51 protein-coding genes and 1 tRNA gene (1 of these 52 running past the window's edge) are annotated in these 57671 nt (G+C 45.9%); 26 read left to right on the top strand and 26 right to left on the bottom strand.

Annotation, left to right across the window (positions count from 1 at the left end):
* The 3 genes in view from OXI21_RS01715 to gspG are tightly spaced (at most 42 nt apart) and all read left to right on the top strand, a layout consistent with a single transcriptional unit that may run on beyond the window.
* Window positions 1–641, top strand: partial view of a hypothetical protein gene (locus OXI21_RS01715; RefSeq protein WP_279617825.1) — the 3' portion only. It extends 49 nt beyond the left edge of the window; only the last 641 of its 690 coding nucleotides appear in the window; its start codon lies beyond the left edge, outside the window; its stop codon occupies window positions 639–641.
* Between the two features lie 42 nt (window positions 642–683).
* The gene (gene aroA, locus OXI21_RS01710; protein ID WP_279617824.1) at window positions 684–1967 is read left to right on the top strand and encodes a 3-phosphoshikimate 1-carboxyvinyltransferase; all 1284 of its coding nucleotides are present in this window, start codon (window positions 684–686) and stop codon (window positions 1965–1967) included.
* A gap of 21 nt (window positions 1968–1988) precedes the next feature.
* Entirely contained in the window at window positions 1989–2459 is a 471-nt protein-coding gene (gspG, locus tag OXI21_RS01705; protein ID WP_279617823.1) for a type II secretion system major pseudopilin GspG, read from the top strand.
* A 982-nt stretch (window positions 2460–3441) separates the two neighbouring features.
* On the opposite strand, the gene OXI21_RS01700 is transcribed toward gspG, so the two are convergent.
* Genes OXI21_RS01700 through pyrF form a run of 3 tightly spaced genes read right to left on the bottom strand, consistent with a single transcriptional unit; the run spans window position 3442 to window position 6008 of the window.
* The gene (locus OXI21_RS01700; protein ID WP_279617822.1) at window positions 3442–4653 is read right to left on the bottom strand and encodes an MFS transporter; all 1212 of its coding nucleotides are present in this window, start codon (window positions 4651–4653) and stop codon (window positions 3442–3444) included.
* A gap of 3 nt (window positions 4654–4656) precedes the next feature.
* Window positions 4657–5289 (bottom strand): orotate phosphoribosyltransferase, encoded by a 633-nt coding sequence (gene pyrE / locus OXI21_RS01695; protein WP_279617821.1) that lies wholly within the window; start codon window positions 5287–5289, stop codon window positions 4657–4659.
* A 2-nt stretch (window positions 5290–5291) separates the two neighbouring features.
* On the bottom strand, window positions 5292–6008 hold the full coding sequence (pyrF, locus tag OXI21_RS01690; protein WP_279617820.1) for an orotidine-5'-phosphate decarboxylase: 717 nt from the start codon (window positions 6006–6008) through the stop codon (window positions 5292–5294).
* A gap of 556 nt (window positions 6009–6564) precedes the next feature.
* On the opposite strand from pyrF, the gene OXI21_RS01685 reads away from it, so the two are divergent.
* Window positions 6565–7464 carry a Kdo hydroxylase family protein gene (locus tag OXI21_RS01685; protein WP_279617819.1) on the top strand — a complete coding sequence of 300 codons (900 nt, stop codon included), beginning with the start codon at window positions 6565–6567 and terminating at the stop codon, window positions 7462–7464.
* Between the two features lie 69 nt (window positions 7465–7533).
* Here the strand turns inward: OXI21_RS01685 and OXI21_RS01680 are convergent, their stop codons facing one another.
* A complete protein-coding gene (locus OXI21_RS01680; protein ID WP_279617818.1) occupies window positions 7534–8562 on the bottom strand; it encodes a lipoate--protein ligase in 1029 nt (342 codons plus the stop codon).
* A gap of 175 nt (window positions 8563–8737) precedes the next feature.
* On the opposite strand from OXI21_RS01680, the gene OXI21_RS01675 reads away from it, so the two are divergent.
* The gene (locus OXI21_RS01675) at window positions 8738–9568 is read left to right on the top strand and encodes an ABC transporter substrate-binding protein (protein WP_279617817.1); all 831 of its coding nucleotides are present in this window, start codon (window positions 8738–8740) and stop codon (window positions 9566–9568) included.
* Between the two features lie 136 nt (window positions 9569–9704).
* Here the strand turns inward: OXI21_RS01675 and OXI21_RS01670 are convergent, their stop codons facing one another.
* The 5 genes from OXI21_RS01670 to OXI21_RS01650 form a co-directional block, all read right to left on the bottom strand.
* Window positions 9705–10097: a NirD/YgiW/YdeI family stress tolerance protein gene (locus OXI21_RS01670; RefSeq protein WP_279617816.1), complete on the bottom strand. Its 393-nt coding sequence runs from the start codon at window positions 10095–10097 to the stop codon at window positions 9705–9707.
* A 121-nt stretch (window positions 10098–10218) separates the two neighbouring features.
* Window positions 10219–12336: a bifunctional tRNA (5-methylaminomethyl-2-thiouridine)(34)-methyltransferase MnmD/FAD-dependent 5-carboxymethylaminomethyl-2-thiouridine(34) oxidoreductase MnmC gene (gene mnmC / locus OXI21_RS01665; protein ID WP_279617815.1), complete on the bottom strand. Its 2118-nt coding sequence runs from the start codon at window positions 12334–12336 to the stop codon at window positions 10219–10221.
* Window positions 12337–12516: 180 nt separating this feature from the next.
* A complete protein-coding gene (locus OXI21_RS01660; RefSeq protein ID WP_279617814.1) occupies window positions 12517–13308 on the bottom strand; it encodes a hypothetical protein in 792 nt (263 codons plus the stop codon).
* A 23-nt stretch (window positions 13309–13331) separates the two neighbouring features.
* A complete protein-coding gene (locus OXI21_RS01655) occupies window positions 13332–14081 on the bottom strand; it encodes a rhomboid family intramembrane serine protease (RefSeq protein ID WP_279617813.1) in 750 nt (249 codons plus the stop codon).
* A gap of 68 nt (window positions 14082–14149) precedes the next feature.
* On the bottom strand, window positions 14150–14953 hold the full coding sequence (locus OXI21_RS01650; RefSeq protein ID WP_279617812.1) for a pseudouridine synthase: 804 nt from the start codon (window positions 14951–14953) through the stop codon (window positions 14150–14152).
* A gap of 83 nt (window positions 14954–15036) precedes the next feature.
* On the opposite strand from OXI21_RS01650, the gene OXI21_RS01645 reads away from it, so the two are divergent.
* Complete coding sequence (locus tag OXI21_RS01645) at window positions 15037–16143, top strand: ankyrin repeat domain-containing protein (protein WP_279617811.1); 1107 nt, start codon at window positions 15037–15039, stop codon at window positions 16141–16143.
* A 153-nt stretch (window positions 16144–16296) separates the two neighbouring features.
* Here the strand turns inward: OXI21_RS01645 and OXI21_RS01640 are convergent, their stop codons facing one another.
* Window positions 16297–17310 carry a hypothetical protein gene (locus OXI21_RS01640; protein WP_279617810.1) on the bottom strand — a complete coding sequence of 338 codons (1014 nt, stop codon included), beginning with the start codon at window positions 17308–17310 and terminating at the stop codon, window positions 16297–16299.
* A gap of 479 nt (window positions 17311–17789) precedes the next feature.
* Between OXI21_RS01640 and OXI21_RS01635 the strand changes: the two genes are divergently transcribed.
* The 9 genes from OXI21_RS01635 to OXI21_RS01595 all read left to right on the top strand — a co-directional run bounded on the left by OXI21_RS01635 (window position 17790) and on the right by OXI21_RS01595 (window position 26840).
* Window positions 17790–18041: a FeoA family protein gene (locus OXI21_RS01635; RefSeq protein ID WP_279617809.1), complete on the top strand. Its 252-nt coding sequence runs from the start codon at window positions 17790–17792 to the stop codon at window positions 18039–18041.
* Window positions 18034–20577, top strand: a complete 2544-nt coding sequence (gene feoB / locus OXI21_RS01630) for a ferrous iron transport protein B (protein ID WP_279617808.1) — start codon at window positions 18034–18036, stop codon at window positions 20575–20577. Before OXI21_RS01635 ends, feoB (OXI21_RS01630) begins: the two co-directional genes overlap by 8 nt.
* Before the next feature lie 55 nt (window positions 20578–20632).
* Window positions 20633–20935, top strand: a complete 303-nt coding sequence (locus OXI21_RS01625; RefSeq protein ID WP_279617807.1) for a hypothetical protein — start codon at window positions 20633–20635, stop codon at window positions 20933–20935.
* 65 nt (window positions 20936–21000) lie between these two features.
* The gene (locus OXI21_RS01620) at window positions 21001–21795 is read left to right on the top strand and encodes a DUF4198 domain-containing protein (RefSeq protein ID WP_279617806.1); all 795 of its coding nucleotides are present in this window, start codon (window positions 21001–21003) and stop codon (window positions 21793–21795) included.
* A 2-nt stretch (window positions 21796–21797) separates the two neighbouring features.
* A complete protein-coding gene (locus tag OXI21_RS01615) occupies window positions 21798–22052 on the top strand; it encodes a FeoB-associated Cys-rich membrane protein (RefSeq protein WP_279617805.1) in 255 nt (84 codons plus the stop codon).
* A 360-nt stretch (window positions 22053–22412) separates the two neighbouring features.
* On the top strand, window positions 22413–22646 hold the full coding sequence (locus tag OXI21_RS01610; protein ID WP_279617804.1) for a FeoA family protein: 234 nt from the start codon (window positions 22413–22415) through the stop codon (window positions 22644–22646).
* 3 nt (window positions 22647–22649) lie between these two features.
* Window positions 22650–25007, top strand: a complete 2358-nt coding sequence (feoB, locus tag OXI21_RS01605; protein WP_279617803.1) for a Fe(2+) transporter permease subunit FeoB — start codon at window positions 22650–22652, stop codon at window positions 25005–25007.
* The gene (locus OXI21_RS01600; protein ID WP_279617802.1) at window positions 25007–25258 is read left to right on the top strand and encodes a FeoC-like transcriptional regulator; all 252 of its coding nucleotides are present in this window, start codon (window positions 25007–25009) and stop codon (window positions 25256–25258) included. The genes feoB (OXI21_RS01605) and OXI21_RS01600 overlap by 1 nt, the downstream gene beginning before the upstream one ends.
* A 238-nt stretch (window positions 25259–25496) precedes the next feature.
* Window positions 25497–26840, top strand: a complete 1344-nt coding sequence (locus tag OXI21_RS01595) for a nucleobase:cation symporter-2 family protein (RefSeq protein ID WP_279617801.1) — start codon at window positions 25497–25499, stop codon at window positions 26838–26840.
* A 187-nt stretch (window positions 26841–27027) separates the two neighbouring features.
* On the opposite strand, the gene OXI21_RS01590 is transcribed toward OXI21_RS01595, so the two are convergent.
* A complete protein-coding gene (locus OXI21_RS01590; RefSeq protein ID WP_279617800.1) occupies window positions 27028–27576 on the bottom strand; it encodes a prepilin-type N-terminal cleavage/methylation domain-containing protein in 549 nt (182 codons plus the stop codon).
* 322 nt (window positions 27577–27898) lie between these two features.
* On the opposite strand from OXI21_RS01590, the gene clpB reads away from it, so the two are divergent.
* Window positions 27899–30502 (top strand): ATP-dependent chaperone ClpB, encoded by a 2604-nt coding sequence (gene clpB / locus OXI21_RS01585; RefSeq protein WP_279617799.1) that lies wholly within the window; start codon window positions 27899–27901, stop codon window positions 30500–30502.
* Between the two features lie 86 nt (window positions 30503–30588).
* Here clpB and OXI21_RS01580 read toward each other — a convergent pair whose 3' ends face one another.
* On the bottom strand, window positions 30589–31053 hold the full coding sequence (locus tag OXI21_RS01580; RefSeq protein WP_279617798.1) for a hypothetical protein: 465 nt from the start codon (window positions 31051–31053) through the stop codon (window positions 30589–30591).
* 164 nt (window positions 31054–31217) lie between these two features.
* Here OXI21_RS01580 and OXI21_RS01575 point away from each other — a divergent pair, with 164 nt between their 5' ends.
* Window positions 31218–31643 (top strand): OsmC family protein, encoded by a 426-nt coding sequence (locus tag OXI21_RS01575; protein WP_279617797.1) that lies wholly within the window; start codon window positions 31218–31220, stop codon window positions 31641–31643.
* Window positions 31644–31728: 85 nt separating this feature from the next.
* On the opposite strand, the gene OXI21_RS01570 is transcribed toward OXI21_RS01575, so the two are convergent.
* Together OXI21_RS01570 and OXI21_RS01565 are read right to left on the bottom strand one after the other, a co-directional pair.
* Window positions 31729–31956 carry a twin-arginine translocation signal domain-containing protein gene (locus OXI21_RS01570; protein WP_279617796.1) on the bottom strand — a complete coding sequence of 76 codons (228 nt, stop codon included), beginning with the start codon at window positions 31954–31956 and terminating at the stop codon, window positions 31729–31731.
* Window positions 31957–32092: 136 nt separating this feature from the next.
* Window positions 32093–32962, bottom strand: a complete 870-nt coding sequence (locus OXI21_RS01565) for a S1-like domain-containing RNA-binding protein (protein ID WP_279617795.1) — start codon at window positions 32960–32962, stop codon at window positions 32093–32095.
* Between the two features lie 493 nt (window positions 32963–33455).
* Here OXI21_RS01565 and OXI21_RS01560 point away from each other — a divergent pair, with 493 nt between their 5' ends.
* Together OXI21_RS01560 and OXI21_RS01555 are read left to right on the top strand one after the other, a co-directional pair.
* Window positions 33456–33782 (top strand): DUF5713 family protein, encoded by a 327-nt coding sequence (locus OXI21_RS01560; RefSeq protein ID WP_279617794.1) that lies wholly within the window; start codon window positions 33456–33458, stop codon window positions 33780–33782.
* Between the two features lie 128 nt (window positions 33783–33910).
* Entirely contained in the window at window positions 33911–34360 is a 450-nt protein-coding gene (locus tag OXI21_RS01555; RefSeq protein ID WP_279617793.1) for an OsmC family protein, read from the top strand.
* A 109-nt stretch (window positions 34361–34469) separates the two neighbouring features.
* Here OXI21_RS01555 and OXI21_RS01550 read toward each other — a convergent pair whose 3' ends face one another.
* A complete protein-coding gene (locus OXI21_RS01550) occupies window positions 34470–34967 on the bottom strand; it encodes a YbaK/EbsC family protein (protein ID WP_279617792.1) in 498 nt (165 codons plus the stop codon).
* Window positions 34968–35049: 82 nt separating this feature from the next.
* Window positions 35050–36315 carry an aminoacetone oxidase family FAD-binding enzyme gene (locus OXI21_RS01545; protein WP_279617791.1) on the bottom strand — a complete coding sequence of 422 codons (1266 nt, stop codon included), beginning with the start codon at window positions 36313–36315 and terminating at the stop codon, window positions 35050–35052.
* A gap of 1209 nt (window positions 36316–37524) precedes the next feature.
* Between OXI21_RS01545 and OXI21_RS01540 the strand changes: the two genes are divergently transcribed.
* Entirely contained in the window at window positions 37525–38214 is a 690-nt protein-coding gene (locus tag OXI21_RS01540; protein WP_279617790.1) for a DUF922 domain-containing protein, read from the top strand.
* A gap of 94 nt (window positions 38215–38308) precedes the next feature.
* Here OXI21_RS01540 and OXI21_RS01535 read toward each other — a convergent pair whose 3' ends face one another.
* A complete protein-coding gene (locus OXI21_RS01535; RefSeq protein WP_279617789.1) occupies window positions 38309–39256 on the bottom strand; it encodes an AEC family transporter in 948 nt (315 codons plus the stop codon).
* A 208-nt stretch (window positions 39257–39464) separates the two neighbouring features.
* Here OXI21_RS01535 and OXI21_RS01530 point away from each other — a divergent pair, with 208 nt between their 5' ends.
* The gene (locus OXI21_RS01530; protein WP_279617788.1) at window positions 39465–39791 is read left to right on the top strand and encodes a hypothetical protein; all 327 of its coding nucleotides are present in this window, start codon (window positions 39465–39467) and stop codon (window positions 39789–39791) included.
* Window positions 39792–39824: 33 nt separating this feature from the next.
* Here the strand turns inward: OXI21_RS01530 and menA are convergent, their stop codons facing one another.
* Entirely contained in the window at window positions 39825–40742 is a 918-nt protein-coding gene (gene menA / locus OXI21_RS01525; RefSeq protein WP_279617787.1) for a 1,4-dihydroxy-2-naphthoate octaprenyltransferase, read from the bottom strand.
* 100 nt (window positions 40743–40842) lie between these two features.
* On the opposite strand from menA, the gene cobB reads away from it, so the two are divergent.
* Window positions 40843–41577: a Sir2 family NAD+-dependent deacetylase gene (cobB, locus tag OXI21_RS01520; protein ID WP_279617786.1), complete on the top strand. Its 735-nt coding sequence runs from the start codon at window positions 40843–40845 to the stop codon at window positions 41575–41577.
* 125 nt (window positions 41578–41702) lie between these two features.
* On the opposite strand, the gene nfo is transcribed toward cobB, so the two are convergent.
* The 4 genes from nfo to hemN form a co-directional block, all read right to left on the bottom strand.
* Complete coding sequence (gene nfo, locus OXI21_RS01515) at window positions 41703–42554, bottom strand: deoxyribonuclease IV (RefSeq protein ID WP_279617785.1); 852 nt, start codon at window positions 42552–42554, stop codon at window positions 41703–41705.
* Window positions 42555–42779: 225 nt separating this feature from the next.
* On the bottom strand, window positions 42780–44510 hold the full coding sequence (locus OXI21_RS01510) for a cation acetate symporter (protein ID WP_279617784.1): 1731 nt from the start codon (window positions 44508–44510) through the stop codon (window positions 42780–42782).
* Window positions 44494–44844: a DUF485 domain-containing protein gene (locus tag OXI21_RS01505; protein ID WP_279617783.1), complete on the bottom strand. Its 351-nt coding sequence runs from the start codon at window positions 44842–44844 to the stop codon at window positions 44494–44496. The genes OXI21_RS01510 and OXI21_RS01505 overlap by 17 nt, the downstream gene beginning before the upstream one ends.
* Window positions 44845–45442: 598 nt before the next feature.
* The gene (gene hemN, locus OXI21_RS01500) at window positions 45443–46816 is read right to left on the bottom strand and encodes an oxygen-independent coproporphyrinogen III oxidase (protein WP_279617782.1); all 1374 of its coding nucleotides are present in this window, start codon (window positions 46814–46816) and stop codon (window positions 45443–45445) included.
* A 269-nt stretch (window positions 46817–47085) separates the two neighbouring features.
* Between hemN and pyk the strand changes: the two genes are divergently transcribed.
* Together pyk and OXI21_RS01490 are read left to right on the top strand one after the other, a co-directional pair.
* On the top strand, window positions 47086–48519 hold the full coding sequence (pyk, locus tag OXI21_RS01495; protein WP_279617781.1) for a pyruvate kinase: 1434 nt from the start codon (window positions 47086–47088) through the stop codon (window positions 48517–48519).
* A gap of 100 nt (window positions 48520–48619) precedes the next feature.
* Window positions 48620–48709 (top strand) — tRNA-Ser (locus OXI21_RS01490).
* Between the two features lie 824 nt (window positions 48710–49533).
* Here OXI21_RS01490 and OXI21_RS01485 read toward each other — a convergent pair.
* The 3 genes from OXI21_RS01485 to OXI21_RS01475 all read right to left on the bottom strand — a co-directional run bounded on the left by OXI21_RS01485 (window position 49534) and on the right by OXI21_RS01475 (window position 52343).
* Window positions 49534–50052, bottom strand: a complete 519-nt coding sequence (locus OXI21_RS01485; RefSeq protein ID WP_279617780.1) for a hypothetical protein — start codon at window positions 50050–50052, stop codon at window positions 49534–49536.
* Between the two features lie 137 nt (window positions 50053–50189).
* Window positions 50190–50501 (bottom strand): hypothetical protein, encoded by a 312-nt coding sequence (locus tag OXI21_RS01480; protein ID WP_279617779.1) that lies wholly within the window; start codon window positions 50499–50501, stop codon window positions 50190–50192.
* Window positions 50502–51080: 579 nt separating this feature from the next.
* Entirely contained in the window at window positions 51081–52343 is a 1263-nt protein-coding gene (locus OXI21_RS01475) for a site-specific integrase (protein ID WP_279617778.1), read from the bottom strand.
* A gap of 342 nt (window positions 52344–52685) precedes the next feature.
* On the opposite strand from OXI21_RS01475, the gene OXI21_RS01470 reads away from it, so the two are divergent.
* Window positions 52686–53456, top strand: a complete 771-nt coding sequence (locus tag OXI21_RS01470) for a transporter substrate-binding domain-containing protein (protein WP_279617777.1) — start codon at window positions 52686–52688, stop codon at window positions 53454–53456.
* A gap of 99 nt (window positions 53457–53555) precedes the next feature.
* Here OXI21_RS01470 and OXI21_RS01465 read toward each other — a convergent pair whose 3' ends face one another.
* Window positions 53556–54197, bottom strand: coding sequence for a HEPN domain-containing protein (locus OXI21_RS01465; protein WP_279617776.1), 642 nt, complete (start codon window positions 54195–54197; stop codon window positions 53556–53558).
* 165 nt (window positions 54198–54362) lie between these two features.
* Between OXI21_RS01465 and OXI21_RS01460 the strand changes: the two genes are divergently transcribed.
* The gene (locus OXI21_RS01460; protein WP_279617775.1) at window positions 54363–57197 is read left to right on the top strand and encodes an FAD-binding and (Fe-S)-binding domain-containing protein; all 2835 of its coding nucleotides are present in this window, start codon (window positions 54363–54365) and stop codon (window positions 57195–57197) included.
* The last annotated feature ends 474 nt before the right edge of the window (window positions 57198–57671 follow it).

Below are 57671 nucleotides of genomic sequence, written 5' to 3'. Positions count from 1 at the left end.
AGAAAGGAAGTGAGTCTGACGATACACTTCGCGAGCCGGTGCAAAGTTCATTGCCCCTTGGGATCGATTCGATGAATGAAGCGATCGAGCGCCCGGATCGCCTTGTTGGGTCCACTTATAAAGTGAAAACGCCGCTCTCAGAACATGCGATGTATATCACGATTAATGATATGATCTTAAATGAAGGCACCGAGCATGAGCAGCGTCGCCCTTTTGAGATGTTTATCAATTCCAAAAACATGGAGCATTTCCAGTGGATTGTGGCGCTGACGCGAATTGTTTCTGCGGTGTTTCGAAAAGGGGGAGACATCACCTTTTTGGCCGAAGAACTCGGATCGGTATTTGATCCCCAAGGTGGCTATTTTAAGCAGGGCGGCAAATATATGCCCTCGCTCGTTGCTGAAATTGGCGATGTATTGCAACGTCATTTAGAGATTATTGGGCTGATTGATGCACCGAAACTCGATGGCACAAAACAGGCGATGATTGCGGAAAAACGGGCTGAATTGGCGGCCGCTGAGCAAGCCTCTGGCGATTTTCCCGAGAGCGCGATCGTCTGTAAAAAATGCATGGTGAAAGCGGCGATCGTGATGGATGGCTGTTTAACCTGTCTCAATTGTGGTGAATCCAATTGTGGTTAAACCAAAAAAATAACTATCGACAAGAGAGATTAAAAGGGAGCTATGGAGCAGTTAACCTTAACTAAACGCGATCGATTAAACGGCACGGTGACCGTACCGGGATCGAAAAGTATTTCCAATCGTTATCTGTTATTAAGTGCGCTCGCACATGGCACAACGGTGATCGAAAATCTGCTTGAAAGCGATGATACTGAGCGTATGCAAGAAGCGCTATTAGCTCTCGGAATCATGCTGTCCGGCGATTCTTTGAGTGGAGTTACGGTTGAAGGTGGAAAAGGCTCGCTCCCGGGGAAAAACGGGGATCTCTTTTTAGGCAATGCCGGCACCGCCTTTCGCTCCTTAACCGCGGCGCTTGCGTTAAATGGCGGGGATTATCAGCTTCGTGGGATTCCGCGCATGCACGAACGCCCGATTAAAGATCTTGTGACCGCACTTAATACGATTGGCGCGAAGATCGATTATCTTGAAAATGAGGGCTACCCACCGCTTGCGATTAAAGCGGGAAATATTACCGGCGATAGAGTAACGGTAAAGGGCGATGTTTCGAGCCAATATCTCACTGCACTTTTGATGGCGCTGCCGATGATTGGGCGAGAATTTACTATTCAGATCGATGGTGAGCTGATTTCCAAACCCTACATCACCATCACCCTCAAAGCTTTAGAACAATTTGGCATTCGAGTCATCAATCATAATTTTCAATCTTTTACCATTCCCGCGGGGTCTCGGTATCTATCTCCAAACCATCTCTTTGTGGAAGGCGATGCCTCAAGCGCGTCCTACTTTTTAGCCGCCGGCGCCATTGCCGGAGAGGTGACGGTAAAGGGCGTGGGAAAATCATCGATTCAAGGGGATGTGAAATTTGCCCACGTGCTTGAAATGATGGGGGCAGAGGTTACCTGGAATGATCATTCGATTACCGTGAAACCGCCGAGAAATGGCGAACTCAAAGGTCTTGATCTTGATTGCAATGATATTCCCGATGCCGCGATGACGCTCGCGACGCTTGCACTCTACGCTAACGGTAAGACTCGCCTACGGAATATTGCCAGCTGGCGCGTAAAAGAGACCGATCGCATTGATGCGATGGCGACCGAGCTCCGTAAACTTGGCGTAACCGTTGAGACCGGCCCTGATTTTATTGAGATTACCCCACAAGCGACGTTAACGCCAAATGTTGCGATCGAAACCTATGATGATCATCGCATTGCTATGTGTTTTTCGCTCTGCGCGTTTAAGACCGATCTTATTATTTTAGACCCTGCCTGCGTGAATAAAACCTTCCCTACCTATTTTGAGCTCTTTGAGTCGATCTCCGAGCGTTAAAAAGTGATGAGGAGCAGGGGAATGGATCATAAACGTCGATTGACTCACTATAAAACGGTGAACCAGATGACTCGCTCACGTGGGGTCACGCTTGTTGAGCTGATGGTGCTCTCGGCGATTTTTGCCATCTTAATTACTATGGTGGCGCAAAATATTTTCGGCATTAATAATGAATCCCGCGTCATTGAAGTGAACCAAAATCTGCGCTCCATTGAAGGGGCGCTCAGTGTATATCGTAAAGAACTTGGCGATTATCCGAGCAATGAGGAAGGACTTACGGTCTTAATTGAGGCGCAATCGACACCAGATTGGCAAGGCCCCTATCTTCGTGATGATCTGCTGTCTGATCCGTGGAATCGCCCCTACTATTATGAGCGTACGCCATCGCACTATCGTCTCTACACCTTAGGCGCGGACGGTAAAGAGGGCGGCACCCATCTCAATGAAGATATCAGTTTAACTCGGCAAATCCTTCCACTTGAAACGAATTAATAACTCTTTAATAAAAACAGTAGCTCGATCAATTGTTCCATGTGAAACCTCACATTTTTTACGGTTACACAGGTCTCTTCTTCATAATCTCTAATAAACAACGCATCTTTTGAATAAAAAGTATACAAAAGACGCTTTTTATATTGGCGTAATGTGGATAAGTTGTGGGGAACTTTTTCAGTCTTTAATCCTACACTTCCACTAACACATTAAAAATCCATTAATGTTACGGTTTCACATGAAACATTTTTAGTCAATTTCAAATATGTTTAGAAGAACTCCACTCAACAGCCACCGCACTAATTTGAAGACTTTTGTAGGCTTGTGGATAACATTGTGAATAACCCTTTTATAATTCTTTGGATAATTACGAGATAACCTCTGGATAAGTCCATACAGTCATCCGCATCTATTTGCGGACGCGAGTGAAACTCGATCATTCAATGGGTCTATTTAATCGCATTTTAAAAATTGAGTGACCCAAACGGGGAATAAAATCTTTTTTGTTGTGATGCACGATGTGGAAAAAGCGTATCAGTGAATAAGTTTTTGATCGTAATTGAAGCACACATGTAAATCTAAAATGACCTAAAAAGGTGTTTAAAAAAACATTGTGTTTTTAAAGGGAGACATAGTTATCCGTTAACGGACACTTTTTGGATAAAAGATGGGGATATCCACAATTTCATGGGAAAGGGTTGTGGATAACTTCGGGGATAACTTTTTTGTGTTTATGCTCGTTTGAATGGTAAATGTGGATAACCTTGTGGATAAGCCATTTGATAACTTGAGGATAAGAGTGGGATAATGGATCAATCATTTTGAAGTGCGCCATGGGAGATTTTAATGGCGTGCTGAAACTTAAGTGAATGGATTGATATCCTTGATTTTGAAGCATAAAAAAGCCTCTCCGAGGAGAGGCGATAATTATAAAGTTGTGGTTCTTAAGACAACTTTTGTAGGTTTGAAGCGATACTCATCGTTATTCGAGTGCTTTACCTTTGGTTTCTGGAATCATAAAGACAAAGGCAGCGGCTGAGAGAAGATAGACCCCTGAGATTGCGCCAAGCGCTACGCTTAACGAATGATCTTTCGAGAGTGACCCGATGATAAAGGGAGCAAATCCTGCTACACCACGGCCCACATTAAAGATAATGTTTTGTGCCGAGGAGCGAACCTCAGTGGGATAATGCTCCGATAAGAGCGCACCATAGCCGCCCATCATGCCGTTGACAAAGAATCCTAATAGCGCTGCAAGCCCGATAATTAACGCAAGGTTTGTTTGTTGGAAGTAGATCCAGACAAAGCCCGCGCTTACTAACAGGAAGAAGATATAGGTAGGGCGACGACCATATCGGTCTGCCGCTTGTCCGAAAATCAGCGTTCCGACGATCATGCCGGCAGCGGTAATAAAGGTCCAGAAGGTGATGTCCGAGAGTTTAAGGCCATGCTCTTCAAGAAGGACCGATGGCATCCACACCATAATGCCGTGGAAGCCAAAGTTTTGCACACTCGTTGCGATAATGAGGCCAAGTGTTGTAATCGTGGTACGGCGATCTTTAAAGAGCGGTTTGATGGAGATCTTGTTTTTGTTTTGACGTTTGACCGCTTTCCACATCTCCGGCTCATCAAGATTATGGCGAACCCACCACACAAGTAGAGCGGGAAGTGCGCCCACTAAGAACATTCCGCGCCAGCCAAAATGAGGGGAGACAAAGAGATTTGTCAGCGCCGCAAGGACAATACCGATCTGGAATCCAATCGCCACAACTGAAGTGGCTCGTGAGCGTTTTTTCGCCGGCCAAGTTTCCGCCACCAGTGTCATTCCGATCCCAAATTCGCCACCCAGTCCAAGCCCTGCAATAAAGCGCAACACTACAAAACTTTCAGCATTCGGGGCAAAGGCCGCAAGCCCTGTAAAGAGCGAGAAGAGCAAAATGGTCCAGTTAAAGACGCGAACGCGACCATATTTATCGGCGAGCATACCAAAGATAATGCCGCCAAGCACCGTCCCGATTAGGGTTAAGGTCTGAATCATACCGCCCTCAGCGTGGGATAGGCCAAATTCATTTCGAATCAGCACCATCGCAAAGCCGAGGATCATAATGTCGAGGCCATCCATTGCATAGCCCATCGTGGAGGCGAGAAGGGTTTTCTTATCGCCTTTTTCAATGATAATTTTTTCCGCACTCATGCTCTATTTGCCCCAGTTCTCAGGATCTTTATTCCATTCGGTAATGACGCCGAGCTGTGCTTCGGTAATCATTTTTTCGTCAAGCGCCACCTCTAAAAGTGCGGGGTAGTTGCTTAACGTCACATGTTTTAAATTGCCTTGTTCGGCAAAGTTTTTCGTTGCCGCGGGGAGCTCATAAGAGAAGATCGCCGCAACGCCAATAACCTCGCATCCTGCTTCTTCTAAAGCTTTTGCGCAGGTGATGGAGCTGCCGCCCGTTGAGATTAAATCTTCAACGATCACCACTTTTTTACCTTTTTCCACAATGCCTTCGATCATGTTGCCGCGGCCATGTTTTTTCGGTGAGCTGCGCACATAGACCATCGGTTTTTCAAGAACCGCTGAGACCCATGAAGCGTGCGGAATCCCGGCGGTTGCCGTTCCCGCGATCACCTCAACTTCAGGAAATTCGCGTTCGATCATCTCAATTAAACGTTTTGAGATAAATTTACGTACCGCAGGATAACTCACAATTAAGCGGTTATCGCAGTAGATGGGTGATTTGATGCCCGATGCCCAAGTAAAAGGCGCATCCGGTGAGAGTGAAACCGCATCGATTGAGATAAGGCGTTTTGCCACTTCTTTTGCAACGTTCATAATTATTTTTCCCATTCAGATTTAACAGTGTAATACGCTTGTAGAGGATCCGTCGCTTGCGTAATCGAGCGACCGACCACGATATAACTTGAGCCATTGAGGCGCGCTTGATGCGGGGTCATAATACGGCGCTGATCGTCGGCCGCATCGGAGGCAAGACGAATCCCCGGGGTGACGCAGAGAAATTCTCCATGAGTATTTTCTTTTACTTTTTGCGCTTCTTGAGCCGAACAGACCACCCCATCAAGTCCCGCTTCATGAGTGAGCTGACTGTAGTTAATGACCGATTCAAGGAGTGACATTTGCACGCCTTGCTCCCGCTGCATCTCCGCTTCCGTCATCGAGGTGAGCTGGGTGATTGAGATAAGATGCGGGCGCGTTTTCCCCGCACGAGTGCCGATATCAAGGCCTTCGAGCGCCGCTTCCATCATGCGTTTTCCGCCGGCTGCGTGAACATTCACCATATCAACGCCAAGTTTTGCAAGGCCAATCATCGCGCTTTTAACCGTATTGGGAATATCGTAGAGTTTTAAATCGAGGAATACTTCGTATCCGCGAGCCTTTAAGGTTTCAACTAACATCGGGCCTTCGTTATAGAAAAGTTCCATACCAATTTTGATATAGAGTTTTTCATCGGCCGGCATCAATTCTAAAAAGGCTTTGGTCTCGAGATAGTTCGGGAAGTCTAGGGCGATAATGGGTTTTGTTGGGCGCGTCATAAATGCTCTCTTTTTTTAAGTTAAAAAAATTTTGGCTCAAAAAAAAACCGACTTCATTGTCGGTTTTCAAAAAAATCTAATAAATAGAGAAAGAACTGCTTGAAAAGCAGTGCCTTGAGGGCAGGTGATGATCATTTTTTGCATCGTTTCCTCTATCCATAAAGTTGTTACACACAAAACGCGTAGCATTATACAGATTAAAAAGGCATTGGGCAAATTTAATCGGCAGATGGACGCTTTTTATGCAGATTGAAGATGATCAAATAGTAGCCGATTTTAGGGGGATCGGCAACTTTAGAATGTGGATAACCTTGTGAATAACGAATGGATAATCCAAGGATAATGGGTAGATAAGCCTTATGCCCGACGATTTTTACGCTCTATATCATAAAATCATGACAATTAGATGACATTTTGGATTATTTTTGTATAATTAATTACTTAATTGTAAACGATTACCATTTGAATCTGCTTGTTATTATCGTTAAATGAACAATATGCCAATCAGCGGGATTCAGATGGGATGGCGGCTGCCGATGCCGGTAGCAAGGAGTAAATGATGACGGACAGAGCGGCGTTAAGCGCCCCCATTTTAGAATTACCGCACACTTCATGGGATTTTGAAGCGCCGGAAACAAGTGAGATTATCGATACGCTTGAGGCGGGAAATGTCCTCTTTTTTCCCAATTTAAAGTTTGATTTGACCGAGACGGAAGCGGCGTTACTTGGCCCAGAACTTGTGGATCCTAAGCGTAAAAATATCAGTTTTAATGTGGAGAAAGATCAGCTTCGCGGTGTGGTCGATCCTGCCAATGAGCCGGTAATTAAGGCACTCCTTGAGCGTTACTATGCGTCCACAAAAGCATTGGTGGAAACGCTGTTACCGAACTATAAAGGCCATCTTATTGAGCCGGTAAATAGTCTTCGCGTGCATGAGATTGCTAAGTGGCAGGATAAAAACTCCTGGCGCAAAGATGATACGCGACTTCATGTGGATGCCTTTCCATCGCGTCCGATCCATGGCAATCGTATTTTACGGATTTTTAACAATATTAATCCCCATGGTGTGCCGAGATCGTGGCGTGTGGGGGAATCCTTTGAAACGCTTGCAAAGCGCGTACTTCCGGGGTTAAAACCTTACTCACCGATGGCGAGTTGGATTCAAGATAAATTGCACATCACGAAAAGCCGCCGCACGCATTACGATCATCTGATGCTCGCGATGCACGATGCGATGAAGGCGGATCTTGAGTATCAGAAAAATGGCGTGCAGTGGGATGTGGATTTCTTCCCCGGCGCGACGTGGGTCTGTTACGCCGATCAGGTGCCGCATGCGGCGATGAGCGGGCAATATATGCTTGAGCAGACCTACTTAATTGATGTGAATGGGCTTAAAAATCCAGAGCTGGCACCGCTTAAAGTGCTCGAACGGTTAACCGGCGAAGCGCTGCTTTAATTGATTAGGTCTTTAATGGTAAAACCGCAGAGAATTTAAATCCCTGCGGTTTTTTTGTGGTTTGAAATATTATTTAATCGCATTGACGAGCCAAGTTTTCAGCTCTTCGAGCGGCGCTTTAAATTCAGGCGCGGCAATTTGAAGAGGGGGAAACATCGCTTCAATTTCGCTTGGTTCATAGCGTTTTCCTGGGAGGGCATTTTCAAGCACCTCGAGCGGATCGAGCACTAAACTATCGGTAAAAAGTTTCGCCTCTGTAATTACTCCGCGATTGACGTTGAGATGGAGATCAATTCCGCCCCAAGTAAAACGCTCGGAGAGATGATGGCTAAACTCCATCACTGAGCCAAAATTCCAATCCCACGCTTGTTGTAGCGCATATTGCTTCTCAAATCCGGGGAGATTCGGGGTATTGTCGGGCGAGATATATTCAGGCGTCACCTCAACCCCGTAATGATTGCAAAACGCTTGCACGAGCGCTTCAAAGAGATCCTCGTGAGTGAGATTTGGGTAGAGATTTTTTAAGTTTTCCACTCGGGAACGCACCGAGGTAATGCCTTTTGCTTTGAGCTTTTTCGGGTCGGGATTTAAATATTTTGCGAGCGAATCGAGATTAACATCTAATAGCAATGTGCCGTGATGAAAGCCGCGATCGGGGCGCTCACGAAAGGCCGAGCCTGAAATTTTACGCACCTCATCGCCTTGTTCAATCACAATATCATTGCGTCCAAAATCGATGGCGGGAATCTCTAGAGAATTGAGCGCATCGAGTACAATTTTTGTTGAGATTTTTCGGTCATACCCCGGCTTACCGGCCATAAAAGTGAAACAGCTATTGCCAAGATCTTGAAACACCGCACCCCCGCCACTGTGACGGCGCGCGAGCATAATATCATCCTCTTCCATCAGGCGCGTATTGCACTCTTTCCATGGATTTTGCCCGCGACCAATCACGACCACATTGTCGTTACGCCAGAGAAATAGCACTGTTTGACGGGGATCCATGTTACGGAAAATCACCTCTTCCACCGCAAGATTAAAGTGGGCAGAGTGGGAGGTGGAGATCAAAATACGAACCGGTTGTGTGATATCTGACATGGGTGCCTCTCGGTTAAGTAGTGTAAAAATCAGCGTTTCCATCGATATCATAGCAAGCTTTTTTAGGAGTGCCATAAAAACATAGACTTTTTCCTAATTTATGCTAATAATAATCATTATCATTTGATAGTCGATATTATAAAAATAGCAGAAAACAGTAGATAAAGGATCGATCATGAAGAAATTATGGATGGCGGTAGCACTCACTCTCGGCGTTGCGGTGGCGGGTCCGAAAGGGGTGGTGATGGATTTTGGCGCACTTGATACCATTGAAGCGCTCGGCGCGGAAGCGAGAGTATTGGCGCTCCCGAAGGCCAATACCCCAGAATATTTAGCGAAATTTAATACCGATTCCTATGCCTCTAGCGGGACGATGAAAGAGCCGGATATGGCGCTTATTCGGGAAAAATCGCCCGACTTTATTGTGATTTCAGGACGGCAAGGCGCATTTTTAGAGGAATTATCGGAGATTGCGCCGGTAATTAATTTCTCGGTGGAGGGAGAGTATTTAACCTCAACGAAACAAAATATTTTAGCCGTTGGAAAAGCGGTGGAAAAAGAGCCGGAAGCGCTTGAAGCGTGGAATCGCTTAGAGGAAAAGATTACAAAAGCTCAAGAGAGAGCCCGAGCATCTGGGAAAAGCGCGGTGGTGATTCTCCATAATGATGGTAAGTTTTGGGCGTCAAACAGTAATGGTTACGCCAACTTTATCCACAATGTGGCCGGTGTCAAAAAAGCCGATACCGATGCCCAAGAGAAGGGATTATCAGCCACCTCGGCCTATTTAGAGCTTAAAAATCCTGATCTCATCTTTATTGTGGATCGAAGCGCTGCGATTGGGCAAACGCCGATGGATCCGCAACATTTTACTAAGGCTGAATTTGCCGCGGTGAACGCGGTTAAGGATGGCAAAGTGATCTATCTTACTCCGAAACTTTGGTATCTCTCAGGGCAGGGATTGCAAAGCATTGAGCGCCAGCTTGATGAAGTTTTAGATGCCCTATAATCTCATTACATACTGACTCACAAAAATAAAAAGCGCCACGGAGGCGCTTTTTTTACGGTCTTACTTATCACGTTTCATGATCGTATGAGGAGTGAAGACCGGTTTAATTGTCTTTTATAGGGCGGCGTTGATCGAGTTATTTCGCCAGTTGAATGCGATCCACATCAATCTCAACTTTTCCGCCACGGCCCGCATCAATCTCCCCTTCTAAGCGAACGGTATCGTTCGGGGTGATGATGACGCCGCGCCATTTATCTTTATCGATCTCAACGACAATTTCATCGGTGCCATCGGTAAAGAGGTATTTATCTTTGCGCAGGTGTTTAGTAATTTTCCCCTCAAGCGCAATGTAGCTATCGTCGCGCATTGTTTTCGCGTCCGAGATGGTGACATTATCCACCGCCGATGGGCCTTGGAATCCGCCTTGAGTGTTACTGATCATCACCGTGGATGGGTCTTTAAATTGTGCCACCGCAAAGGGGCTCGCTAAACCAACTGCAAGTGCTGAAACCATGAGTAGACGTTTCATAGATATCTCCTTTGATTAAATTAAGAATCATAGATTAAGGGTTATATTCCGTTCTTTCATGATTTTAGTATAGACCTATATTTGTAAATAAATGCCAGCTGTCACGGAAAATCCAGAAGTTTTACATTTCTTTATTTTGATGATTTTTTAAGGAATTGTCATGGCGTTTTGGAAAGCGGAGCATGCGAATATAAAAACGCGCGGGATGGCACGCTTCAATGAGATCTCGCTCAACGCTAAAGGTGTTTTTTTCAATATGATCAAGGAGGAGTTTGGCGGAAAGGGGCGCAGTAATCAGCCCGCGGGAACCGTGGCCAGCATTAATAAAGAGCCCTTTATGGAAGGTGCAGAGGGTATTGGGGATATTATTGGCATCTTTCTCAATCACTGCATAATCGATCATAAAGCGCTCAAAGTGTGGGACCGGGCCGACAATGGGGAGATAGTCAGGGCTTGTTGAGCGAAAGGCGGTGCGCCCTTGGAGCGTTTCAAGCGGGTAATGATCTGCATTGAGTGCATGATAGAGCGGCTCTGAGGCGGTTTTGAGCATGGTAAGATTTTGCGCGTGTTCCTCATTTGAGAGTGCGCGATCGCTTCGCTCAAAATTAAAGGTGGCACCAATGCAGTGCATTCCATCGGCTGCAGGGGAGATATAGCCATCGCTGCAGATCACGCTTTTAAGGGATTGGCTCTCAGGCGTTTCAGGCAAATAGGTCACCTGTCCGCGAATATTTTTAAGTGGTAATTCCGCGGTTTGATAGAGCATTGTGCTCTCGGTGGCATTGGCTAATATCACCGTTTCCGCTTCAAAAGTGTTCTCACTGTGCGCGCTTTGAGTAATCACCTTCCAGTGATGCTGACTTGATTTCGATGTCGCCCTAGAAGTGTCTTGGGAAGTCTCCTTGGAGGGTATTTTGGAAAGGGAGAGCACCTCACAATCGGTGATTAGGGTGATATTGGGATGATCGAGCAGCGCTTCACAAAAACGGCGCGGTTTAACCCAGCCCGATTCAGGGAAAAAGAGCCCTTCATGATTAACCTCAATGTTCGTAATTGCGCTCCCTTTGTCGCTAGAAACGCCATATAAAAGCGCATCATTAAAGGCTTCATCGAGATGATGATTGCGTTTCACCTCTTTTTCGGAGTAGGAGAGCTGAAGTACGCCACTTTGCGCCCAGTCGATGCCTTCCACGAGTTTCCCCTCTGTGGTCAGCGTTTTTAAGAGCCGAAGCGTATAGCCAAATCCTTCAATTAAAAAGCGCGTCTGATCGGTGCGATGAGCGGAGAGTTTCAGATATAAAATGCCTTGAGGATTGCCCGAGCCTTCCCGCGCAATCTCGCCGTTTTTTTCAAGTAATGTAACCTTAAAGCCCCGCTTTGCCAAGAGATAGGCACTGGCTGCACCTGTAATTCCGCCTCCGACGACAATGGCGCTGCGCATTTTAATGAGATGGTCGCTATGGCGAAACCACGGCGCGTTTTCCGTCCGTTCTTTACGGGTGAGGCGCCGATTAAGATAGTCCTCATCGGGCGCATAAAATCCAAACAGCATCTCGCGTTTAATGCCAAAGCCTTGATCTTTTTGCATCTCAAACCCAGCGCGAATGAGGCCGCGCCGTACAAATCCGGCGGAGGTGAAGGTCGCTAAGGTCGCGCCAATTCGGGATTTTTGCGCAAGTAAAGTAAAGAGCTCCTCGCTCCACATCTCAGGATTTTTTGACGGGGCAAAACCATCTAAAAACCACGCGTCGACTTCTCCTTTGATCTTGGGAATCACCTGTTTCACATCGCCAATCATTAAGGTGAGCGTGATGCGTCCTTCCATCAATGAGAGCGTTTGAAAGCCCTCATGAATGCCGTGATAAACACTGAGAAATTCCTCAATCAGCGGGGTAAGCTCTGGCCAGCGGGAGAGCGCTTGGCTCATATCGGTGTGGGAGAGCGGGTAGAGTTCGGCGCTTAAAAAATGAAGATGGGATGTTGCGGGCGCATTTTTACAAAAGAGTTCCCAGGTAGCTAAAAAATTGAGCCCGGTGCCAAAGCCGGTTTCAGCAATGGTGATGGTTTCATAGGGCGCAAGTTCTGAAAAACGTTTAGCTAAATTATTATGAGCGAGAAAGACATAACGCGCTTCCAAAAGCCCATCATCGGAGGAGAAATAACGATCCTCAAAATGCTCAGACATCGGCTCTCCCGCCTCATTCCAGGAAATGGAAGCGTGTGTCATTGAGGTCGTCATAATCTCTCCTTTTAATTAAATTTTTTATGCAATGATGGGCTAATTATACGCCATTGGTAGAGCGCTTGATTGATGGAGATCGATCGGTTATCCATAAAAAATCCCTGTGTTATACAGGGATTATTCACAGAGTTATCCACAAACCCTGATTCGTTAAAGCTTCTTATTCATTAATTGAACCTAACGATAGGTATCGCAACGGTTGTGCCAGCCTTGAAGCCAGCGATTTTCATTGCGGGCGGGATCGGCATTTTGCACCCGTTCAGAGAGGCGCGCTTTACTCGATTCGCGGAAATGAGAGAGAGCGGTGGAGGCGTTTTGTGGAAGATGGGGCATCCCTTCTAACACTTGCAAAAGCCCCCAACCTTTACCCTTATAGCGCTCATTGGGATTGATGCCTTCCCCTTTAAAATTAACATAATCGATCAGTGCGTAGAGCCCATTTTTGGCATTCGCAACGGCGTAGAAATTATCGCGCACTTTTTGCGGAGATCGGGAGGCGGCCTCCATTTTCGGGAGCGCCGTTTGTAGACGCTTAAAAATATAGAGAATTTGTAGATCGCGAGTTTGGTATAAAAACTCTTTGAGCGCCGTGGCGGAGGCATTATTTTGATTGGTAAGAAAATGCTCGCGATTGGGCCACGGAGCGGTTTTATGGCGCACTAAAATAAAGGGAAGTTTCGCTCCTTTTTGTTCTAAAAAAGTGACAAGCCCGGGAAAGGTCTCCTCAAAGCGTTCCACTTCGTCCGCTTTATACCAGATAAAATGCCCGATCCCGAGCGATGGGAAGTTTTCCCCTTGGTTCCATGTAATCAGTTTATCGGGATTGCCACTCGCTTCATTCATAAAGATTTTATCGGCCACCTGCATCAATTCGTGATCGGTAATTGAGAGCGTTTCGCCTGCAAAGGTAAAGGGGTTAATGATGATAAATAAAAACGTGAGCAGGGCATTTTTTAGCGTTTGAATCAAATCAATCTCCTTATATGTGATCGTTAATAACGGCGTTTTTTCGCTTGAGAGCGCCAGTAGAGCATGATGATGAGCCCAGCAATCGCGCCGCCAATGTGGGCAAAGTGCGCCACCGGATTCCATGAAAAATTCATTAAACCTAAAATGATCTCAAGGATCATAATGCCGGGAATAAAATATTTTGCCTTAATGGGAAAGGGGAGAAATACCAGCATGAGGCTTGAGTTTGGGAACATCAATCCATAGGCCACTAAAATGCCATAGATCGCACCGGATGCGCCCACCATCGGGGTGATGTAACTATAGGCAAGATCGCGGGCGATCTCTAAATTGGGGATCATCGGATTGAGCAGTGTCCCTTTAAGATCGATAAAATGCATGCGCTTGCGAATGAGCTCAGGATCGAGGTCAAGCTGTAAAAGTTCCGCTTTATAGTTTGCGACATGGAGAAAACTCTGCGCGTTAAAGAGTAAAAAAGCGCCGATGCCTGCTAAAAAGTAGAGGATGAGAAAGCGTTTTTGCCCGAGATGGGTTTCCACCGATGAGCCAAACATAAATAGCGCGAACATATTAAAAAAGATATGTCCCGTACCACCGTGCATAAACATGTGGGTGAGCGGTTGCCAGAACTTAAAATTGAGCGATTCAGGATAGTAACTGCCGAGCAAAATCGTGAGCGAAACATCGTTTGCGCTGAGTAACTGCGTCACTACATAGAGGCCGATATTAATGAAAAGCAGGGCCCGGGTTACGGGGGGAATCTGTTTTAGCATGGTGAGTCACCTCGATTAATTCGTAAGTCCTCATCATAGCAAAGTCGCCGGGAAATTGGCGTTGATTCTCACCGGCTATGGAGCGGAATAAGGGGCGGATTATCACTTGGAAGATTCATCGCGGTTAACAGCGTGCGAAATTCTTCGGGAAAGGGGGAATGGAGCGTGAGCAGCTGATTCGTTTCAGGGTGATTGAGGGTTAAATAGGAGGCGTGCAGCATTAACCGTTCGTTGTGGAAATGGGTCTGAATCGACTTATTGTGGCGCAGATCTCCATGTTTTGAATCGCCAACGATGGGGTGAGCGGCATAATTGAGATGCCGGCGCAATTGATGGGTACGTCCGGTGATCGGTTGCAGTTCCACAAGGGAGTAGCGCGAAGTCTCATATCGCCCGACAGGAAGCGGAAGTTCACATTGGGCAAGGCCGCGACAGTAGGTGAGCGATTCTTGATAGACAATCGGCTCCTCAGCATCAGGGTCTTCAAGCTCATGCTTGAGCGGGGCATCCATTTTCTTAATCTCTGAACCAACAAAGCCGCGCACCACCGCATGATAGATTTTGGTGGGCGTATTGTGAGTAAATTGATGGGCAATGTGGCGAACGGAATCCTCATTGAGTGCAAAAATAAGGACGCCCGAGGTAGGCCGATCGAGCCTATGAACCGGGTAGAGATATTGGCCGATCTGCTGACGCAACTTTTGCAAAATGATCTGTTTATTGCGGGGATCGAGCATGGAGCGGTGCACAAAATAACCGGCGGGTTTAGTGATCGCAACGAGCGCATCATCGTGGTAGAGAATCTCAAACATAGGCATTAAATCGGGGAAATTGGGGCGAAAAGAACGAAAAATGAGGGAGTATTTTATCACTCTTGTCCCTATGACGATAGAAGGTTTGGTAAGATAGAGGGCTTGTTATTGGATTGAAATATTCACCTTAAAAGGAGCGCGTTATGACGCAAAAAGCGGTTGAAGTTGACCATCTTCCCACCATCGTGGCTGAAAAAAATCCCTTTGGCGTACAGTTAATCGATCTTCGCCCCATCACGCTGCAGATGATCGGCTCGTCAAAAGATCCGCAAGCGTCGATTCATGCGCGTTCGTACGGCATTGAAGATGGCTCATCTTTTAGTGGTAATCAGCCAGACAATAAACGAAAAATTGAGAGCACACTGAGCTATAAAGTGGCCGATAAACTCTATCCCGGTTCGCTCTTTATCCCGACGCAGATGGAGCATAAATGGGCGATCTTTTATGATGGCGCGTTTATCTATATGGTGCGCAGTTGGACACGGGAAGTGGTGGTGCGTGCGCGGGTCTCTCAAGAGGGCGATACGCTCTATGTTAAATGGATTGAGGGCGCGTTTTTGGATGATGCAAGCCTTGAAACGGAGCGCTATACCGAAGCGATTTTCCATTATTTAATGCGAAGCCATGCGCTCAATGATATTACCCCCGTGCCTCTTCCAAAATCTTTGGAAACCACGCCCAATGAAGCCGCCGTGTGGGCGTTTGTGCTTTTTGGTTATAAGGCCATTGTGGGCGTTTTTGATGAAGAATATCGTAATGAAACGGACGCGGAACTTCGCTCAACCACGGCGCTCCATATCTCGATCGCCAATGGTGAATATGAAGAGGTGGAAACGCAGTTAGAGCAGGGCATGGATATTGAGCTTTTGGCGCAAGATGGTTTTCGCCCCCTTCATTGGTCGCTCTATGCGAAGGATCAAAAAATGGCGGAACTGCTGCTTGAAAAAGGCGCTGATGTGGAAGGATTGAGCCTCGCAGGAACAACACCGCTAATGGACGCTGTACAGCTTCGAGAGCTGGATCTTGTGAAGATGCTAATTGAGCATGATGCCCGCGTCAATGCGACCGATCATAATGGCTTTACTGCACTCCACCGCGCCGCTGAGATGGGCTTAACGGAGATTGTGGAATACCTTTTAAGTCAACAGGCCGATCCATCGATTGTGGCGAAAGGTTATACGGCTCTTGATTTAGCAAAATATCGAAATGAGCATGACATTGTGGCGCGTTTAACTGAGCATCTTAATTGATCGGCTTATGTGTCGATGCTATCTAATCGATTGAATTGATTATTAATGGTATGAATAATAGTCGATTTTCAGATTATTAAAATAATCAAAAGAGCGATTATTAAAGGCATTAAAATAACCTTAATGATAATCGCTCTACTTTTGAAATAAGCCCTATTCTACAAATTGCAAATAGTGACTCCAGCCCGGATCGTAGTGGTAATCGATGGCGAGATTTGGGCCAAATTCCACAAACTTTTGTTGCAAACTGTTAATGCACTCCACATCGCTGACGTAATACCCTAAAGTCTGCCGAGGAGTATTTATGTGATGACGCATACTATGGGTATGAATGGCGTAACGAAGGCGGTGAAGCGCCTCATCGACCTGCTCTTCGAGAACGCGAATTCGGTCAAAGGTTTCGCTTTTTTCGTGGGATTCTGGCAGGGTGATCTCCACATAATAGGGGTAGTTTGGATCGCCCACAAGGGCGTTCGCAGTCTCATTCCGGCGCATTAAAAAAGGCACTGAATCGTAAGGATCGATAAGCTCAAAGGAGGACCAATCCCACGCTTGATGATCGATCTCAGGATAGACTCCGCTGTGGCCTAAATGTTGATGCCAAAACTCTTTATAGCATTGGCTAAACTCCGAAATTGAGAGCGTTTTTGTTAAATGAACCGGGCTTTTTTCAAACGCGACACGGCCCACTTTCGTCTCAAATTCATACTCGCCGAGCGCGTAATCTAAGAGTAAAAACACCAGGTATTGTGCTTCTTCTAAAATCGCTTCGGGAATGGTTTTATGGGTGGCAATGGTGAGTGCAAAACGGCGTTTTTCAAAACTGTAATCGAGCAAAATATCATCGTGACCAAGGCGAAGCCCATTATCCCAATCGAGATAGAGATCGGTCACATCGCAGGCTTGGCGAAACGGGTAGATGGTAAAGTATTGCAAGCGCGGGGCAGAAGCTGCCATCTTAAGCACCTTTTCAAAGAGGGTAACATCCCCATCGGCGGTAAAAATAATCTCATTCGGCGCCTCTTTATAGATCTCTGCAATCAGCTCAATCCCACACTCTTTAAGCAGACGATTGACGCGCGCCATACGCGTTTTCACCGGAAGTGTCTGTAACGAGGATTCGAGCGCTTTAAAGCGTTGCCAGAAAAAGTGCACATTGTGAATCATGATTCTATCCTTACCTTTATGGCCCACAAAAATCGAGGCGGTGAGCCATGTTTTTATTATTATATTTAAATCGGTCCCCTAAACTTTGATCTATATTATGATCTGTAAATCACACTATAATAAATTGTGTCGACTTTTTGCAAGCCCCTGATTTAAAAAGATTGAACCTTCTTTACTTTTCCTTATCAAATCCAGAATAGTGATAGATAAAATATATTGAGAATAATTCTCAAACAAAAATAGAGTTCAATTACAACGTGGCTCAAGACGATAAAATCAATGGGTTTCGTCAAAGAAAGATTCCTTAAAATCAGCGATAAATGGCAAGAACCGATCCCGCCTAAAATAATTAAAACCGGATAAAACATCATAATATCAATTGGTTTAGCGTTTAATGAGAGTCGTTTGCATTTTTAAAAGCTCTCATTGATAATGCTTCTCATTGTCATTATATTTTTGAATTAAATAAAAGGTGCGAGATGTTCCAAGAGATTCCGCTAGCGCTCGATCGATTACAGAGTAACCAACGGGCGGTGATTAAAGCCGTTCACAGCGATGGGGTATTGCGCCAGAAGCTGTTTAACATGGGATTTATCCCGGGGGCTGAGGTGGCGATGGTGCGTTCAGCGCCGCTGCTCGATCCGCTTGAGGTGGAAATTTTGGGCTATTTTGTCACCCTTCGTCGTGATGAAGCGCGCATGATCGAGATCGATCGGGTGGCGCATGATTAAAGCAGCATTAGCGGGGCAACCAAACTGCGGGAAATCCACCATTTTCACCATGATGAGTGGCGTCAATCAGCGCGTTGCTAACTATCCCGGCGTAACGGTGGAGAAAAAGAGCACGCGACTTAGTTACAAAGGGGAGATGATCGAGCTCGTCGATCTTCCCGGAACCTACTCCTTTAGCGCCTTTTCCATGGAAGAGAAAGCGACGGTGGCCTATCTTTTAGATGATGATCCGGACGTGATTATCAACGTGATTGATGCCTCGTGCCTAAAGCGGAGTCTTTATCTCACCTTTCAGCTCCTTGAGATCGGTAAACCGGTGATCGTGGTGCTCAATATGATGGATATCGCAAAACGCCGCGGCTTAACCCTTGATCGGGCCGCCCTTGAGGGGGCGCTAGGCGTCCCAGTCATTGAAGCGGTGGGCTCAAAAGGGATCGGCAAAGAAGCGATTTTAACGGCGATGTTAGCGGCGAAAACCGATGGGGCAGTTGATACTTCGCCTCAAAAGCGCCCCCATACTTACTCAGAAATTGAGACAGAGCTCAATCAAGTGGAATCGCTCTTAACCGCCGAACCGTTACTTTCTGAACTGTGCAATCAAATTGATCCCCGCTGGCTTGCGTTAAAAGTCTTAGAAAATAATCAGACGGTAATCGAACGAATTGAAGACCGTGTGCCCGCGTTTATGGAGCAGTTGCATCCGGTGACTGACAATCAAGACGATCGGGACAATCAGGGTGTTCACGATAAAGATCTAAACAAAACGGCTCAAACGATCGATTCGATTGTGGCGGCGGAGCGTTATCGAGCAGCGAATTTGATCTATGAGGCGTGCGTGTCAGAACCTTTAGACAAAAAGCCGACGCTCACGAATCTTATTGATAAAGTCGTGCTCAATCGTTGGCTCTCCTTTCTTATTTTGGGGCTGGTGATCTATGGCACCTACGAGCTCTCCATCGTCAAAGGCTATGCGCTCACCAATTATACGTGGCCCTATCTTGCGACCTTAAAAAACTTTATTGTCTCGCTCCTTCCTGAGCCTAATTTTATCGAGGTACCGCTTGTCACCGAGCTTGGCATTTGGCTGGTGAACAGTGCGCTCGCACTCCTTAATTATGTGCCGATATTCCTTATCTTATTTATGATTATCGCGATTTTGGAAGATACCGGTTATATGCCGCGAATCGCCTTTGTGCTCGATCGCGTCTTTAATCGTTACGGGCTTCATGGCCAATCGACGCTTCCGTTAGTGCTTGGCGGTGCGTTTGTTGGGGGGTGCGCGGTGCCGGGGATTATGGCAACGAAAGGCATTGCCGATGAGCAGGCGCGCATTGCGACCATTATGACGGTGCCCTATATGAATTGCTTGGCGAAAGTGCCTTTTTATACGCTGATTTTGGGTGCATTTTTTGCGAGCACAATGTCGCTGATGATGTTTTTTATCTCGACAATTACTTTCTTTATTGCGCTGAGCATAGCGCGGATTTTAACGCTCACCATCTTAAAACATCGGGAGCGTACGCCCTTTATTATGGAGCTGCCGCCGTATCATTTGCCGACGCTAAAAGGGGTGATGCTCCGCGCGATTCAACGCATTTGGCTCTACATTCATAAAGTGGGAACGATTGTGATGGCGGTGGCGGTAGTGCTCTTTGTGCTCCTCCAATTTCCCGGGATTTCAAAAGAGAAACAGCTTGAGATCGATCATCGTGTTGATGTGATGCTGATGGAGTATGACGAGGCGATTCAAAACTCGCCTTATTATGCGGAAGTGAACGATAAAAAAGCGATCTACGCGCTGATTAATCTTAATAATCGCTATCGCGCCGATCGGATGGCCGCCTCCCAATCACCGGAAAAAGCCGCGGCAGTGGATACTAAATACGCTCAAAATTCACCGGAGTTTTATAAATTTATTAAGCCTGCCGATAAAGAAGCCCGCGCGATTAACAGGGAGATTCGTAAACTCTCGCAACAAGGGCAATTACTGCAAAATGAGATTAAAAACGAGCGCATTAGTAACTCCTTTTTAGGAATGTTTGGCCGATTTTTAGAGCCGGTCACCGAATGGGCGGGCTTTGATTGGCGCATTAACGTAGCATTTTTAAGCTCCTTTGCCGCGCGGGAAAGTGCGGTGGCCACCATCGGATCGATCTACGAGTCGGGTAACGCCGAGCGCGCTGAAGAGGCTTTTAGCAGTGATGCGGTGGGATATAGCGCCCTTCATGCGGCAGCAATGCTGATCTTCATGATCTTTACGCCTCCGTGCATTGCCTCGATGGTGGTGGTAAAGCTCAATGTGAACTCCTATAAATTAATGTTGCTAGCGATCTTTATGCCCTTTGGGCTAGGGCTTCTCTTTGCGTCGCTCTTTTTTACTCTCGGCAATTATTTTGCTTGGAGTGGGACGGAGATGATGGGTTATTTCTACAGCACCATTGTGGGAATTACCCTCTTGCTGGGCTTTATGCGCCGGCCTCTAAAACGCCGTTTCCCCGAGAGTGAGGACGCCCAATATACCTACAGACATTCGTAACGATTTTTATTCATTGTTGTATTGATTCATTTTATCCATTAACGAGGACTTTATTATGAAAAAAACACTCCTAACCGTCGCTCTTTTAGTCTTTTCACCTGCGGCATTTTCCCACACCGCGCTCCTTTCTTGCTTTGATGAGGGCGATGAAACCATCACCTGCGAAGGCGGATTTAGCGATGGCAGTAGCGCAAGCGGCGTCAATTTTTATGTGGAACAAGCAGGCAAAAAAGTGATCGAGATGAAATTTGATGCGCTCAATAGCGTCAATTTTGAGAAGCCAGAGGGCGATTACAGCGCGGTATTTGATGCCGGCGACGGGCACCAAGTGATCTTAAAAGGCAGTCAGATTAATTAATTTTGCCTCATTCCCTATTTAAATAGTTCGATTCAATTCAATTAAATTTAATTAAAAGGATCTCCATGAAAAAGTTATTTACGCTTTCCACGTTACTCTTTGCCATGCTTGGCGGCAGTGCTAACGCTCACTTTCAGATGCTCTATACGCCGGAATCGGCGCTCAATCAAGGGGCGACCATTCCATTAAAGCTCGTCTTTACCCACCCGTTTGCCGATGAACATACGATGGATATGGGCGAGCCGGAAGAGTTTTATGTGGTGCATAAAGAGAAAAAAACCGACCTGAAAGGGACGCTTAAATCGATCACATGGCAGGGCACTAACAATCGTGCAAATGCTTTTGAGACCGATTATAAAGCCCGCGGGATGGGGGATCATCTCTTTGTGTTAACGCCGGCGCCCTATTTTGAGAAAAATGAAGATACCTACATTCAGCAGATCACTAAAGTGGTGGTGAATGTGGCGGGCATGCCAACCGATTGGGAGAGCGAGCTTGGGCTAAAAACTGAGATTATCCCGCTCACAAAACCCTATGCGATCTGGACCAATTCCACCTTTTCAGGCGTTGTGATGAGTGAAGGAAAACCGGTGCCCTTTGCGGAAATTGAGATTGAATATTTAAATTCTGAGATCGATATTACCGGCAATAAAACAGGCCCCACCAACATTGAAGCGCCGCAAGATAGTTTTGTGACGCTGGTGATTAAAGCCGATGCCAATGGCACGTTTACCTTCGGGATTCCGAAAGCGGGCTGGTGGGGCTTTGCCGCGGTGGGCGTTGGTCCCGATGATCAGTATCAAGGCAAAGAATTGAGCCAAGATGCGGTGATCTGGGTGCAAGTGAAAGATATGAAATAGCCATGGATACGATCATTGTACTGGCCCTTTTCGGCGTTGCGCTCTTCTATCTCTATATTAAATTAGTGAAAAAGAAGGGCTGCAGCGGCTGCAGTCAATCTAAAGGAGGCTGCATGAGCGGCGCAAAAGGTGCTGCAAGTTGCAAATCGAAAACAGTCTATCAGGAGATCTACCAAGCGGAGCATGAAGCAAGCGATGAACCCAATGATGCTCCTGCGTCACAAAGTGATGCGAGCGTCATTAAACAGCTCAATTAGTGTGGATCCAATATCGGGATCAGCTAATGCTGATGTAGATCAATAAATAGGATAAGACCTCTCTTTTTGCCGCGTCGTCATGAGGAATTTTTAGCGGAATTCTTCTTCATAAAAATAGGCAAAAAGAGGGGCAATTGAATGCTTTTTAGCCCCGATTTAGGCTGAAATCGCGCGTTTTCGTTGGATTGGGATTGACGTCTCAAAAAACCGATAACGAGTTGATTGCGTCAATAAGGTTTGATCTTTGTCATTTTCTATCAAATTATCGAATGTGATAATTAAAATGTATTGAGAATGATTCTCAAACATACTATATTTACAATCACAAACTTATCTATTTCTCATAAGAAGGATGATGAAATGACGACGCTAAATCAACTGCCATTTGGGGTAAAAGCTACCATTCATTCATTTTTGGATGAAGCTAAACCGTTTCGCCGTAAATTATTGGCAATGGGTGTGACTCCCGGCTCTGAAGTGTCGGTGGTGCGTGTTGCGCCGATGGGCGACCCGATTCAGATTTCGATTCGTGGCTTTCAACTCTGTCTTCGTAAAAGTGAAGCGAAAGCGATCCACATTAAACAGGTGGATTAATCGATGTCGCGACAAATTGCTCTAATTGGAAATCCTAACTGTGGAAAGACCACGGTTTTTAATGCGTTAACCGGCAGTAAACAGCGCGTCGGCAACTGGGCGGGCGTCACGGTTGATAAAAAGAGCGGTGAATTTACCTACGAGGGCGATACCGTCAAGGTGATCGACCTTCCCGGAACCTATGCCTTTGAAGCGTCGGGCGATGATATTTCGCAAGATGAATTGGTGGTGCGCCACTTTTTAAATGAGGATTCAGACTCGATCCTCGTCAATATTATTGATGCCTCAAATCTGCAGCGTCATCTCTATTTAACCTATCAATTACTCGATCTTGAGCGCCCGATGGTGGTGGTGCTCAATATGATGGATATGGCCAAATTAAATGGGCTCGATATTCAGATCGAAACGCTCTCTAAAGCGCTTGGTTGTCCGGTAATTCCGGTGAGCGCGAGTAAAAATCGTGGGGTGAGCGAGTTAAAAGCTTTTTTAGCCCACAAAACCATTGAAACACCTACGCCGAGCGTTAAAACCTTAAATGAGCGTGCGAGCGCAATTGTTGAGGCGTTTTTTAGCGCGCTTCCAGATAGTTCAAATCTAAAATCGATCAGCCGCTGGGAATTGATCGAGGTGCTCTTTGGTTCAAATCACCTTCACACAACTTTAACGAAAGAGGATGGCGAGGCGCTTGTGACCTGCCGTCAGTCACTTGCGAATTTAGCCGATGGGGAGCTTGATATTGCCCTTGCTTCCGCGCGCTATGAAGCGATCGATGAGCTTGCTAAAGCGGTGGTAAAAACCGTTGGCGTTGCTAATTCTGCGGTCAATGAGTGGCTCGATAAAATTGCGCTTGGACGAATTACGGGAATTCCTGTTTTTCTCTTGGTGATGTTTTTAATGTTCCATGTGGCGATCAACGTCGGCTCAAGCTTTATCGATTTCTTTGAGATTTTAGCCGGCGCTATCTTTGTGGATGGATTTGAACAATTACTCGTGAGCGTGAACGCGCCGAACTGGATGGTGGCGATCTTAGCGAAAGGGATCGGGGCGGGGATTCAAACCGTCGCCTCCTTTATTCCGGTGATCGGGGCGATGTTCCTCTGTCTCTCCTTTTTGGAAGATTCCGGCTATCTTGCGCGGGCGGCCATTGTGGTGGACCGTGGAATGCGCGCGATCGGCCTTCCCGGGAAAGCGTTTGTGCCGATGCTCGTCGGCTTCGGCTGTAATATTCCCGCCATTATGGGAACGCGCACGCTCGAAAGTCACCGCGACCGATTGATGTCGATTATGATGATTCCCTTTATGTCCTGTGGGGCAAGACTTCCGGTTTATGCGCTCTTTGCGGCGATTTTTTTCCCGTCAAATGGCGGAGCGGTGGTCTATGGGCTCTATCTCTTGGGAATCATCGTGGCGATTTTTACCGGATTTATGCTCAAACATTCGATCTTAAAAGGCCCGATTACGCCCTTTATTATGGAGCTTCCGGCCTATCATTTGCCAACCTTTAAAGGCTTAATGCTCCATTCGTGGGATCGCTTAAAAAGCTTTATCACCAAAGCGGGTAAAGCGATTATCTTAGTGGTTGCACTTCTTGGCGTTTTAAATACATGGGGCACTGATGGCACTTTTGGCAATGAAGATTCGGAAAATTCGGTGCTTTCATCCGTGGGTAAAGCGATTACGCCGGTCTTTGAGCCGATGGGAATCACTGAAGAGAATTGGCCAGCAACGGTTGGGATTTTTACCGGGATTTTTGCTAAAGAATCGGTGATCGGAACGCTCAATTCGCTCTACGCGCAGATGGATGGCGTGAGTGATGATGAGGACGAGGGCTTTAACTTTATCGACTCAGCGAAAGAAGCGGTGGCATCGATCGGTGAGAATTTAAGTGAGCTTCCGGCGAAATTTTTAGATCCACTTGGAATTCGCGATGAGATGGCCGATGGCGATCTTGATACGGTCAAAGAAAATAACGAGATTGACGATACGGCGGTGAGCCACATTAGCGCGCTCTTTGGATCAAAAGCGGCGGTGATGGCATACTTAATTTTCGTGCTCCTGTATACGCCGTGCGTTGCGGCGCTCGGGGCGGTCTATCGTGAAGCCGGCGCGCGCTGGACGGTGATGGTAGCGGTCTGGACCTTTGTACTCGGTTGGGGATTGGCAACGGCTTATTTCCAAGCATCGCTCTTAGGATCGGCGGGGAATCAAAGTGCGCTCTATTGGCTTATCGGCATTGGCGTTGGTTTTGTGGTGATGATGGGAATTCTTCGTCTTTTAGGGCGCCTCGGAGTTCTATCTGCGGAATCGATGCCTGTTGAGCCGCGTCGCTGTGATTCCTCGAAAAAAGGGAACTGCTGCTAATGTTACTCATTCAAATTCGCGACTATATTCGCACCGAAGAGATCGTGAGCCTGCAGCGTCTTGCCAATCATTTCAATCTCCCGATGGATGTGGCAAAAGAGATGGTTGAGCGCTGGATCGGCAAAGGATTAGTAACGCGCGTGTCAGCCGGTGGATGTGGCTCGTGCACGGCAAGCGGCGGCTGTGGTGGCTGTTCGGTGAGCCGAGGGGCGGTTCAAGATGAGCTCTATGAGTGGAGCCAGATTTTTTAACGCCGTTAAAGTATCTTACAGTTAAGATAAAAAAGAGAGGCCTTTTCGCCTCTTTTTTTAATTTTGCTGTACAATACCGCGCAAGATAGGAATTTTGCTTATTTTCGCTATCAGTTACGACTGCATCTATAAAATAAGCTCTGTTGAGATTGGATGGCTCACCTCTTATTTTTGAGACGCGCTTTAGGCAAAATTGATATCGATTTTCCTCCTCCCTTTTGTCTCAAAAAGTTCAAATATGAATAATCAATTGTTATATAACGTAGATGATAAACCTTCCTTCGGCTTATCATGGCTTCTTGCCGCCCAACATCTATTAGCCGCACTCGGCGGTATTATCGCGGTGCCTCTTGTCATCGGGGGCGTTTTACAGCTTCCAAGTGAAGATACCGTTGCCCTTGTTAATGCTGCGCTTTTAGTGTCCGGCGTTGTCACCTTTATCCAATGTCGCGGCCTTGGTCCGATCGGAATTCGTCTTCCTTCGGTAATGGGGACGAGTTTTACCTTCGTTGCTGCAGCGCTAGCGGTGGGCTATAACCCGGATGGTCCTGCGAATATGTCGGGCATTTTAGGCTCTTCGCTTGTGGCGTCACTGGTGATGATTATCGGCAGTTTCTTTATGCCCCAGATTCGTAAACTCTTCCCACCGGTTGTAACGGGAACAGTGGTTACAATGATCGGTCTCAGTCTCATTCCTGTGGGCGTTGACTGGTTTGCCGGCGGGCAAGTGGGCGATGCCAATTACGCTTCCATTGCCAATATCGGTTTAGCCACTTTTGTGATGACGCTGGTGATCGTTCTTGTTCAGTGGGGACGGGGGATTTTCGCCTCGGCGGCCATTGTGATCGGCATGATGGTGGGCTATTTAGTGGCGGCGATTTTAGATAAAGTGATGGGCTTAAACTTAGGCCTTGTGGATGTGAGTTCGGTTCAAAATGCAGAACTCTTTGCCTTACCACAACCGCTTCACTTTGGTTTGAGCTTCCCCATCTCAGGGATTATCGGTATGAGCATTGCCTACCTTGTGACCATTGTTGAATCGAGCGGGAACTTCCTCGCGCTCGGTGAAGCGACCGGCACAAAAATTACTGGTAAACATATGAAAGGCGGGATTTTATGTGATGGATTAGGCTCAGCGCTTGCGGCAGTGATGTCCACAACCCCTTTCTCTTCATTTGCACAAAACATCGGGGTGATCTCACTCACCGGCGTTGCGAGCCGTCACGTTGTCGCACTCACCGGTGTACTTTTAGTGATCGCGGGACTCTTCCCTGTCTTTGGCGCGCTCATCTTCTCAATTCCACGTCCAGTATTAGGCGGTGCGGGATTGATGATGTTTGCGATGATTGTGACCGCTGGCGTTCAAATGCTCGGTTCAGTGGATAACAGTAAACGTAATGGTTTAATCATTGCGGTATCACTTGGCTGCGGGCTAATGGTAACGATGCGCCCTGAAGTGTTAAGCAACCTTCCTGATTTCTTCCAAGAGATTTTAAAATCAGGGATTACGGTGGGCTCGCTCTTAGCACTCGTGCTTAACCTTGTGCTTCCGGGGCGTACCATTGTTGAAGAGACCGAATAAATAACGAGAGTGATCAGAAAAAGGGGGCTCTAGCCATCCCCTGAAATGAAGAGAAAAAAGCTTGACGTTCTTTGCGAGCGCCAGGCTTTTTAGTGCCCTTGACAATGAGTAGAGGTTATTTCAGGAAGGATGAAGCATTGTCAGAGGCAGAGGAGAAATACAGGTGTTGAGCGTTAACTCATGAGGTTTAAGGACCTGCGGTATAGTTGGGAACATCCATCAATTGGCCGCTCCAAGCTAGATTTTGATTAAATCCGGTGCTATCAAAGACGTTGCGACAATTTCCCGGAAGATCTTTAATATCCACCGAGAGGGGATTTTTCTCATAGACCCCGCAATACCAGCGAAGCGAGCCATGCTCGGAGATTGCGCGCATATGCACTTCACGATAATTAATCAGATCGAGTTTTTCGTTATAGCGAATCACAATCTCATTGGGATAGGTTTCACCAACTGTAATTGAATAGACGGCATTGCCGGTAAACTCTCGGGGATTGGCAAGGGCGTAAGCAAAATTATTACCTTGCGCCACATTTTTATAGATATAACCATAGATGCCGTGGGTTTCGCCAAGCGCATTGCGGGCGGCTGTGGCAAGTTGAATGCCCTCACCGACATGAGTACGGCGCACATAATCACGATAGAGCGACATCGCAAACGCCGATAATAACCCAAGAACGGCAAGGACAATTAAGAGCTCAATGAGGGTAAATCCCTGTACGCGTGAGGATTTCATAAAAAACCTCTCTTTTCAAAAGGATAGTGATTTAAATAGACGGTTATCATCAATAATGCATTGTTTAATCACTAAACTCATTGATATTAATCACATTGTGAGTTTTAGAGGGGGCATTTTGAATAAATTGCCGATTAAAGTCGACATCTTGCCTTGAAAAGAGTCTGCGAACGCCTCATTTTCTTAACATATCGGTTCTGTCATAGCGGCGTGCTAGAGTGAGATGAATGAGCTATTAAAGTTATCAAATAGTTCTTGAAACCCGTAAAAAGATCCCCATTATTAATAACAGTAAAGAAATATTGTTTTAGGAGGTTCTTCAATGAATCAAGATAAATTTACCGCCGCCTTTTTAAATGCGTTAAGTGCCGCGCAGAGTCTCGCGCTCGCCAATCTCAATCAATATATTGAGCCCGAGCACGTTTTAAGTGCGATGCTAAGCCAAAAAGAGGGCTCGGTGGTGCCGTTATTTCGCCAATGCCGAGCCAATTTAACGGATCTTAATCAAAAAATTGATGCGCTCATTGCGAAGTTTCCCCAAGTGGAAGGCTCGAATGATCTGCACGTTAGCCAAAATTTACAGCGCGTCTTAATTGCCGCGGAAAAAGAGATGAATCGCCGTGGGGATAGTTATCTCTCCTCGGAGGTATTTGTTCTCGGGATTTTAGATGAAAATCGCGATTTAGCGAAAGTGCTTAAAGAGAGCGGGATTACGCTGGCCGCCTTTAAAACAGCGATTGACGCCGTGCGAGGAGGAGAGAGCGTGCAAGATGCCAATGCGGAATCGAACCGTGAAGCGTTGAATAAATATTGTGTGGATCTGACGGAGCGAGCGGAATCGGGGAAACTGGATCCGGTGATCGGTCGTGATGATGAGATTCGCCGCGCGATCCAAGTGCTCTCTCGCCGTACTAAAAATAATCCGGTCTTAATTGGTGAGCCGGGCGTCGGTAAAACCGCGATTGTGGAAGGTTTAGCGCAGCGGATTTTAAATAATGAAGTGCCAGAAGGATTGAAAGGAAAACGCGTTTTATCCTTAGACCTTGGGGCGCTCATTGCCGGTGCGAAATTCCGCGGGGAGTTTGAGGAGCGTCTAAAAGCGGTGCTCAACGAGCTTCAAAAAGCGGAAGGGCAGATCATTTTATTTATCGATGAAATTCACATGGTAGTGGGCGCGGGTAAAACCGATGGCGCGATGGATGCGGGGAACTTATTAAAACCGGCCCTCTCTCGCGGTGAGCTGCACTGTATCGGGGCGACAACGCTCAATGAATATCGTGAATATATCGAAAAAGATGCCGCCCTTGAGCGCCGTTTCCAGCAGGTATTGGTCGAAGAGCCTTCGGTGGAAGATACCATTGCCATTTTGCGCGGGCTTAAAGAGCGTTATGAAATTCACCACGGCGTTGAGATCACAGACCCCGCGATTGTCGCAGCGGCAACGCTTTCAAATCGCTACATTACCGATCGACAATTGCCGGATAAAGCGATCGACCTCATTGATGAGGCGGGCAGCCAGATTCGGATGGAGATCGACTCGAAACCGGAATCGATGGATAAGCTCGATCGTAAAATCATCCAACTTAAAATTGAGCGCGAAGCGATCAAAAAAGAGAAAGATGATGCCTCTAAAAAACGTTTAGCGGCGCTTGAAGCAGAGCTTGCGGAGTTTGAGAAAGAGTATGCCGATTTAGAAGAGCGTTGGAAAGCAGAAAAGAGCGAGATGAAGGGCGCAACCTCGATCAAAGAAGATCTGGATAAGGCCCGAATTGAGCTTGAAGATGCCGGTCGTCGCGGCAATCTTGCGCGCATGAGTGAGTTGCAATATGGGGTCATTCCCGAGCTTGAAAAACAGCTAAAAGAAGCGCAGGAAGCTAAACCTTTGGAGGAGGCGCATAAATTGGTGCGTACTCGCGTTACCGATGCGGAAATTGCTGATGTGGTGTCGCGCTGGACGGGCATTCCGGTGAATCGTATGCTCGAAGGAGAGCGTGAAAAACTGCTTCGTATGGAAGCGGTACTCGGCGAAAATGTGATTGGTCAGAAAGAGGCGATTACTGCGGTATCCGATGCGGTTCGCCGTTCGCGCGCGGGATTATCTGATCCCAATCGTCCGATCGGTTCATTCCTCTTTTTAGGGCCAACCGGAGTTGGGAAAACAGAGCTCACCAAAACACTCGCGAACTTCCTCTTTGATTCTGAGAATGCGATGATCCGTATCGATATGTCGGAATTTATGGAGAAACACTCGGTCGCGCGCTTAATTGGGGCACCTCCGGGGTATGTCGGTTACGAAGAGGGCGGGTATTTAACGGAAGCGATTCGTCGTCGTCCTTACTCGGTGATTTTGCTCGATGAGGTGGAAAAAGCGCATCCCGATGTCTTTAATATCCTGCTTCAGGTGCTCGATGATGGGCGCTTAACCGATGGTCAAGGGCGGACGGTGGACTTTAAAAATACCGTGATTATCATGACCTCGAACTTGGGTTCAGATCTCATTCAAGAGCAGGCGCGTGCGCTCTCAGATCTTGATTCAAAAGATCAGTATGATGCGATGAAAGAGTCGGTGATGACCGTGGTCGGACAGCACTTTAGACCGGAATTTATCAACCGTATCGATGATATCGTGGTCTTCCATCCGCTTGCGAAAGAGCACATTCGTTCCATTGCGAAATTGCAAGTTGACCGCGTGATTGCCCGCATGGCTGAGCATGAAATTACGCTCACCATCAGCGATGATGGCCTCGATAAACTTGGCGAAATTGGTTACGACCCTATCTTCGGTGCGCGTCCTCTCAAACGTGCGATCCAAACGCATCTTGAGAACGAGCTTGCCAAAGCATTTCTTAAAGGCGACTTTAAACCGAAAGATATCGTCCATATCGACGGCGATCTAAACTTCACCGTCACCGGTCAAGCAGAATAATCGATTTACTCGATTTTTTATAAAATTAAAGCCCTGTGTTTGCAGGGCTTTTTTGTGGGTGTGTTATTTACTTAATGATTACTGAATTATTTATTGACCACATAGACCGATTGAGAGAAGGTTGAACCGAAGAAGGCTAAAAGGCCTCCAATGACCAGTATCACCGCTCCAACATAGGCGATCAATGAGAGTAGACCAAACTGAATAATGGTGCCGAAAAAGCCATAGATCCAATTGGTTTTGATAAAGTTATAGATGGCAATGCCGATATAGGCAAACAAGGATAACGCCATCATCACTAAACCGTTCGAGGTTTCGCTATTAATAATAATTTTGAAGAGCTCGTAGCCTGAGGAGTAGGTTTCAAGCGAGGATTCATACCACGAATGCCCGATCATCATCACTCCGCCAAGAACACCTAATACAACTAACATCGGCGTGGTAAAAAAGCGATGTCCAAATTTTTCTTGGCAATGTTCATTAAACGCGAAAATGCTTCCAAGGAGGAGAAAAAGGGCGATAAGCACGCCTAAAATTTTTAATACGAGCACTGCGGGGATCCTTTTTTGTCTGTTTAGAGTGATAATAAAATATATAATATAAGAAAATATATCAATAGGATATTTTAGGCAACTATCTTGAGCATTGCCCTCTAGGTAAAACCTGTTACAGTATTCGTTTTCACCCAGCTAACCCATACTAAAAAGGAACTAACATGGCGAGTAATACCTATAAATCGACGATTACATTTAACAAAAACATTCAGGTGACGGCTGAATCGCGGGGGATGTCGTTTATTTTGGATCAGCCGGAAGCCGATGATGAGGGCATTACGCCGGTTGAAGCGTTACTGAGTGCAATTGGTGCTTGTAAGGTGATGATGGTGCGGGCTTATTCGCGCAAACACGGCATTAAAGTAACGAGTGTGCAGGTGGAAGTTGAAGGGGATTTGGGGATTAATCGCGATGCTAATCCTGATGGCCCGCAAGGCTTTACCGAAATTCGGACGCGTTATATTTTTGAAAGTGATGCAAGCGATGAAGCGTTAAAAACGTTTACGGACTTTATCGATCAATTTTGCCCAGTCGCTGCAACGATTAAAGAATCGCCAGCAATGACCTCAAGCATTGAGCGCAAATAATCATCCTATAAAGAAAGCATAGAAAGCATCAAGTCGTATGTTTAAGACCGAGTTTATGAATGTTATTAATGTTAGACTCGGTTTTTTAACGCCAATTGCGAAATTGGAAGTGGTGCGATTCAAAATCAAGAGAGCGTTGCTCAGGAATTATTAGATTCTCTAAATGGGGATGATTATCTGATAAACGTTGCGTTTTTTGTGCAGGTGATGCTACGGATGCGAACGTTGTGAGCGGAGAGAGTAAGAGCGCTGCACCGGCTGTGGTATGCGCTATTTTGTGTAAAAAATCTCTGCGTGAAATGGGTTGAGTCATCGGTCGCCTCCTTTATAAATGATTATTCAAATATGCTCCTTGTCACTCGAATATCATAGCATTGCGTGGGAGAATGTGAAAAGGCGAATCGCATTGATCCGCCTTCTGATGAGTTTTTTGAATGAATATTTTGGCGTTAGCCTTCAAATCCAATGAGGGTAATTTGATAAGGTTCGATGAGGATTTTTCCCTCTTTATAGAGCGCGCCGGTCGCTTTTTTGAAGTTACTTTTACTCACGCCAAAGGTTTCATGAATCAATTCCGGATCGCTCTTATCGCTCACAAGGAGCACGCCATCTTTCTCTTCAAGCATCGCTAAAATGCGATTTTCAAGATCGGAGCGAGCGCTACTTTGGGTCGGTTGCAGGCTGACATCAATCTTGCCATCTTCACGAATGCGCTTGATAAATCCTTCCACTTCATCGCCAATATGGAGATCCATAAAGACCTCATTTTTATGAATGAGCCCCCAGTGTGCATGCTCGATAATCACCTTAAAGCCCATGCCAGTTTTATCGGCAACGACGAGATTAACCGGTTCGCCTTCTTGATAGGGGAAAGGCGTTTGATCGAGATGCCCTTCATATTTCATCGTCGCGGTGATGCGATTGAGGCGATCGAGATAGAGATACACCACGGCAAAATCGCCCTTATAGAGCGTGCCCACCTCTTCGCTAAAAGGGAGCATAAGATCTTTCGGCAAACCCCAATTAAGGAAAATACCGATATCGTTAATCTCAATCACTTCCAGATCCACAAATTGCCCGACGGTGGCATAAGGTTTATGCGTCGTGCCGACAAAACGGCCCTTACCATCGGTATAGACAAAGAGTTCGAGCAGATCGCCCGGTTTAGCGTCAAGATCCCGCGGAATCTCTTTTTTCGGGAGAAACATCTCTTCGTTACGAGGGCCTTCGAGAAAAAGTCCGGATTTATTAGAGCGCATTACGCGAAGAAGATTATATTGCCCGATTTGGAGATGCGAACCGTTGCGGTCGTGCGTCATGGTGTACCTTTTTGTTGAAACAAACTAAAAATAGAGCTTCATTATAGGGTGGATTGATGGGAGTTTGAAGCAGTGGCGGAAAATGTTCTGGCAATTGCGAGGATGGATCGGTCGATAAAGGGCAAGGTTACGCCTTTGCTAGTGATAGGGAATTGAAAGGAACGATTGATTTTAATCGCGGACCTGTTATAATAAACTGTTCTATTCGGCAAATAATTAACTTAATTAAACATTTTGTAACAAAAATAACAATAGATTTACAAACCGAATACCACGGCGAATTTGCCGTATTAAACCCCATAGCGCTTAACCGGCCATTTGATCATTTATCAAGTGTGTCATTATCATTTATTTTTTTGATGAAAAAGCGCTTGAAATGCGTCATTTAGCCGTCATATTTATGTTATAACATTATGGACGACTTAAATTGTCGCAAGGTAACGATGGGAATCGTTAAGTGTCCTGATAAATAATAATAAAAAGGAGTTATATTATGATGATACAAAACCAAAAACCCTACTACTTATTAGGGATGTACCAAAATGGATTTTACCCCACGTTTTTAGTGGATAAAATCAAGGAGAGCATGCTCGAGGTGACTCGTAAAATCGAGGAAGAACACCCTTCAAATGCTGAAATTCAGCGTATGCTTGATAAGATGACCAGCGATATTAATGCGCTCCAAGATGACTTTAAAGCGCATAACAGTGATATCGAATTTGTGGCCCGTGAATCGATCGCGGAGACCGTGGAGTCATTTCTTGATCACTACGGTATCAATATCGATATCGAAACGGCGCTACGCAAGCGCAGTTGGTAGATGGATTGGCTTTTACGCCAATCGTCTCTTTAATCCATTTTCAGACTAAACAATAATCGAGTTAACAGTGCTTTATGATCGCAAACATGCGAACATAGAGTTTTGTTTATTTGTGTAAAGGAAAAAAGATGGCAGAGACAGTTTATCGTGCAACTACTCGTCTATTAGGGGATTTACGCGTTGAAGTGAATGCCCGTCAACATACGATTATTTTGGACGAACCGAAAGAAGCCGGCAGTACCGATGAAGGGATGACGCCGGTTGAAGCTTTGCTCGGAGCGCTTGGTGCGTGTAAGTGCATCGTATCGCGCGCGTTTGCACAGGCGCACGGAATCGATTTGAAGTCGGTGGAAGTGCATCTTGAAGGGGATTTTAATGCAGATGGCTATCTTGGAAAAGATCCTGAAGCGAAGATCGGATTCAGTGCGATTCGTTCGGTTTACACCTTTGAGAGCGATGCGCCCCGTGAAAAACTGGAAGCATTTATCGAGTTTGTGGATAAAACATGCCCCGTTGCCGACACAATTATTAACACACCTCAATTAGAATCAAAATTAGTGGTGAAAAAGCCTCAATAGAGAGACAACTCATGGTAGAATGGATTCCAAGAGTAGACATATAACTAAGTGATCAAGCGCTCCAAGTGAGCGCTTTTTATTTGCCTAAAATTTATTAAAGGGGGAGTGATTAATCGTCGGTTTCACATGAAACATCGATCCATGTGCCGGAGGTAATTGTCTCTAATAGATGGGGGCGAATGGAGAAGACCGCTTCGGCAATGCCCGCCGCTGCCCAAACAGTGCCATAGTTTAATAGTGCGCGATCGAGATAGGTTTTTAAGGGGACGCTGTGCCCAACGGGGGGAATTCCGCCGATCACAAATCCGGTCTCTTCACGAATGCGATCGGGGTTGGCTCGGATCAGTTTCACACCACAGGTTTGATTGACATAATCAATATCGACGCGATGAGCTCCGGAGGTAATAATTAAGATCAATTGGCCGCTTAACGCATCTTCAAAAATAAGCGAGTTGGCAATCTGTCCGATTTCAATGTGCAATAGATCGGCTGCCGCTTGTGCGGTTTTGGCCGGTTCGTCAAAAATGCGTAAATTCACATCGATGGAGTAGCCATTAATTGCCTGCATTACGCGAAGAATACGCTCGGGAAGCTGGGTTCGATTCATATCACTCAATCCACTCAATTATGTAGGGTATCCCACTAGGGTAGCATATTTATTGCGGGAATGAATTGATTGTCGCGCTAACCTATTTATGGCTAATGGCGTTTGCCGCGCAGACCGCACTTGCCCACGCCCAGCCAAAATTGTAGCCGCCAAGCCAGCCCACCACATCCACTACCTCACCAATAAAGTAGAGATTTTCCGCAAGATTGCTCTCCATGGTGCGGGGGTTGAGCTCTTTGGTATTAACGCCGCCGCGAGTCGCTTCTGCAACGCGATGGCCATCGGTGCCTGACGGCAGGAGTTCCCACGCATTGAGCGATTTCCCGAGTGTTTCGAGAATTTTATTGGGAACATCGGCCCACGGGCGTTTGGCAAAATTGGCAAAGGGTGCCTGACTCATCCAATGTTGAACAAACCGCTTGGGGAGATTGGGCGCTAACTTTTCCAGAGCGGTATCAAGCTGCATCTTTTTACCGGATTTTTCTTCACAGAGCTGAGTTGCAAGATCAGTGTCAGGCACAAGATTAAGGGTAATGGTATTGCCAGGAACCCAGTAACTTGAGATCTGTAAAATTGCCGGCCCGCTCAAGCCTTTATGGCGAAAGAGAAGATCCTCGTGAAAGGCCATCGTTTTCTTTTTACCAATTTGCGTGGAAATCTCAACCGGAAGGGCAATGCCCGCAAGGGTGTTAAATCCATCTCGTTCCCAATGCTCAAATTGTAATGGCACGAGTGCCGGACGCGGAGGGATAATCGAATGGCCAAAAGATTTTGCTACTTCATATCCAAAGCCCGTTGCCCCAATTTTAGGAATGGCGAGCCCGCCGCTTGCAATAATAAGATGCGTTGATTGAAATGCACCTTTCGAGGTGGTTAGAGTAAATAGCGTTTTTTCTGACGGGTTATGCTTCGCCCGCGTTGCGGGCGGTGCGATATTGGTTACTTCCGTTTCCATCATAATCGTCGCGCCAAAGCGAGTGCATCGATCGGTTAATAGGTGAATAATATCGGTAGCCGAACGATCGCAAAAGAGTTGTCCGCGGTGCTTTTCATGATAGGGAATATCGTACTCGGTTAAGAGCTGAGTAAAATCGTTTGCCGTATAATTTGAGAGGGCATAGCGCACAAACTTTGGATTTTCTGAGACAAAATATTGGCTGGAATCGAGCCCATTGAGATGGGTATTGGTGAAATTACAGCGCCCGCCACCGGAAATCCGGATTTTTTCACCAATCTTTTTAGCATGATCGAGAAGTAAAACCGAGCGATTTTGTGAAGCGAGTGTGGATGCAGCCATCAGTCCTGCAGCGCCGGCACCAATAATAATGACATCAAAAACGTTTGCCATGGGAATCCTAAAGGGAAAAAGAGTGGAAATAGGATAGCAAATTGAGATGAGATTGCGACCGGAATTATCAAAATCGGTTCGGTAAATGATTAAAAAGTAGGCTAAATTACGAGTAAAATATGGGGATAGTCTTCAAAAAACCAAGGTAAATTGCCAAAAAGTTTTAAAATAAATAAAAAAACAATAAAAATATTGCGTAAAAAAAACGCAAAACGAGTCTTTACAGCGTTTTTTTAATGGGGCGCTTGATTTCGGAAAGCCCTTGGAATCACTAAAGTTTGGAAAATGGGGAATAATATCCCGCGAGATATACGATTTGGTTATAACTGATATTCTTTTTTAACTATATCTGAAACGATTTTTTTTCCCTATGATGAACCCATCTCGAAAAACAAAAACAAATACGAGAGCTGATCAACGGGCACCTAATAAAAACAATAAGCCCTGCGATCAAAAAGAATATCCGGGAGGATATGGATACAGAATTATAAAGGAGGATTGGAAAGGGAGACCCGTTTTGAGTGTGGGAGGAAAAATGCCGTTAGAGCATTCAACACCAAGATGGTTAAGCCTTGACAAAGAAAGATGCAAACGCACGCCCCGCACGCTGTACGAACAATAAGAATAAACGGCGGCAGGGAATGAATAATAAGAAGAGTTGCACAAAGCAACCAAACTAAGAGATAAAACCGCATCGCGTCGTTGGTTTTGTTTAGTAGTTCGATTCAAACCATTTGTTAGGGGTCTAAATTAGGCCCCTCGCAAATGGTGCATCTTTTTCCGCGATATTATTTCAATTTAAATGATACAGATCTCACAGCGTTCGCTGATTGGGAATTTTTGCGTTTCTGCATTTTAATCATGGGCTTGTGATCGCGGGTCATAAAGAGAATTAATAAAGGTTTAACATTATTTAATCCATATTATTAAATAGTGTGCTTTTTCTTAATCAAGATCGACAAAAATCCACACTCTCCTTACAAATAGAAATGCCTATTTTATATGCAAATCCATCTATGTAAACCTCTAATATATTGATTATTTATTGGCTGGAATTATGCCGAATAAGTCGATATATTATTGAATATCCGTTCAATTTCAGGTGTGCTTTATTTATTATTTCAAATATAAAAGTCGACAAAATCCACTACACTATAGGTGAATAAAAAGACCCCTTTTAATCATTGATCTTTACTGTGGAGGCGCATCATGAATGGAATGCAACAACGACTTCTTCGCACTATAGTCGGGCTCTGTGCGTTGACACTGCTTGAGCCGGTCTATGGGATCGATCTTATTCGGCGGTATGAATATTATCGCATCAACCCGCAAAGCGCAGAGCTGATTGAGAAGAGCATGGTGGAAGCATCGCCAATTGTGATTAATCAGCGGAAGGGCCGTCACTACGCCGCGTCTTATGCTTACACCATCGATTTTCGTAACTCGGTTGAGTATGAGCGCGATGGACGGCAATGTCATGTGATTGTGCATCATCCGAAATTGGAAGGGGTGGTGAAAATGCCCAAACTCGATCGCCGTGAGTACTATAGTGCGGAAGTGATGAAGGCGTTTGATGAGCTTAATCATGCGCTTACTGAGCACGAGCTTGAGCATGAACGTATCGTCTATGTGGCATATAACAATCTACGTTTAGAACTCATTAATCATGCGCCGTTTAATAGTTGCGGTGAGGCCAACCAATTTGTCGAGATGCGCTTAAATGCGGTGGAAAAACAGGTTGCTGAGGCAAACCGAGCATTTGATTGCAGAGAATATGGTCATGCGAGCGGTTTTAGTGAGTGTCGTCATCCGGGCATGGTTGCAAAAGAGAGCCCTTATCAATGCAGCGGCAAACTTTTAAAATTCCACGGCGAATCGATCTGCATTGAAGATCAATAACGTTAAACAGAATTAAATGTTTTCTACCTTCTACCCACCTTTGGGCTTACAGAAATGGCCAACCTCATAGCCGGACTGTAAGCTCTTTTTTTGTCTAAGGAATCAGTAGCAAAATAAGCGGCGTGGTGATTGCGGAGGCCACCGTTGAGATTACAAGACTCGAGGCCACCGGCCCTTCAATCACTCGGAAACGGCGCGCCATGAGATAGACATTCATCCCCATCGCCATCGACCCTAGCAGCACAATCGCTTTCGTTTCAAGCGGCGGCAGATCAAGAAGGATCGCGCAGCCCCAAATAATCAGCGGATGGAGAAAGAGTTTAATAAAGCAGATGCCAAGACTTGTTTTAAAGCGATCGGCGATCTTATATTCCGCAAGCCCAAGCCCCAGTGCAAAGAGAGATAGGGGCGCGGTCATATCGGTGACCATGGAGAGCGTTTCCTGCATAAAACTCGGAAGCGGACGATGAAAACTGCTGACAATCAGGCCGGAGGCAACGCCCATTACAATGGGGTTTTTCAGCACGCCTCGAAAGGTTTGGAAAACGCCACGCAGTGAGGGGGAACCATGTTCTGCCCACTCCACTGAAATAGAAACCAGGCTCCACAGTAAAAGAGCATTAAACGAGATAATGAGCGCCGATACTGGAAGCGCTTCGGGCCCGATAAAAAGGGAGACGAGCGGAATCCCGAGCATGACATTATTGGAGAAAATCCCCCCGACGCCAAAAACGGAAGCCTCAGACCCGGTGAGCTTTAATCCTTTCTGCCCAATCACTCTTGCAATTAGATAGACAATAAACGATCCGCCAAAGTAGGCAAAGAGCAGGCGAATATCCACCGCTGGTTGCGTATAAAAACGCGCCATAATGCCAAATAGCATCACCGGAATGGCGATATTAAAGAGAAAGCGGGTGAGCCCATCGGTAAAGGAACTCGGCCATTTCCGTACGCGCACTAAAAAGTATCCGAGCCCCACCAAAATAAAGAAGGGGAGCGACGCGTAAAGTTGCGCTAAGAAGGAGGTGATGAAGGTGGTCATAGAAATTATTATTATTTTTAAAACATGCAAGAGTGCATGACTCTACATCTTAGCAGTAACCGGGCGGGGCGTAAATTGTTTACTAGCGGAATGGTCGATGGGGATTATTTGATTAAAAAATGATCAGCCACAACATATTGATTTTACGATTCTTTAACATTGTAATAGACTCGGTTTGATCTCAAACCAAAAAAATAAAAGGAGTGATATGTTTGTAAAAATGGTGTTAACGTTTGCCATTCAGGTTTTATTGATGAGTGGTGTCATGATGGTGGCCGCACGCTATGTGCGAGCGAAAAAGGATGATTTTATCAATGTGCTCAGCGTGACCGCGGTGGGAATGTTGGTGCTTGCTGTGATTGGAGTTATCTTCCCGAACGCATGGTTTCTCCATCTTATTGCGGCGGCGGTGGTGATCTTTATTATGGGGCAATATATCGGGGTTGATCCGGATATGTTCTTTGTCTTTTTAGTGCTGGTCTTTGTAATTCAAGTGCTAATCGGGTTTGCGCTACAGCTCATGGCGATCGGATAGCTAGAAAAACGGTGCCATTGTCCAATGGATGCTCTAATTGTGGATCTCGATGGTGGTCAATAGCGTAAAAAAGAGCGCTGCGAAGAGTGTGTTATAGCCAACGGTCATGGCGAGCCACGGGTCAAGGCGCTCACTTTTTGTCTGCGCAATGCTATAGGGGAAAAACATCAGTGGTATGAGCGCTGGAAGAATGATCATCTGTACCTGAATATTGGTGTAAAGCGAGATATAGAGCAGGATCGACACGATCGCAACGCCATTAATTAAAAAGTGATAACCTCTGGACTTATAGTGGCCTAAGCGCGCCGCAATGGTGATCTTCCCCGAGGCGGTATCATTATCAATATCGCGAATATTATTCACATTTAAAATGGCCGCCGTAATCGCGCCGGTAAAGATCGCCGGCAGAATCGGTTCAAAATGAAATTCCCCGGTATGAAGCAGATAGATTCCAATCACCGCAACGGGCCCAAAAAAGAGAAAGGCGGAGGGATCGCCAAGTCCCGCGTAACCATAAGGCTTCTTTCCGAGTGTATAGGTAATTGCCGCAATAATCCCGCCGAGTCCCAGCAAAAAAGCCACCACAATCATCGGGGAGGGGAAGAGCTTTGCCATGCGATAGAGCAAAATACCGCCGACAATCATCGCTAAAATCACTACAATGACAATGGCGCGTTTCATCCCTTTGATGCTGACTTTCCCTTCTTGCAGCGATTGCGATGGGCCGAGGCGCTCCTCTTGAATATCGGTGCCTTTAAGATAATCGCCAAGATCATTCGAGAGATTGCTAATTGACTGCAATAGTAGCGTTACAAGCAGTGTTAAGATCGCAATGTCGAATTGGAAAGTACCGTTTTTTAAGGGGAGCGCGGTCGCCATTAAAAAGGTAGTGAGTGAGATCAAAAAGTAAGCGGGGCGTAGAGCTAAAAACCATGTTAAACAGGCTTTCATGCGGAATAATCTCCTTTGTGAGACATGCAGTTTTTTATATTTGTTAAAATAGCTTTAGGATTTGTCTTCATCACTTACGAGTGTAAAGAAAGAGGTAGAAATGGTCAATAGAGTTCGAAATATAGTGATTTTAACCGGTGCGGGGATTTCCGCCGATTCAGGGATTGCCACATTTCGGGCGAGCGATGGATTATGGGAAAACCATCCCGTCGATGTTGTCGCAACGCCGGAAGGCTATGCTGAAAATCCCGACCTTGTCACCCGCTTTTATAACGAACGCCGTACGCAATTGATGGACCCTGATACCAAGCCCAATCCCGCTCATTATGCGCTTGTCGAGCTTGAAGCTCATTTAAATAAAAGAGGCGGATCGCTCACCATTGTGACGCAAAATGTGGACGATCTCCATCAGCGCGCGGGCTCACAATCGGTTTATCCGATGCATGGGGAGCTGCGTAAAGTGCGCTGTGTTCGCTCGGGGCGCGTCTATCCGTGGGATCGTGCGGTGCTTCCCGATGATCGGTGTGAATGTTGCGATAGGCCGCAACCGCTTCGTCCTCACATTGTTTGGTTTGGAGAGATGCCGCTCTATATGAATGAGATCTATCATCATCTCGGCAAAGCGGATCTCTTTGTCGCGATCGGGACTTCCGGCAATGTCTATCCGGCAGCGGGCTTTGTGTCAGAGGCAAAGATGGCGGGAATCCCCACCCTTGAGATCAATTTAGAACCGGGTGCGAATCGGAGTGTATTTGATTATTCGCTCTACGGACGGGCGGCAGTAAAAGTGCCGGAGTGGGTAGATCAACTGATGGCTACCGGTGAGTTTGTTTAACGCTCTTTTAAGATCGGTGAGATAACAATAAAAAGCCTCTCGACGATTTGACCTAGTTAGTGTTCGAATCATTGAGAGGCGTTGTTTTATCTTATAATTTATAACGCATGACTAATAACTTATAACTATTTCGCCGGCTCTAAGGAGCGTAACCACGCGATCTCATCGGCCCAAATCTCAGGCTCGATGGTCTCTAAAATCATCGGAATATTGCGGAATCGGTCGTCTTGCATAATATAGGCAAAGGCTTCCGTGCCGATCTCTCCTTTTCCAAGGGAATGGTGACGGTCAACCCGGCTGCCGAGTGCACCTTTTGAGTCATTTAAGTGCATGGCGCGAAGATAATCAAAACCGACGATCTCATCAAAGATACGGAAGGTTTCTTCAGCGGCCTCAAAGGTACGGAGATCATAGCCTGCGGCAAAGGCGTGACAGGTATCGATGCAGACGCCGACGCGGGATTTATCCTCAATTTGCTCAATAATTTTGGCTAAATGTTCAAAATCAAAACCAAGATTGGTGCCCTGTCCGGCGGTATTCTCAATCACGGCGGTAACGCCTTTAGTTTCGGCAAGCACAAGATTGATCGACTCGGCAATGCGCGTGAGGCATTCATCTTCCGAGAGCTTATTGAGATGGCTACCGGGATGAAAATTAATGAGTTCAATCCCGAGCTGTTCACAGCGCTGAAACTCATCTAAGAGCGCATTGCGTGACTTTTCGAGCGCTTCCGCTTCGTGGTGTCCGGGATTAATCAGATAGCTCGCGTGGGGCAGAATATGCTTTGCGTCGTAATCGTGGACTTTACAGAAGCGTTTATAATCGGCAATTACCTCTTTTTTAAGCGGCGCGGCTTCCCAACGGCGATTGTTTTTCGTGAAGAGGGCAAAGGCATTTGCGCCGATGGCGTGAGCATTTTTTACGGCATTATGAACGCCGCCTGCTGCGCTAACATGTGCGCCAATATAGTATGTCATCTCAGTCCTTTCTATCGATCAGTATGGATTAATTATAGAGTCATTATTGTAAGGATCATTCGCCTAACTTCAAGCATTTTGCGCTTTGAATTTTTGAATCATGCTGATTATAAAGGGCGAACGGGGGGGGATGGGGGGGTAATAAAAAGCGCCCAACCCTAGGGGAGTTGAGCGCTGCTTCGTCATTGATCACAGGGAACAGGTGTGATCATGTCATGAACCTCGTTATTGATGTTTTGCGGCTTGTTCTTCCAAAAACTCTGGGTGATTCACTTGGCGATATTGTTGGATCGCTTCAGAGATTTCAGCCCCGCCCATTTGTGAGCGTACGTATTGTGCCTTAAAGAGCGAGCGTTCTTTTTCAGCCTGCGCCGAGTTATCGAATGTTGAGACTAAGAAGGTCACAATAAACGCGATCGGAATTGAGAAGAGCGCTGGGTTATTGTATGGGAAGAGCGCTTGTTCATTGCCAAGAACCGTGACCCAAACCGCCGGGCTAAAGAGAATCATCGTCACGGCAGTGATAAGTCCCGCCGCGCCGCCTGCTACCGCGCCTTTTGTGGTGAGCTTGCTCCAATACATTGATAAGAAGAGGAGCGGGAAGTTCGCCGATGATGCGATGGCAAAGGCTAGACCCACTAAGAAGGCAACGTTTTGATGCTCAAAGAGAACCCCAAGTAAAATCGCTAAGATTCCGAGCGTCGCTGTGGTTAAACGAGAGATTAAGAGCTCTGTTTTCATCACCGGTTTGCCTTTTTTGATCACGTTCGCGTAGAAGTCATGGCTGATTGCCGAAGCACCCGAAAGCGTAAGGCCTGCTACAACCGCTACCAGCGTTGCGAAGGTCACCGCTGACATAAAGCCTAAGAACATATTGCCACCGACGGCTTGCGATAAGTGGATTGCTACCATGTTGGTTCCACCGATAATTGAGCCATCTGCTGTGGTATATGCGGGTTGATTCATTACGTATAAAATCGCACCAAATCCTATGATGAACATCAGTAGATAGAAATAACCGATAAAGGTTGAGGCATAGAGTGCCGATTTACGCGCTTCTTTCGCATCTTTTACGGTAAAGAATCGCATTAAGATGTGAGGTAGACCTGCCGTACCGAGCATTAATCCTACGCCAAGCGAGATTGAATCGATTGGGTTTGGATAGGCAAGACCGGGTTTCATTAACTCTTTTCCAGCTGGATGCACTTCCGTTGCTTTTGCAAAGAGGGTTTCTAAGTTAAAACCAACCCACGTTAAGACAACGATTGACATAAAGGTCGCACCCACAAGGATAAGAACCGCTTTGATCATCTGTACCCACGTCGTTGCGAGCATGCCGCCAAAGAGGACGTAGAGCATCATCAAAATTCCCACGATAAAGACCGCGATATTGTAGTTAAGCCCAAAGAGGAGCTCGATCAATTTTCCAGCCCCAACCATCTGTGCAATGAGATAGAGCATGACGATGGTGAGCGTTGAAAAGACTGCTAAAATTCGAATGGGGGTCTGTTTAAGTCTAAATGCGGTAACGTCGGCAAAGGTGAAGCGCCCGAGATTTCGGAAACGTTCCGCCATTAAAAAGAGAATCACCGGCCAACCGATAAAAAATCCGAAGGAGTAGATCAGCCCGTCATACCCCGATAGGAATACCAGTGCTGAAATCCCAAGGAACGATGCCGATGAGAGGTAATCCCCTGCGATCGCAAGACCGTTTTGAAAGCCAGAAATTCCACCACCTGCGGTGTAGAAGTCTGAGGCTGATTTAGTGCGGTTTGCCGCCCAATAGGTGATATAGAGCGTTGCCAGAACAAAGACGAAGAACATGATGATCGCCGTCCAGTTTTTCCCTTCGGCCGTGACATCGTGTTGGGCAAATGCAACCGATCCAATGGAGCTGACTCCGATTAAGGTGACCGCAAGCCATAATAATTTATTGATCTTATTTTTCTTTTCCATTTGCGATCTCCTTTAATAAATCCGCGGTCATTGGATCGTAGACGGTATTGGTTTTATGCACATAAAACGCCGTCAGTCCAATGGTCCAAATAATCAAAAAGAAGCCTGCGGGAATGCCCCAGGTCGTCACCATTTGTGGTGTGATGGGTTTTCCAACAAGATCGGGCGCAAAGCCCACAAATAGAATGAGTAAAATATAGAGTCCGAGGGAAAAGAGCAGTAGCCATAGACTAAAGCGTTGCTTTTTGCGGACCACCTCTTTAAAGCGGGGGTCATTGTAAATTCGATCGACCATCTCATCAAACTGACGGTCCTCGATTGGACGTTCTGACATGATAAGCCTCCTTGTTGCGTGATCGTTATTATTGGTATGGTTTATTGTTATTAATTTTTACGTATGTATCACGAGCATAGCGACCGGATAGGTCAGTATGCATGAGCGATTGTGATCGCCTCGTTTGTATATGAGTATTTATCTATCGTTGATTGAGTTAATCATCGCTCTGATGATTGGATCGGTATTTAAATTGTTGTGATTATGGTAAGTATTGTCGGATAATTCCGCGTTAAACCTTGATTTATTAGTAATTATTGTTGTTTGTGAATGATTTAACTCAATTTGATATTGATTCAAAGTTATCACAGCTTTTTTTTGTTGGCAAATCCCTGTGATCATAAATCGAACAATTTAATGTGATCCATTCAAAAAAGCTATAATTTCACCGACTTATATAACGATCATTCCGTTGCGCAGTGTGGATAAGTGGCGCAATTTTCGTGCGCGATTTGTGTGATTTTGCTTAATTGATTTTACAAACCCATAAAAAAACGCCGAGCGATCAATTGTCGACAGGGCGTTTTCGTGCATTCTTTTTATACAGGAAAATTTTACCAAAACGGCGCGATTTTCCAAAAATGAAGCGTGAGAATGATTAAATCACTCGCGAGAAGCGATTATCATTTTTCTTCAAATAAGCGTCAAAGACCATTCCAATGTTACGAATTAAGAGACGCCCTGCATCTTGGACGTAGTAGATGCCATCTTTAATGAGGATTAATCCATCGTCCTGCATTGCATCAAGTTCAGGAAGATCGTCTTTAAAGTATTCGCGCGCATCGATATTGAATTTTTCGCTAATCACATCAAGATCGAGTTTTAAGTTACACATGATTTCGCTAATCACGTGGCGACGGATCACATCATCTTCCGTGAGTTTCACTCCGCGCTGAATGGAGAGCGTGCCCTCGTCGATCATTGCTTCATACTCTGGCATCACTTTGGCATTTTGCGAATAGATGCGGCCAATTTGCGAGATGGAGGAGATTCCCATACCAATGAGATCGCAGTCCGAATGGGTGCTGTAACCTTGGAAGTTACGATAGAGATTCCCCTCTTTTTGCGCAATGGCGAGCGTATCGGTGGGTTTGGCGAAATGGTCCATCCCAATATAGATATAGCCGGCCTCGGTGAGGCGCTCGATAATCATCTTAAGAATCGCCAGTTTTTCATCAGGCGTTGGCATATCCGCTTCATTCATCTGCTTTTGCGTTTTAAAGAGATGGGGCATATGCGCGTAGTTAAAGACCGAGAGACGATCGGGCGAGAGTTCTAATACCTCGTCGATGGTTTTCTCAAAGGTTTCCACCGTTTGGAAGGGAAGCCCGTAAATGAGGTCGATCGAGATGGAGCTAAAGCCACATTCGCGCGCGGCATTTAAGGTTTCAAGGGTGATCTCTTTAGGTTGAATGCGATTCACCGCTTTTTGCACTTGCGGATCGAAATCTTGCACGCCCATACTTAAGCGGTTAAAGCCGATTGAGCGAAGGAAGCGCACCGTATCGGCATTGGCTTCACGGGGGTCAACCTCAATGGAGTATTCCCCTTCATCATCGGGCAACAGATTGAAATGCTCGCGGGTTTTATCCATCAGCGCTTGCATCTGTTCTTGGCTTAAAAAGGTCGGGGTACCGCCACCCCAGTGGAGCTGTTTGACCGGCGCACGATTGGGAAATAGGGCGCTTTGACGCTCAATCTCTTGGAAAAGGCGCTCTAAATAGGGCTCCGAGCGTTTACGGTTATTGGTAATAATTTTATTACAGCCGCAATAAAAACAGATCGTCGCGCAAAACGGCACGTGGAAATAGAGCGATAGCGGCGTGTTATTCTCATTGGAAAGGCGCGCAGCTTCGATGTAATCTTCATTGGTGAAGGCATCGGTAAATTGAACCGCCGTAGGATACGAGGTGTAACGGGGCCCCGCTTTATCATATTTGGCGATGAGCGCTTCATTAAAAATTTTATTCATATGGGATCTCGATTGCTTTGCTGAATTGAAAACCTCCCAGACCAGACCTTTATCGACATATTGATAAGAGCGTATTGGGAATTGAATTATATTCCCCCATTATACCGCAGTTGAGTTCAATTGTGAGGACGAATCGATAATCCTCGCTAAGTTTATGAAAGCGTTATACTATACTTAAAAGACGCTCGATGGGAGTGGTCGGGCGGATATTCTCGAATATATGAGCAACTCACTCATCATTTATCACCGATAAAAACAAGGAGAAATCTATGCTTCGCCGAACCAAAATTGTTGCAACGCTTGGCCCATCTACTGATAAAGAGGGCGTGTTGGAAGCACTTATTAAAGCGGGGGTGAATGTCGTTCGCCTTAACTTTTCTCACGGCACTCATGATGAACACATAGCTCGCGCGAAAAAGGTGCGCGAAATCGCTAAACGGCTCGATCTTCAAGTAGGGGTTTTATCGGATTTACAAGGCCCTAAAATCAGAATTGATCGCTTTAAAGAGGGTCCGGTTGAGCTTAAAGAAGGTCAGCGTTTTATCCTAGATAATACCCTTGATGAAAATGAAGGAACCGTTGAGCGCGTTGGTATCTCCTATAAAGAATTGACTCAAGATGTGAAGCCGAAAGATGTGCTTCTCTTGGATGATGGAAAAATCGTACTTGAAGTTGAGATGATTAAAGAGAACGAGGTGCATACCATTGTGGTGGTACCGGGTACGCTCTCCGATCGTAAAGGAATCAACTTAAAAGGGGGCGGGCTCTCAACGGCGGCGCTCACCGATAAAGATAAAGAAGACCTGATTTGTGCAGCCGGATTTGATACCGATTTTATCGCTGTGTCGTTTCCCCGTTCTGCCGATGATATGTTAGAAGCGCGCGAGCTGTTAAATGCGGCGGGCTCGAATGCCTCGATCGTCGCGAAAATTGAACGTACTGAAGCGCTCGATAATATTGATGAAATCTTAAAAGTGTCCGACGGCATTATGATTGCTCGGGGTGACCTTGCGGTTGAGATTGGCGATGCAAAATTGATGGGCGTGCAAAAACGCTTTATCAAAAAGGCGCGTCAATTTAACCGTTTTGTCATTACCGCTACGCAGATGATGGAATCGATGATCGAAAACCAATCGCCAACCCGCGCGGAAGTGATGGACGTTGCCAACGCAGTACTCGATGGGACGGATGCGGTGATGCTTTCAGCAGAGAGTGCGGCGGGTAAATATCCCGTTGAAACGGTGAAAGCGATGGCGGAGATCTGCATTGGGGCCGAGAGTGAAATCGTGCCGATCTACTCCAATCTTGATCTGTTACAGCGTAAGAAAAAATTCAAACGCACCGATGAAGCAATTGCAATGTCATCGATCTTCCTTGCGAACCAATACGACGTTCAAGCAGTAGCATGTTTAACCGAAACGGGCACCACGGCGCTCTTAATGAGTCGCATTAGCTCAAATCTGCCGATCTACGCCTTTACCCGTCACACAAAAACCTGCAATAAACTCACTGTGTGCTGCGGGGTGAACCCCATTGGCGTCGATGTTAAACACGCAAGCGATGAAGAGATGACCGCTGAAATCATTAGCGTACTAAAAGCGCATAACGCGGTCGAAACCGGCGATCGAATCATCATTACTCGCGGATCTCTTAACTACGTAGAAGGCGGCACCAACACGCTTCGCATCGCGGTGGTTGATTAAGGATTTGTGGGTTAATGATTCGAAATGCTGAATTTTTAACCAGATGATAAAAAGAGTTTGCATTTTATTTCCTACTCTATATAATGCATAACTCTCAACTGGAGGTGTGGCCGAGTGGTTGAAGGCACCGGTCTTGAAAACCGGCAACGGGTTAAACCGTTCGTGAGTTCGAATCCCACCACCTCCGCCATATAGATAGTCTAAGCCTCTGATAATTCAGGGGCTTTTTCTTTGCCTGCTCTTCTAGGGTACCACTTAGGGTACCACTTGTTTTTAGTTAGTTCCTTTTATTGAGTCCGCAAAACTGGCTATTACTGCCTCAATGGATGCCGCTCATTGTTTGGCTTAACGCCTTACGCTTCTAACGTGTCCAAAAACTGCTAGGCCATGCCTATTGGTTTAACGATAGCCACTCATTAGGTTTTCCTCTTTCTGCGCTAATGACCACTTAAAAAAGCCTTAGGTACTTCTCTTTTGCTTTATACATGCAGTGGCGTTGACTCGCAAAACCTCCCTATTTTTTTCTTTGCTGCGTGTGTGTTTGTTTGATTCACTTCCTAACGCGCCTCAAATAATAAGCCATTGGCGTGGCTTCCTGTCCACTCGTTGCGCTTTTTAGCGTATCGCCCTATAGTCCGTTGCGGGATTTCCCGTTATCGTTATACCGATATTGGCCGCAATCCTGTCCAATGGAATAGCCCTCTTTTTTATGGAGTCTAAAAATTCCTTTTTTATGGTCTGCAAATATTAAGTTTCAGGTTTTATAAGGTTTGCCGTTATGGGCTTTACCATATCGGGCTGTCTTGTCTTGGCCTGCAATATTGGTAATACATATGGCTATATATAGTAGGTGTACAGATTCTGTATTCAGGAAAGGGGCAAAAACAGCAAAACTTAGTACAGATTCTGTATTCTAATTGGTTTCGTTGGATTTCTGAGTACAGTTTCTGTATCAGGGAATCTAATTTTTATTAGCTGCAATTGCCATATTGAAGGCATAAAAAAAGCGCCCTTTTAAGACGCTCCTTCATTTAAATTATTATCATTGCTGGCTATTAAGTCCCTACGGTCTTTTAGTTCCTCCTGCCAAAAACCTAACGGCCTGCTGGTTGCTTCTCTGGTTATTTTCCTGCGCCCGTATTTATCTTCGCACTCATCAATAGCCACAAAGGTTAGGGCATACAGATTACATATCCCGCGCCCACCTTGTCTTGTTAGGATAATCACTCCCGCCTCTCTTAGCTCATTAATGGCTTTTTGTAGAGTGGTTGGTGAGTTCCAGCCTTCATTTTTTAAAACGCTCCATGCGGCTTGTAAATCACCGTTGTTGTTTTTTCCTAACTGCTTAATGAGTTGGAGTAGTAATTTTGAGGCAATGGGGCTTAAATCGGTTAGCGCCTGACTTTGTAAAAAGTTATAAGGCAATGCGGTAAAGCGCTCATCTCCTATTCTTTGTTTAAGAGGCGCGTTTCTTTGTTTAGCCTTTTCCCTGCTGCGTTGGGTGAATCTACGTCTATTTAATTGATTATCCATAAGAAAATAAAAACCAATCAAATAGTAATAAACTAAAAGCATTATAAGATAACTTATAACATAAGTTTTTTTTCATGCTATTATATTCTCCATGGAGAGAGGATAAAATCCTCTCCCTTGTAGTTAAAAATTAGCTATTATTTTTTTGGCTTCCTTGAATTAGCGCTGCTGCTTTGGTCGGTATCAGCGCTTTTTCTTTGCCTAAAATCTGAATCATTCGCGGCTGGCTCTAACCAATAACGCTTATATCGGTTGCCGTCGGCATCAGTTTCCCATAATGATTGGATTGGTACTCCTGCGGCTATCTTGGCATGAACATAGGCTGCCAATCGGTGATAGTCTGCATACATTACCGCGTCGTAACAAGTAAGGCCTACGCGCCCACGCGTTAGGAATAGCCCCCATAGTCGTTGGGTTTTATCCTTCTTTAGTTTGTTTGCTTGTTTCATTGTATTAGCTCCTCATTAGCTAGCCACGCCTCAATGGCAATGGGGTCATATAAAACAGTTGAGCCACGTTCCAATGGCTTGGGGAATCCGTCCTGCTGCCTCCAGCGTTGTAAGGTTGACTGGCTGATTGAAAAAAACAGGGCTGCGTCTTTTGCTCGTACATATTTTGGTTTTAACACGTCCATTTTTCACCTATTAAAATGTTAAGTAAGTGGGTAATAGCATTGATAATCATGCTATCTCTTGAGGGTCATTGTAACATCGCCCTTAAATATTGTTGCCCAAAAATTGTTGCCCAAAAAGTTACATGTTAATTTTTGAAATTAAGCTTTTTACATAATTTTAAATTATAAGAAACACTTTGCCCCGATAGAGTATGGAAAGCTATAGTGGTCGTGAGTAAAAAGCCTCCAATTGATTTATTAAGACACGGAAATGCTGTATAAAAAATATACAATAATATTGGGGTATATGAAAAAATAATCTGCTTTTTGGTAAGTTTTAGAGAAAAAATATAGGAAAAACTCGGATTTTGTTTAAGACCGATAAAAAGCTATCTATTTAAAATAGAAGGATTGGCTAAGCATGCAAACTAACTACATTATTCTTTTTGGTTTCATTAATATGCTGCGCCCATGCCTCCATTAATTGCCTGCGCCGTTCCAGTAAGTCGCCACGCCTATAGGCTGCCTCTACTGCATTGCCTATGGTATGCGCTAGGGCTTGCTCTACTACGATATTTTCGAAGCTGGTAGCCTCTGCTGCCCAATCTCGAAAGGTTGAGCGGAATCCATGAGGGGTAATCGTTTCGCCGTTGGAATCCTTCCAGCCTTTGCCGTCGGCTTTGGTCTTTGCCTTATCCATGCGGCGGGCTTTCATAATCATCGCCATATTGTTAAGCGGTTTGCCCTCTGTGCGTCCTTCAAAGAGTAATCCGCTAACTACTTGAGGAATCTGCTCTAATACTGTTAATGCGGCGCTGCTTAAGGGTATGCGCTGCTCTCGTCCTGCTTTCATACGTTCCGCTGGAATCGTCCATACCTTGTTTTTTAAATCAAACTCTCGCCAATGCGCGTTTAATACTTCACTTGTGCGCGTTGCCGTTAGTATGGTGAGCTGTAACGCCTGAGAGCTTGCCGATTGGTCTTTGATTAATGATTGCCAAAACGCGCCTATTTCACGCCATGAGAGCGCGGGGTGATGTCTTACACTGCTGCGCTTGCGTTTGGGTAGTAGCAATTCTAAATGCCCACGCCATGCGGCTACGTTCTCGCCTGTTCTAAGTCTGCGAACCTTTGCGGCGTTTAAAACTAATTCAATGCGGTTTCGTACACGGCTGGCGGTTTCGTTTTTGGTTTCCCATATCGGCTTGAGTATCTCTAGGATATGCTCGGTTTTAATCTCTTGCGGGGTTAAATCACCGATAACAGGGCTGGCGTATGTCTTGAGCGTGTTTTCCCATTGCTGCGCGTGCTTTGCATTTGTCCAGCTGCTGCGGTGTGCTTCAATGTAATCGGCGGCAATGCTGTCAAAGGTAACGCGCTTGGCTTGTTTAAGGCGTTCCTGCTCTTCTCTATGCTCTTGTGGGTCAATCCCTTTAGCTACTAGGTTGCGCTCGTTATTGGCTAGAATACGCGCCTCCGATAAGGTAACGCCATCATAAGAGCCTAAACCTATTTTTCGGCGCTTGCCGTCCAATTGGTAACGGTAAAGCCATGAGCCTACATTCTCGCCGTTTACTTTTAAATATAATCCTTCTCCAGCGCTGTATACGCCTTTGTTGCCGTCCTTAATTAGCGCGGCTACTCCACGCGCCGTATTCGCTTTGGGTTTACTACTCATTTCTTCACCTTTTGGTAGTTCTAGGGTACCACTTAGGGTACCACTTTTTTCTGGTAACAGGTGAAAACCAGTGATGGCTATTGAATAGGGTAGAAGCTGGAAAGTATTGGTATTACTATAGTTTGGAGGATGTTTTAGAGTGGATTAGAGGGTTATTGAATACTGGTTATAAATGACACCACCTCCGCCATATTGAAAAGCCCTGATCATTTAGTTGGTCAGGGCTTTTTCTTTTGTGTTTTTTAAATCACTTATTGAATATTGATTTGCCTCTGATTGGTGATTTCTGCTATCACTATCTTTCTAACCGACATAAAAACAATATTGATTAGGAGGATTGGAATGTTTAAAAAGACGTTATGGCTATCGGCGGTGATTGCGTTGGGACTAGGTATGGCAGATGCTCGTCCTTTAAGTGAAATTGAGGCATCTGGCGTTTTAAAAGTGGGGGTGCCAGGCGATTATGCACCACTTGCATTTTATCAAGATGAAGCATTAGTTGGATTTGATGTTGATGTCGCTAATGCGGTGGCTAGTCATTGGAATTTAACACTCGAATTTGTCAACACAAGTTGGCCGACGCTGTCTGAGGATTTAGAAGCCGATAAGTTTGATATCGCGATGGGCGGTATTTCATTCACAAACGATCGTAATGAGCGTTTTCAGTTAACCAAACCCATTATTCCAGATGGAAAAGTGGCGATGGCGCAGTGTGAAAAAGCGACGTCCTTGAAAACGCTTGACACGATTAATCAAAAATCAACGATTGTAGCGGTTAATCCGGGCGGTACGAATGAACGCTTTGTGAATGCTCATTTTGATCAAGCGACCATTGTGAGAACGCCGGATAATGTGAAAAATATTCAGATGATCCGTGATAAAGAAGCGGATATGATGATTACTGATATGATCGAAGGAAACTATTATCAGCATCATGAGCCTGAGAGTTTTTGTGTGACAAACGACAAACCATTTGCAGGTACAGAAAATCATCAAATTTATATGACGCAACAGGGAAATGAAGCGTTGATTCATAAGCTCAATGAGTGGCTCGTTGATGATCATCTTAATTTGATTGCCGAGAAGTGGGGCATTCAATTACACATTGATTAGAATGATATATTCTATATATTTTATTGAGTGAATTAAAAAGCTCAGACCCTAAGGAACTGAGCTTTTTGCTATTTGGAGAGAGGGGAATCGTCTCTTTATCTAGTCAGGCACATAGGGATAAAACGGTTTGCCCCAATCGGTTTCGGGGTGATTGAGTAGGACGCGAATGCAAAGGGCGACAAAATCGAGCAGGAATGCGTAGGCATCGTGGAGTTGGTCGCGGTTGGCTTTACTGTTATAGGTCGCGCCCCCGTGGAATACTTGGTTGCGTAGGGTGTAGAGGCGTTCGCAGACAATATTAATAATCGCCGCGGTATCTTTATTAGCGAGCGCGCGGTGGGAACGTTTTTTCGCCTCTTCAAAATCTTCAAGCCAGGCATTTTCACCATAAAGACCGTTATGGAAATCCCAAAATGGTTGGAACACATAGCGGTTATCCAACAAAAGACGAATGCTCGAGGAATATTTGCTCCAGACAAGATTGTAGGTGGCCTCGGGCTCAAATTGACAAATGGAATGAATAAAGAGGCGAAAGCCCTGTTTATCGGAGGAGTTAAAGAGGGTCTCTTTGGCGTAGATGGCATTAAACCCGATCCAGAGCGCGATAAAACCCATATCAAGATCATCCCGTTCAGCGGCCGCCTTTTCAAGCCAACTGATTGCGCGATGCACCCGCAGACGTAATTCTGGCGGTAATTGCTCTCGGATTGCGTGATATTCTGCTTTTAATGCCTGTTCCATGACTCCTCCTCAATCGGTTTAATAATCAAATAAATATATCATTTATGAATATGAAGCGGAATTTTAAAATCAATTAGCGGATATTTTGGGGAAACTGTTGTCAAGTTATCATTTCAAACAGATAATGAAGGCATCGTGTTTTACGCTGAAGATTTGGATAGAGAAATGTACGAGATTGATGCCGCGCATCGCGCGTTTGCAGAGGCGGTGGGCGCCTTTTTGGATTCATCACAAATATATACCGATTTTTTGAGCCGATTTGCTTACGGAACCGATGCGAGCTTTTATCGCTACGTCCCGCAGGTGGTGGTGCGCGCACATACGGAAGCGGAGATTATTCAGCTCTTTCAGGCGGCGAAAGTCCATCGAGTCGGGCTCACCTTTCGCGCTTCGGGCACCTCGCTCTCAGGGCAAACCTCGGCAAAATCGGTCTTGGTGTTGATGGGCGATAGTTTCTTCTCGTGGAATATCTTAAATCAAGGCGAGCAGATCGAGCTTGGGCCGATGGTGATTGGCGCGCGGGCGAATGGCTATCTTAAACCTTACGGCGTTAAAATTGGGCCCGATCCGGCATCGATCAACACGGCGCGTATTGGCGGGATTTTATCGAATAACAGTAGCGGCATGTGTTGCGGGACGAAAGATAATAGTTATCACACGCTTGCCGATCTGCGGGTCGTACTCACCGATGGCACGGTGCTCGATACCAAAGATCCTGAGAGCGTTGCGGCGTTTCGGAAATCACATGAGACCTTTTTAGCAGAATTAACCGAGCTTGCTGAGCAGATTAAGCATGATCCGAAACTCTCTGAGCGGGTACGTCATAAATATCGCCTTAAAAATACGACGGGCTATGGGGTTAATTCGCTGTTAGATTACGATGATCCGATCGATATTTTAAAACATCTTTTAGTGGGGGCAGAAGGGACGCTGGGCTTTGTCAGCGAGGTGACCTATAACACCGTGCCCGATTATGAAAATAGAGCGTCGGCCTTTCTCTATTTTGAGTCGCTGGCGGATTGTTGTAGCGCCGTTGCGGGGATTAAAGCCGGGGCGATCGTCGATGCGGTGGAGTTGATCGATGGGAAGAGCATCCAATTTGTTGGAAATGTGACGCGGGATCTACCGCCTTTCTTCTACAATGAATTAAATGAAGATTCGGCGTGTCTTTTAATTGAGACTAAGGCGGAGACGGCGGCCGCGCTCGATGAGCAGATTGCGGTGATCGATGAGATTGCTAAAGCCTATCACTATAGTTATCACACCGGATTTCAGAAAGATCCCGCCATTACCGAGCATTATTGGAATGTGCGCAAAGGTTTGCTTCCGATCGTTTCAAAAGGCCGACCAGAGGGAACCAATGTCATCACCGAAGATGTGGTCTTCCCGATGGAGAAAATGGTGGATGGCGTTCGCCGTTTGACGGAGCTTTTTAAGGAATATGAGTATCCTGAAGCGATGATTATGGGGCACGCGCTTGAGGGAAATCTCCATTTTGTCTTAGTGCAAAAGATGAGTGATGATGCGGCCGCGAAACGGTTCGATGCTTTTTTAAATGCGGTGGCGGATCTTGTGGCGGTTGAGCTTGGCGGATCACTTAAAGGGGAACACGGCACGGGGCGAAATATTGCACCGTTTGTCGAGCGGGAGTGGGGCGAGGAGATCTATGAGATTATGCGCCGCATTAAAAAACTGTTCGACCCTTCCGGGATTTTAAATCCCGATGTCCTCATCACCGACAATAAAAACATTCATATTGAATCGATCAAAGCGATTCCACAGACGGATGATCTGATTAATGATTGTATGGAGTGCGGATTTTGCGAGCCGGCGTGCCCGTCTGATGGCTATACCTTAACGCCACGCCAGCGCATTAGTGCTTATCGCAATATGGAGGCGCTGCCGGAAATTCGGAATAATCCCACGCTCTATAATGAGATGAAAGCGCTCTATCAATTTAAAGGGATTGAGAGCTGTGCGGAGACCGGGATGTGCGCGTTACGGTGTCCTGTTGGCATCAATACCGGCGCGTTTATGCATGCACTGCGCGGGGAAAACTCGAGTAAATTGCAGGATATGGCGCAGCGTCATTTCAGTAAAGTGGAAAAGGGGGCGCGTCTTGCGGTCGGCGCGGTACAAGCGCTCGGGGTGAATCGAGTCGCCAATCTCACCGAATCGCTTCATGGGAAATTCGAAGGGATTCCGATTATTCCGAAATCACTTCCTCATCGCGTGACGGATTTTAATCAAACCCAAGAGATTACCGCTCGAGACGGTGCGGAGCACAAAAAAGGTAAGCAGGTGGTTTACTTTGTGTCGTGTGTGAATCGATCGCTAGCGGAAGTTGGTAGTGGAACGAGTACCTTTACCCATACCGTGAGTCTCTTTAAAAAAGCGGGCATTACTCCGATCATTGTCGGCGATGGGTTATGTTGCGGACAGCCGTTTGAATCAAAATGCAATCATCAAGTGGCCGATCAGGCGACGCTGTCGCTTAACAGAGAGCTGCTTCGCGCATCGAATAAGGGCGAGATTCCCATCTATATTGATAATGCGCCGTGCGCAAAACGCATCTTTGAGGCGAAAAAACGGGGCTTTTTAGACGATCACTTGAAGCTCTATGATGCGGTCTCCTATATAGATAGACATATCGTGCCAAATTTAACGATTACACCAAGGTCGGAGGCGCTGTTTTTACATGTGCCGTGTTCGATTACTGCGATCGGGGAGAAAGAGGCGCTGACTCGAATTGCGGGGCGCTGTACCGCTCAATTGGTGATGAGTGATATCGATTGCTGCGGCTTTGCCGGCGATAAAGGGTTTAAGCAACCTGAGCTCAATCGCAATAGCCTACGTCATCTTCCGCTTAAAAGTGATGGGTGCGCATCGGGCGTATCTGCAAGCAAAACTTGCCAGATCGGGCTTACGGAAACAAGCGAGCTTCCTTTTGCAAGCATTGAGGCGTTATTAGATGAGTGCAGTGAAGCGAAGAAAGGGTAGAACCAATATAGATATATAGATCTATATAAAACGAAGGGAGGCAAGAGCCTCCTTTTTTATGGCCGGAGAATAAAACTTCATAAATATTTGCCCAGTTTCTAGGCGATTTGAATCATTGGGAGCGGCGGGTTTGCAGGCCGTTTCGTCTAACGGCTAAGTTTTTTCATAAAACCCTCAAAATTCTTTCCTCGCCAAATCATGGTCTTATTGCGGTTTTGTGACAATCTTTCGATTTTCTTTTAAATCGGGGTTGACGTATCTTAAATCTTCGCTATAATTGATCACCTGTTTCGGCAGAGAACAAAAAAATCTTCCAGGCGGCGAGGTTAGTTTCTTTAGGAAATTAGCGGAGTTTGCAAGATTGGCACTTTAACAATTGGGTTTGTCAGTTTCGTTTTTATCCCCTCAAATTGATTTGAGGCGTTGATTAAACGGTCTGTTTTACAGGGTTTAAGTTGATAGATTTTCGAACAT

It is taken from the genome of Ignatzschineria sp. RMDPL8A (assembly GCF_029815055.1).
Classification (GTDB): Bacteria; Pseudomonadota; Gammaproteobacteria; order Cardiobacteriales; family Wohlfahrtiimonadaceae; genus CALZBJ01.
The sequence above is the reverse complement of the archived record's forward strand: the minus strand, read 5'-3'. Positions and strand labels throughout refer to the sequence as shown.

Bases quoted from the DNA above. Each gene is read 5' to 3' on its own strand.
- pyrF (WP_279617820.1), bottom strand. From the start codon at position 6,008: ATGACGCGCCCAACAAAACCCATTATCGCCCTAGACTTCCCGAACTAT.
- OXI21_RS01675 (WP_279617817.1), top strand. From the start codon at position 8,738: ATGAAGAAATTATGGATGGCGGTAGCACTCACTCTCGGCGTTGCGGTG.
- feoB (WP_279617808.1), top strand. From the start codon at position 18,034: ATGATTAAAGCAGCATTAGCGGGGCAACCAAACTGCGGGAAATCCACC.
- OXI21_RS01615 (WP_279617805.1), top strand. From the start codon at position 21,798: ATGGATACGATCATTGTACTGGCCCTTTTCGGCGTTGCGCTCTTCTAT.
- cobB (WP_279617786.1), top strand. From the start codon at position 40,843: ATGGTCAATAGAGTTCGAAATATAGTGATTTTAACCGGTGCGGGGATT.
- mnmC (WP_279617815.1), bottom strand. From the start codon at position 12,336: ATGACGACCTCAATGACACACGCTTCCATTTCCTGGAATGAGGCGGGA.
- OXI21_RS01565 (WP_279617795.1), bottom strand. From the start codon at position 32,962: ATGACGCACGACCGCAACGGTTCGCATCTCCAAATCGGGCAATATAAT.
- OXI21_RS01470 (WP_279617777.1), top strand. From the start codon at position 52,686: ATGTTTAAAAAGACGTTATGGCTATCGGCGGTGATTGCGTTGGGACTA.
- OXI21_RS01545 (WP_279617791.1), bottom strand. From the start codon at position 36,315: ATGGCAAACGTTTTTGATGTCATTATTATTGGTGCCGGCGCTGCAGGA.
- OXI21_RS01550 (WP_279617792.1), bottom strand. From the start codon at position 34,967: ATGAATCGAACCCAGCTTCCCGAGCGTATTCTTCGCGTAATGCAGGCA.
- OXI21_RS01535 (WP_279617789.1), bottom strand. From the start codon at position 39,256: ATGACCACCTTCATCACCTCCTTCTTAGCGCAACTTTACGCGTCGCTC.
- OXI21_RS01510 (WP_279617784.1), bottom strand. From the start codon at position 44,510: ATGGAAAAGAAAAATAAGATCAATAAATTATTATGGCTTGCGGTCACC.
- hemN (WP_279617782.1), bottom strand. From the start codon at position 46,816: ATGAATAAAATTTTTAATGAAGCGCTCATCGCCAAATATGATAAAGCG.
- OXI21_RS01475 (WP_279617778.1), bottom strand. From the start codon at position 52,343: ATGAGTAGTAAACCCAAAGCGAATACGGCGCGTGGAGTAGCCGCGCTA.
- OXI21_RS01460 (WP_279617775.1), top strand. From the start codon at position 54,363: ATGTACGAGATTGATGCCGCGCATCGCGCGTTTGCAGAGGCGGTGGGC.
- feoB (WP_279617803.1), top strand. From the start codon at position 22,650: ATGTCGCGACAAATTGCTCTAATTGGAAATCCTAACTGTGGAAAGACC.
- OXI21_RS01610 (WP_279617804.1), top strand. From the start codon at position 22,413: ATGACGACGCTAAATCAACTGCCATTTGGGGTAAAAGCTACCATTCAT.
- OXI21_RS01620 (WP_279617806.1), top strand. From the start codon at position 21,001: ATGAAAAAGTTATTTACGCTTTCCACGTTACTCTTTGCCATGCTTGGC.
- OXI21_RS01485 (WP_279617780.1), bottom strand. From the start codon at position 50,052: ATGGATAATCAATTAAATAGACGTAGATTCACCCAACGCAGCAGGGAA.
- OXI21_RS01600 (WP_279617802.1), top strand. From the start codon at position 25,007: ATGTTACTCATTCAAATTCGCGACTATATTCGCACCGAAGAGATCGTG.
- OXI21_RS01645 (WP_279617811.1), top strand. From the start codon at position 15,037: ATGACGCAAAAAGCGGTTGAAGTTGACCATCTTCCCACCATCGTGGCT.
- OXI21_RS01625 (WP_279617807.1), top strand. From the start codon at position 20,633: ATGAAAAAAACACTCCTAACCGTCGCTCTTTTAGTCTTTTCACCTGCG.
- OXI21_RS01640 (WP_279617810.1), bottom strand. From the start codon at position 17,310: ATGATTCACAATGTGCACTTTTTCTGGCAACGCTTTAAAGCGCTCGAA.
- OXI21_RS01465 (WP_279617776.1), bottom strand. From the start codon at position 54,197: ATGGAACAGGCATTAAAAGCAGAATATCACGCAATCCGAGAGCAATTA.
- OXI21_RS01555 (WP_279617793.1), top strand. From the start codon at position 33,911: ATGGCAGAGACAGTTTATCGTGCAACTACTCGTCTATTAGGGGATTTA.
- OXI21_RS01685 (WP_279617819.1), top strand. From the start codon at position 6,565: ATGATGACGGACAGAGCGGCGTTAAGCGCCCCCATTTTAGAATTACCG.
- OXI21_RS01635 (WP_279617809.1), top strand. From the start codon at position 17,790: ATGTTCCAAGAGATTCCGCTAGCGCTCGATCGATTACAGAGTAACCAA.
- OXI21_RS01530 (WP_279617788.1), top strand. From the start codon at position 39,465: ATGTTTGTAAAAATGGTGTTAACGTTTGCCATTCAGGTTTTATTGATG.
- pyk (WP_279617781.1), top strand. From the start codon at position 47,086: ATGCTTCGCCGAACCAAAATTGTTGCAACGCTTGGCCCATCTACTGAT.
- aroA (WP_279617824.1), top strand. From the start codon at position 684: ATGGAGCAGTTAACCTTAACTAAACGCGATCGATTAAACGGCACGGTG.
- OXI21_RS01680 (WP_279617818.1), bottom strand. From the start codon at position 8,562: ATGTCAGATATCACACAACCGGTTCGTATTTTGATCTCCACCTCCCAC.
- nfo (WP_279617785.1), bottom strand. From the start codon at position 42,554: ATGACATACTATATTGGCGCACATGTTAGCGCAGCAGGCGGCGTTCAT.
- menA (WP_279617787.1), bottom strand. From the start codon at position 40,742: ATGAAAGCCTGTTTAACATGGTTTTTAGCTCTACGCCCCGCTTACTTT.
- OXI21_RS01595 (WP_279617801.1), top strand. From the start codon at position 25,497: ATGAATAATCAATTGTTATATAACGTAGATGATAAACCTTCCTTCGGC.
- OXI21_RS01480 (WP_279617779.1), bottom strand. From the start codon at position 50,501: ATGAAACAAGCAAACAAACTAAAGAAGGATAAAACCCAACGACTATGG.
- gspG (WP_279617823.1), top strand. From the start codon at position 1,989: ATGGATCATAAACGTCGATTGACTCACTATAAAACGGTGAACCAGATG.
- OXI21_RS01670 (WP_279617816.1), bottom strand. From the start codon at position 10,097: ATGAAACGTCTACTCATGGTTTCAGCACTTGCAGTTGGTTTAGCGAGC.
- pyrE (WP_279617821.1), bottom strand. From the start codon at position 5,289: ATGAACGTTGCAAAAGAAGTGGCAAAACGCCTTATCTCAATCGATGCG.
- OXI21_RS01700 (WP_279617822.1), bottom strand. From the start codon at position 4,653: ATGAGTGCGGAAAAAATTATCATTGAAAAAGGCGATAAGAAAACCCTT.
- clpB (WP_279617799.1), top strand. From the start codon at position 27,899: ATGAATCAAGATAAATTTACCGCCGCCTTTTTAAATGCGTTAAGTGCC.
- OXI21_RS01655 (WP_279617813.1), bottom strand. From the start codon at position 14,081: ATGCTAAAACAGATTCCCCCCGTAACCCGGGCCCTGCTTTTCATTAAT.
- OXI21_RS01505 (WP_279617783.1), bottom strand. From the start codon at position 44,844: ATGTCAGAACGTCCAATCGAGGACCGTCAGTTTGATGAGATGGTCGAT.
- OXI21_RS01560 (WP_279617794.1), top strand. From the start codon at position 33,456: ATGATGATACAAAACCAAAAACCCTACTACTTATTAGGGATGTACCAA.
- OXI21_RS01575 (WP_279617797.1), top strand. From the start codon at position 31,218: ATGGCGAGTAATACCTATAAATCGACGATTACATTTAACAAAAACATT.
- OXI21_RS01540 (WP_279617790.1), top strand. From the start codon at position 37,525: ATGAATGGAATGCAACAACGACTTCTTCGCACTATAGTCGGGCTCTGT.
- OXI21_RS01570 (WP_279617796.1), bottom strand. From the start codon at position 31,956: ATGACTCAACCCATTTCACGCAGAGATTTTTTACACAAAATAGCGCAT.
- OXI21_RS01590 (WP_279617800.1), bottom strand. From the start codon at position 27,576: ATGAAATCCTCACGCGTACAGGGATTTACCCTCATTGAGCTCTTAATT.